56 protein-coding genes and 2 pseudogenes (1 of these 58 cut by a window edge) are annotated in these 56248 nt (G+C 60.9%); 25 read left to right on the top strand and 33 right to left on the bottom strand.

Annotated elements, in window-relative coordinates; genetic code table 11:
• Nucleotides 1-896, top strand: partial view of a HamA C-terminal domain-containing protein gene (locus tag KXR72_RS15730; protein WP_437422043.1) — the 3' portion only. It extends 721 nt beyond the left edge of the window; the window shows 896 of its 1617 coding nt (coding positions 722-1617); its start codon lies beyond the left edge, outside the window; it ends in the stop codon at nt 894-896.
• Nucleotides 893-3073 (top strand): DEAD/DEAH box helicase, encoded by a 2181-nt coding sequence (locus tag KXR72_RS15725; RefSeq protein WP_437422042.1) that lies wholly within the window; start codon nt 893-895, stop codon nt 3071-3073. The genes KXR72_RS15730 and KXR72_RS15725 overlap by 4 nt, the downstream gene beginning before the upstream one ends.
• Nucleotides 3074-3409: 336 nt before the next feature.
• Here the strand turns inward: KXR72_RS15725 and KXR72_RS15720 are convergent.
• The 8 genes and pseudogenes from KXR72_RS15720 to KXR72_RS15685 form a co-directional block, all read right to left on the bottom strand.
• Nucleotides 3410-4024: pseudogene (locus KXR72_RS15720) on the bottom strand (endonuclease I family protein); the annotation flags it as partial.
• 124 nt (nt 4025-4148) lie between these two features.
• Nucleotides 4149-4916, bottom strand: a complete 768-nt coding sequence (locus KXR72_RS15715; protein WP_437422041.1) for a PP2C family protein-serine/threonine phosphatase — start codon at nt 4914-4916, stop codon at nt 4149-4151.
• Nucleotides 4917-4979: 63 nt separating this feature from the next.
• On the bottom strand, nt 4980-5798 hold the full coding sequence (locus tag KXR72_RS15710; protein ID WP_437422040.1) for a serine/threonine-protein kinase: 819 nt from the start codon (nt 5796-5798) through the stop codon (nt 4980-4982).
• A gap of 253 nt (nt 5799-6051) precedes the next feature.
• On the bottom strand, nt 6052-6324 hold the full coding sequence (locus tag KXR72_RS15705) for a hypothetical protein (protein WP_437422039.1): 273 nt from the start codon (nt 6322-6324) through the stop codon (nt 6052-6054).
• A gap of 61 nt (nt 6325-6385) precedes the next feature.
• Nucleotides 6386-6742: a histone-like nucleoid-structuring protein, MvaT/MvaU family gene (locus KXR72_RS15700; protein WP_437422038.1), complete on the bottom strand. Its 357-nt coding sequence runs from the start codon at nt 6740-6742 to the stop codon at nt 6386-6388.
• Between the two features lie 70 nt (nt 6743-6812).
• Nucleotides 6813-7082: a hypothetical protein gene (locus KXR72_RS15695; protein ID WP_437422037.1), complete on the bottom strand. Its 270-nt coding sequence runs from the start codon at nt 7080-7082 to the stop codon at nt 6813-6815.
• A gap of 13 nt (nt 7083-7095) precedes the next feature.
• Nucleotides 7096-7416 (bottom strand): hypothetical protein, encoded by a 321-nt coding sequence (locus KXR72_RS15690; RefSeq protein ID WP_437422036.1) that lies wholly within the window; start codon nt 7414-7416, stop codon nt 7096-7098.
• A gap of 24 nt (nt 7417-7440) precedes the next feature.
• On the bottom strand, nt 7441-8055 hold the full coding sequence (locus KXR72_RS15685) for a hypothetical protein (protein WP_437422035.1): 615 nt from the start codon (nt 8053-8055) through the stop codon (nt 7441-7443).
• A gap of 315 nt (nt 8056-8370) precedes the next feature.
• Between KXR72_RS15685 and hrpB (KXR72_RS15680) the strand changes: the two genes are divergently transcribed.
• Complete coding sequence (hrpB, locus tag KXR72_RS15680; RefSeq protein WP_437422034.1) at nt 8371-10893, top strand: ATP-dependent helicase HrpB; 2523 nt, start codon at nt 8371-8373, stop codon at nt 10891-10893.
• 37 nt (nt 10894-10930) lie between these two features.
• Here the strand turns inward: hrpB (KXR72_RS15680) and KXR72_RS15675 are convergent, their stop codons facing one another.
• The 4 genes from KXR72_RS15675 to KXR72_RS15660 form a co-directional block, all read right to left on the bottom strand.
• The gene (locus KXR72_RS15675) at nt 10931-12136 is read right to left on the bottom strand and encodes a tyrosine-type recombinase/integrase (protein ID WP_437422033.1); all 1206 of its coding nucleotides are present in this window, start codon (nt 12134-12136) and stop codon (nt 10931-10933) included.
• Nucleotides 12137-12368: 232 nt separating this feature from the next.
• Nucleotides 12369-12995 (bottom strand): hypothetical protein, encoded by a 627-nt coding sequence (locus tag KXR72_RS15670; RefSeq protein ID WP_437422032.1) that lies wholly within the window; start codon nt 12993-12995, stop codon nt 12369-12371.
• Nucleotides 12992-15100, bottom strand: a complete 2109-nt coding sequence (locus tag KXR72_RS15665) for an integrase (RefSeq protein WP_437422031.1) — start codon at nt 15098-15100, stop codon at nt 12992-12994. Before KXR72_RS15665 ends, KXR72_RS15670 begins: the two co-directional genes overlap by 4 nt.
• Nucleotides 15084-17405: a hypothetical protein gene (locus KXR72_RS15660; RefSeq protein ID WP_437422030.1), complete on the bottom strand. Its 2322-nt coding sequence runs from the start codon at nt 17403-17405 to the stop codon at nt 15084-15086. The genes KXR72_RS15665 and KXR72_RS15660 overlap by 17 nt, the downstream gene beginning before the upstream one ends.
• Before the next feature lie 69 nt (nt 17406-17474).
• Between KXR72_RS15660 and hrpB (KXR72_RS15655) the strand changes: the two are divergent.
• Nucleotides 17475-19631 (top strand): annotated as a pseudogene (gene hrpB / locus KXR72_RS15655) (ATP-dependent helicase HrpB); the annotation flags it as partial.
• A 4-nt stretch (nt 19632-19635) separates the two neighbouring features.
• Here hrpB (KXR72_RS15655) and KXR72_RS15650 read toward each other — a convergent pair.
• Together KXR72_RS15650 and KXR72_RS15645 are read right to left on the bottom strand one after the other, a co-directional pair.
• Nucleotides 19636-20361, bottom strand: coding sequence for a substrate-binding periplasmic protein (locus tag KXR72_RS15650; protein ID WP_437422500.1), 726 nt, complete (start codon nt 20359-20361; stop codon nt 19636-19638).
• 91 nt (nt 20362-20452) lie between these two features.
• The gene (locus KXR72_RS15645) at nt 20453-21421 is read right to left on the bottom strand and encodes an endonuclease/exonuclease/phosphatase family protein (protein WP_437422029.1); all 969 of its coding nucleotides are present in this window, start codon (nt 21419-21421) and stop codon (nt 20453-20455) included.
• Between the two features lie 85 nt (nt 21422-21506).
• On the opposite strand from KXR72_RS15645, the gene KXR72_RS15640 reads away from it, so the two are divergent.
• Nucleotides 21507-22349, top strand: a complete 843-nt coding sequence (locus tag KXR72_RS15640) for an SDR family oxidoreductase (RefSeq protein ID WP_437422028.1) — start codon at nt 21507-21509, stop codon at nt 22347-22349.
• Here KXR72_RS15640 and KXR72_RS15635 read toward each other — a convergent pair.
• Nucleotides 22346-22780 (bottom strand): VOC family protein, encoded by a 435-nt coding sequence (locus KXR72_RS15635; protein ID WP_437422027.1) that lies wholly within the window; start codon nt 22778-22780, stop codon nt 22346-22348. The genes KXR72_RS15640 and KXR72_RS15635 overlap by 4 nt on opposite strands.
• 65 nt (nt 22781-22845) lie before the next feature.
• The gene (locus KXR72_RS15630) at nt 22846-23523 is read right to left on the bottom strand and encodes a YciC family protein (protein WP_437422026.1); all 678 of its coding nucleotides are present in this window, start codon (nt 23521-23523) and stop codon (nt 22846-22848) included.
• A 113-nt stretch (nt 23524-23636) separates the two neighbouring features.
• Between KXR72_RS15630 and KXR72_RS15625 the strand changes: the two genes are divergently transcribed.
• The 3 genes from KXR72_RS15625 to adhP all read left to right on the top strand — a co-directional run bounded on the left by KXR72_RS15625 (nt 23637) and on the right by adhP (nt 26690).
• Entirely contained in the window at nt 23637-24113 is a 477-nt protein-coding gene (locus KXR72_RS15625; RefSeq protein WP_437422025.1) for an NYN domain-containing protein, read from the top strand.
• Between the two features lie 117 nt (nt 24114-24230).
• On the top strand, nt 24231-25550 hold the full coding sequence (locus KXR72_RS15620; protein ID WP_437422024.1) for a DEAD/DEAH box helicase: 1320 nt from the start codon (nt 24231-24233) through the stop codon (nt 25548-25550).
• 111 nt (nt 25551-25661) lie between these two features.
• Entirely contained in the window at nt 25662-26690 is a 1029-nt protein-coding gene (adhP, locus tag KXR72_RS15615; protein ID WP_437422023.1) for an alcohol dehydrogenase AdhP, read from the top strand.
• A gap of 7 nt (nt 26691-26697) precedes the next feature.
• Here the strand turns inward: adhP and KXR72_RS15610 are convergent, their stop codons facing one another.
• On the bottom strand, nt 26698-27951 hold the full coding sequence (locus KXR72_RS15610; protein WP_437422022.1) for a TIGR03862 family flavoprotein: 1254 nt from the start codon (nt 27949-27951) through the stop codon (nt 26698-26700).
• A gap of 38 nt (nt 27952-27989) precedes the next feature.
• Nucleotides 27990-28910 (bottom strand): histone deacetylase family protein, encoded by a 921-nt coding sequence (locus tag KXR72_RS15605; RefSeq protein WP_437422021.1) that lies wholly within the window; start codon nt 28908-28910, stop codon nt 27990-27992.
• 74 nt (nt 28911-28984) lie between these two features.
• Between KXR72_RS15605 and KXR72_RS15600 the strand changes: the two genes are divergently transcribed.
• From KXR72_RS15600 to KXR72_RS15590, 3 genes are all read left to right on the top strand, one after another.
• Entirely contained in the window at nt 28985-29548 is a 564-nt protein-coding gene (locus KXR72_RS15600) for a GNAT family N-acetyltransferase (protein ID WP_437422020.1), read from the top strand.
• 79 nt (nt 29549-29627) lie between these two features.
• Nucleotides 29628-30497: an acyl-CoA thioesterase II gene (tesB, locus tag KXR72_RS15595; protein ID WP_437422019.1), complete on the top strand. Its 870-nt coding sequence runs from the start codon at nt 29628-29630 to the stop codon at nt 30495-30497.
• Nucleotides 30494-31084 (top strand): HAD family hydrolase, encoded by a 591-nt coding sequence (locus KXR72_RS15590; protein WP_437422018.1) that lies wholly within the window; start codon nt 30494-30496, stop codon nt 31082-31084. The genes tesB and KXR72_RS15590 overlap by 4 nt, the downstream gene beginning before the upstream one ends.
• A gap of 202 nt (nt 31085-31286) precedes the next feature.
• Here KXR72_RS15590 and trxA read toward each other — a convergent pair whose 3' ends face one another.
• From trxA to KXR72_RS15570, 4 genes are all read right to left on the bottom strand, one after another.
• On the bottom strand, nt 31287-32156 hold the full coding sequence (gene trxA, locus KXR72_RS15585; RefSeq protein ID WP_437422017.1) for a thioredoxin: 870 nt from the start codon (nt 32154-32156) through the stop codon (nt 31287-31289).
• Nucleotides 32157-32230: 74 nt separating this feature from the next.
• Nucleotides 32231-32761: an RNA 2',3'-cyclic phosphodiesterase gene (thpR, locus tag KXR72_RS15580; RefSeq protein WP_437422016.1), complete on the bottom strand. Its 531-nt coding sequence runs from the start codon at nt 32759-32761 to the stop codon at nt 32231-32233.
• A 43-nt stretch (nt 32762-32804) separates the two neighbouring features.
• A complete protein-coding gene (locus KXR72_RS15575) occupies nt 32805-33458 on the bottom strand; it encodes a class I SAM-dependent methyltransferase (protein ID WP_437422015.1) in 654 nt (217 codons plus the stop codon).
• Nucleotides 33455-33883, bottom strand: a complete 429-nt coding sequence (locus KXR72_RS15570; RefSeq protein WP_437422014.1) for a YbaY family lipoprotein — start codon at nt 33881-33883, stop codon at nt 33455-33457. The genes KXR72_RS15575 and KXR72_RS15570 overlap by 4 nt, the downstream gene beginning before the upstream one ends.
• 114 nt (nt 33884-33997) lie before the next feature.
• Between KXR72_RS15570 and nrdR the strand changes: the two genes are divergently transcribed.
• Both nrdR and ribD read left to right on the top strand, forming a co-directional pair.
• Entirely contained in the window at nt 33998-34465 is a 468-nt protein-coding gene (gene nrdR / locus KXR72_RS15565) for a transcriptional regulator NrdR (protein WP_437422013.1), read from the top strand.
• The gene (gene ribD, locus KXR72_RS15560) at nt 34462-35571 is read left to right on the top strand and encodes a bifunctional diaminohydroxyphosphoribosylaminopyrimidine deaminase/5-amino-6-(5-phosphoribosylamino)uracil reductase RibD (protein WP_437422012.1); all 1110 of its coding nucleotides are present in this window, start codon (nt 34462-34464) and stop codon (nt 35569-35571) included. Before nrdR ends, ribD begins: the two co-directional genes overlap by 4 nt.
• On the opposite strand, the gene KXR72_RS15555 is transcribed toward ribD, so the two are convergent.
• On the bottom strand, nt 35467-36345 hold the full coding sequence (locus tag KXR72_RS15555; protein ID WP_437422011.1) for a hypothetical protein: 879 nt from the start codon (nt 36343-36345) through the stop codon (nt 35467-35469). The genes ribD and KXR72_RS15555 overlap by 105 nt on opposite strands.
• Before the next feature lie 738 nt (nt 36346-37083).
• On the opposite strand from KXR72_RS15555, the gene KXR72_RS15550 reads away from it, so the two are divergent.
• From KXR72_RS15550 to KXR72_RS15505, 10 genes are all read left to right on the top strand, one after another.
• The gene (locus KXR72_RS15550; protein WP_437422010.1) at nt 37084-37746 is read left to right on the top strand and encodes a riboflavin synthase; all 663 of its coding nucleotides are present in this window, start codon (nt 37084-37086) and stop codon (nt 37744-37746) included.
• Nucleotides 37747-37757: 11 nt separating this feature from the next.
• Nucleotides 37758-38837, top strand: coding sequence for a bifunctional 3,4-dihydroxy-2-butanone-4-phosphate synthase/GTP cyclohydrolase II (gene ribBA, locus KXR72_RS15545; protein WP_437422009.1), 1080 nt, complete (start codon nt 37758-37760; stop codon nt 38835-38837).
• 58 nt (nt 38838-38895) lie between these two features.
• Complete coding sequence (ribH, locus tag KXR72_RS15540) at nt 38896-39372, top strand: 6,7-dimethyl-8-ribityllumazine synthase (RefSeq protein WP_437422008.1); 477 nt, start codon at nt 38896-38898, stop codon at nt 39370-39372.
• On the top strand, nt 39369-39854 hold the full coding sequence (gene nusB / locus KXR72_RS15535; protein ID WP_437422007.1) for a transcription antitermination factor NusB: 486 nt from the start codon (nt 39369-39371) through the stop codon (nt 39852-39854). The genes ribH and nusB overlap by 4 nt, the downstream gene beginning before the upstream one ends.
• Before the next feature lie 14 nt (nt 39855-39868).
• Nucleotides 39869-40825 (top strand): thiamine-phosphate kinase, encoded by a 957-nt coding sequence (gene thiL / locus KXR72_RS15530; protein WP_437422006.1) that lies wholly within the window; start codon nt 39869-39871, stop codon nt 40823-40825.
• A 38-nt stretch (nt 40826-40863) separates the two neighbouring features.
• Nucleotides 40864-41364 carry a phosphatidylglycerophosphatase A family protein gene (locus KXR72_RS15525; RefSeq protein WP_437422005.1) on the top strand — a complete coding sequence of 167 codons (501 nt, stop codon included), beginning with the start codon at nt 40864-40866 and terminating at the stop codon, nt 41362-41364.
• Between the two features lie 82 nt (nt 41365-41446).
• Nucleotides 41447-42094: a retropepsin-like aspartic protease family protein gene (locus KXR72_RS15520; protein ID WP_437422004.1), complete on the top strand. Its 648-nt coding sequence runs from the start codon at nt 41447-41449 to the stop codon at nt 42092-42094.
• A gap of 144 nt (nt 42095-42238) precedes the next feature.
• Nucleotides 42239-42856: a GTP cyclohydrolase II gene (ribA, locus tag KXR72_RS15515; RefSeq protein WP_437422003.1), complete on the top strand. Its 618-nt coding sequence runs from the start codon at nt 42239-42241 to the stop codon at nt 42854-42856.
• The gene (locus tag KXR72_RS15510) at nt 42853-43260 is read left to right on the top strand and encodes a hypothetical protein (RefSeq protein ID WP_437422002.1); all 408 of its coding nucleotides are present in this window, start codon (nt 42853-42855) and stop codon (nt 43258-43260) included. The genes ribA and KXR72_RS15510 overlap by 4 nt, the downstream gene beginning before the upstream one ends.
• Complete coding sequence (locus KXR72_RS15505) at nt 43257-44057, top strand: cobalamin-binding protein (RefSeq protein WP_437422001.1); 801 nt, start codon at nt 43257-43259, stop codon at nt 44055-44057. The genes KXR72_RS15510 and KXR72_RS15505 overlap by 4 nt, the downstream gene beginning before the upstream one ends.
• On the opposite strand, the gene dxs is transcribed toward KXR72_RS15505, so the two are convergent.
• From dxs to cadR, 5 genes are all read right to left on the bottom strand, one after another.
• On the bottom strand, nt 44054-45961 hold the full coding sequence (gene dxs / locus KXR72_RS15500) for a 1-deoxy-D-xylulose-5-phosphate synthase (protein ID WP_437422000.1): 1908 nt from the start codon (nt 45959-45961) through the stop codon (nt 44054-44056). The two genes, KXR72_RS15505 and dxs, sit on opposite strands and share 4 nt — an antisense overlap.
• 94 nt (nt 45962-46055) lie before the next feature.
• Nucleotides 46056-46943 carry a polyprenyl synthetase family protein gene (locus KXR72_RS15495; protein WP_437421999.1) on the bottom strand — a complete coding sequence of 296 codons (888 nt, stop codon included), beginning with the start codon at nt 46941-46943 and terminating at the stop codon, nt 46056-46058.
• Complete coding sequence (locus KXR72_RS15490; protein ID WP_437421998.1) at nt 46940-47182, bottom strand: exodeoxyribonuclease VII small subunit; 243 nt, start codon at nt 47180-47182, stop codon at nt 46940-46942. The genes KXR72_RS15495 and KXR72_RS15490 overlap by 4 nt, the downstream gene beginning before the upstream one ends.
• Nucleotides 47183-47275: 93 nt before the next feature.
• Nucleotides 47276-48061, bottom strand: a complete 786-nt coding sequence (locus tag KXR72_RS15485) for a sulfite exporter TauE/SafE family protein (protein WP_437421997.1) — start codon at nt 48059-48061, stop codon at nt 47276-47278.
• Between the two features lie 107 nt (nt 48062-48168).
• Complete coding sequence (gene cadR / locus KXR72_RS15480) at nt 48169-48573, bottom strand: Cd(II)/Pb(II)-responsive transcriptional regulator (protein WP_437422499.1); 405 nt, start codon at nt 48571-48573, stop codon at nt 48169-48171.
• A gap of 83 nt (nt 48574-48656) precedes the next feature.
• Here cadR and KXR72_RS15475 point away from each other — a divergent pair, with 83 nt between their 5' ends.
• Entirely contained in the window at nt 48657-49271 is a 615-nt protein-coding gene (locus KXR72_RS15475; protein ID WP_437421996.1) for a cation transporter, read from the top strand.
• Here the strand turns inward: KXR72_RS15475 and KXR72_RS15470 are convergent.
• On the bottom strand, nt 49268-50278 hold the full coding sequence (locus KXR72_RS15470; protein ID WP_437421995.1) for an SDR family oxidoreductase: 1011 nt from the start codon (nt 50276-50278) through the stop codon (nt 49268-49270). The two genes, KXR72_RS15475 and KXR72_RS15470, sit on opposite strands and share 4 nt — an antisense overlap.
• A gap of 96 nt (nt 50279-50374) precedes the next feature.
• Nucleotides 50375-50896 carry an ATP-dependent zinc protease family protein gene (locus tag KXR72_RS15465; protein ID WP_437421994.1) on the bottom strand — a complete coding sequence of 174 codons (522 nt, stop codon included), beginning with the start codon at nt 50894-50896 and terminating at the stop codon, nt 50375-50377.
• A 300-nt stretch (nt 50897-51196) separates the two neighbouring features.
• Here KXR72_RS15465 and KXR72_RS15460 point away from each other — a divergent pair, with 300 nt between their 5' ends.
• Nucleotides 51197-52078 (top strand): manganese catalase family protein, encoded by an 882-nt coding sequence (locus KXR72_RS15460; protein ID WP_437421993.1) that lies wholly within the window; start codon nt 51197-51199, stop codon nt 52076-52078.
• 109 nt (nt 52079-52187) lie between these two features.
• Here KXR72_RS15460 and KXR72_RS15455 read toward each other — a convergent pair whose 3' ends face one another.
• The 3 genes from KXR72_RS15455 to KXR72_RS15445 form a co-directional block, all read right to left on the bottom strand.
• Nucleotides 52188-54449 (bottom strand): MHYT domain-containing protein, encoded by a 2262-nt coding sequence (locus KXR72_RS15455; RefSeq protein ID WP_437421992.1) that lies wholly within the window; start codon nt 54447-54449, stop codon nt 52188-52190.
• Between the two features lie 267 nt (nt 54450-54716).
• Complete coding sequence (locus tag KXR72_RS15450) at nt 54717-55970, bottom strand: OprD family porin (RefSeq protein WP_437421991.1); 1254 nt, start codon at nt 55968-55970, stop codon at nt 54717-54719.
• 95 nt (nt 55971-56065) lie between these two features.
• On the bottom strand, nt 56066-56248 hold a 183-nt coding region (locus KXR72_RS15445; protein WP_437420395.1), incomplete at its 5' end, for a TRAP transporter large permease subunit.

The raw sequence follows: 56248 nt of genomic DNA, 5'->3' as shown, positions 1-56248 counted from the left end.
TGGTCGAAGAGGATCAGAAGCGGGCGGGTCGTAAGGTCTACATCAAACGCCAGCTACCTCACATCCTGGTTCCTTTTCGCAATCCGCTGGCCACTTCGTGCGCCAAGCGCAATGGTCTTGTCCTGCACCAGCAGTACAGCCTTACGCGCTACCGCTACAAACACATCGTCGACAACGTGTGCAAATGGCTGGATGAGGTGTTCCTTCGTCCTAATGAGCTCGCAGACATCAATAAGTTGTCGCTTGTCGAGCAGAGCCAACGTTTGAGGAGCACTGTGTTCGCCTCCCTGGCAGACGTTCGTTCATTCCTGGGGCGAGTGCTTCTTCATGCCACGATACGGCAGATGCATGCGAGTCAGCCCATTCCGTGCTTGCTCTATCTCGAAGGGCAAGACGAAGCAAAGATCCTTGAAAACGTCCATATTGTTCGGCGAGACCCGGAGGGCGATCAGCTGTGGGTTGGCTTCAGTGAGCTCGTGACTGCCGCCAATATAACCACCCGCCTGACTGAGATCCGCGAGGAACTCTATGAGGAGATTAGCGGTTGTTTCAGTAACGCTCGGGGCAAGATTCTCGATATCAAGGATGATAGCTACCTGCTGCGGCATGACATCGACGTCATCCTCGACGAGAGCCACTCGTTCGATGCACACCTGGATCGATTCAGATTTGTGGTGTTCGTCGGATACGACTCTTCGCTGCTGACCGAACCCGAAACTCCTGGGCACGAAGATCATTTGGAGCAAGAAACGGCAGCTCTGTTTGAAGCGTTTGCTGACGATCTTAAACACAACCCGGCGTTCGCAAAACTCACTATCGATGTGTTCATCTACCCCGCGCCAAGTTTGGATACGTTGACCAATTTGCTGGACGAGCAGGTCAGGAAGGCCGTATGAAAGACGTTTACGATGTAGCCAAACAGAGCTTGGATGGGGATGGCTTCTCAGCGTTCCGGTACCTGTCTACGGTTAACTCCCTATTGTCTAACCCAGTCTCCACCTCGCTCGGCAGAGACTTGGCGATAAGAGCGCTCGATGCCCGTGAAAAATTCACCGACCATGCTGCAATTTTGCGCAACATGGTCAGGAAAGCTGGTCTGTTTCCTTACCTGAAAAAAGAGTTTTCTGACCTTTCTCATGGAGATCGGATCGCTCTGGATGTGTACCGAACGCCGTTCTCTGAAGACTACGTCTTCCACTCGATGCAGTTTCGAATTTTCGACTTACTCAAGGATGGCCGCAACGTCGTGCTCAGTGCTCCAACGAGCATGGGTAAGAGCGCTATCGTCGACTCGCTGCTTGGGCTCGGGCGCCTCAAACGTGTCGTTCTAGTGGTACCTACCGTTGCGTTAGCTGACGAGACGCGCAGGCGTCTTCAAGAACGCTTTGGTGAGGTCTATCAGATTATCCACCACAGCTCGCAACAGTGCCGTAGTGAGTGGGTCGTGTACGTCTTGACCCAAGAGCGTGTCAACGAGCGAGAGGACATCAAGGCCATCGATCTTTTTGTCATCGACGAGTTTTACAAACTGGCTTTTCAACAGCTCAAAAGTGGCCGCACGGACTTCACGGACGAGCGGGTCATTGAATTGAATATCGCTCTTAGCAAGCTGCTGAAGGTGTCTAAACAGTTCTACCTCACCGGGCCCTTCGTAAACAGTATTCGGGGCTTGACAGAGCTAGGCCACGACCACACGTTCATCTCCGCAGATTTCAACACCGTGGCCGTCGATGTACAGACGTTCGGTGTAAGTCCCGATGACGATGAGGGCAAGCTGAAAATGCTGGCGACTATTGCGCCCCGGTGCAAAGGAGCCACGATCATCTACTGCAGGTCATCCAAAACAGCTGGGAAGGTTGCCCGCGAGCTCGTTCGGCTTGGGTATGGCCAGCCATTTCAGAGTGAGCATATTGACTGGGTTGCCGAGGAATTTGACCCCGAATGGGACTATACCTATGCCCTCAGAAACGGGATTGGCCTGCATTTCGGTGGCCTGCCTCGTGCTCTCCAGCAGTACACTGCTGACCGCTTCAATGCCGGCGACCTGCGCTTTTTACTGTGCACATCCACCATCATTGAGGGAGTGAACACGATTGCCAGAAATGTCGTTATCTACGACAACCGAAATGGAACACGTGCAATCGACAAGTTCACTCATGGCAATATCAAAGGCCGTGCGGGCCGAATGGGAGTCCATTTCGTAGGCAAGGTGTTTTGTCTGGAAGACGTGCCTCAAGACAGCCTGAATCAGGAGGTCGATGTGCCCCTGGGAATACAGGATGCAGATACCCCCCTGAACTTGCTCGCGAGTGCCCAGCCTGATCACTTGACTGAGTATTCACAGGGCAGGTTCGAAACTGCGTTTTCCCGAGATCGGTTTACTCTAGACTTGGTCAAGAAGCACTCATACTTTCGGATGGAGCAGTTCGAGCAGTTGTACAGCATGGTCGAGATGCTCACTGAGAACGAGTTTGAGTCGCTTGTTTTCCACTGGTCACCAGCACCTGGTTTTTTGAAAACGCTGGCCAGTATCAGCAGCAAGCTAGTGCCCAAGGCATTCACTGCTAATGGACTGCAGACCAAATACCCAGATAAAATTCTGGCCAAGCTGACAAGCTATCAGAAAGCAGAGAGTTACTCGGCTTATTTGAAAGATCAGATTGATTACACCAAGCAGCGGATTAAGGACGGTGAAGAGGTGAACTTTTCCGCGACGCTCAACAATGATCTGAAGCTTGTGAGCAACACCTTCGGCTATACCATCCCTAAGGTATTGGGGCTGTTGGAAGACGTAGTTCGCTTGCACGCTATCAAGAAGGGCGTTCGCACCAAAATTGACTATAGTCATGTCAGAATGACCTTTGAAAACCTCCATCTCCCTTCAGGAGTGAATGCGCTGGAGGAAATAGGCATCCCCATTCAGACGCTGCACCGTATGTCTGAGCTTCTAGACTTCCCAGAGGGAGCTGGGGTGGATGAGATGGCAGATTATCTTCGGCAGAGCGAGCGGGCCTGGGAAATTATGGGAGCTGTCGACCTGAGCTTCATCAGGCGCGCGCTGGGAACGGTGTAACGCCAGCGGCATTCCTTCCTTGAGCGACCGCTACAGTAGCCATCCGCCTTTGACTGGTTGCTGTCGCCAAGGGCAGCAACCGGCCCAGAGTGTGCAAAAACGCCTCCCAATTTGAAGTTTGCGCGTTACGTGAAAATGTGAAAATTAACGGCACGTTAGCGTATGTAGATTTCGCCTGGATGCGCGAATTTTAAAATGGTTTTGAGTGCCTGCCGCAACAGCTTCGTTCAGCACCTAGGCTGGCTAAGTGAGATCAATTCATACATGACGTCGATGCCAGCGGAGACGTCGCCGTTATGGCCGGGCTGACTGCTGGTCATCTTTCAATGCTTTGCCCTACTTGCAATTCCCAGCCTTTCTGAACCCAGCATCAACTGCCTCTGCTTCCGTTTCAAATTGAATGCGGTTCAGTTCGGAAACCTGGTTGTAGCTTGGGCAGCCGACTGGAATGTGGTAGACGAGACTGTTCTTGTTGCCGATCACGCTGCCTTGAGAAATAGCGACATTGGGTCGTGCTGCGCTCTGTGCTTGGCGATCCTTCCGATCAGGCTTCATGACTCCTTCGCCGCGTGGCCTGTAGCTATTGACCAGGTGCTTTGCCCCGTAACGAATGGGTTGGAATGCCCGACAAGTTTGGCAATCCGATTATTACGCTCACGCTCCCATGTAGTTACCGGGTGTTGCTTGCTCCAAGCCATCAACACCTGCTGCCGACGCGACATGTTTCAGGTTGTACCTATCGAACATGTAGAAGGTTGCCCGTGCACCAAGCCCCTTCACTTCATCTCGGGGCTCAGCCGTCCTGCTGGTGAAGTCGATCTTCGTAGCACACTGACCGTACTGGTGCGCCACGCCGCTCGCCACGCCGTAGTTGAAATTGGCCCTGTCGCCGTTCACTTCTCCCACGGACGGATAGAGTTTAAACAGATCAGCTTCCATCGCGCGGAATATGCATTAAATCAGCCTAAACGTGGAGCCAGGCTGACTATGTTGCCGTAAGGTTACTGTGCTATTAAGAGGAATAAGCCGGCCACACTAAACTTTGCACCTAATGCAGCCAGATTTGCAAGCGAGTCTAATCAAAAAGTTCAAACTGTGGTTTAACTGTCAACTTTACAGCTACAAGCGAACAATCATCCGTAGGCACCAGCCGTGCGATACGTCTACGTAGGTTTGCAGCGAACCGGTTCGGATCTTCAAGAGTGCTTTCCAGAAAGCGCGGCCTCAACTCCCACGAATGGTAGGCGCCATCGGACATAATGAACAAGCTTACACTACCATCATTGGCACAAATTTGGTCATACCTCAAGAAAATCTCTTGGAAGCGTAGATTAATTTTCTTTGATATTGCTGAAAACAGCGTATTTTTCCCGCCTGCTTCTTTTAGCTCAGAAGGTCTGTATAAACCTTCGTCTATAAGCATCTGATGCTGGGTATGGTCTTTGGTAATTTGAATAAGCTTTCGATCACTTTTCAAATAAACCCGACAATCTCCAACATGACCTATTCTTATACCCTTTTCTCCCGCATAGCAGAAGGTTAAAGTAGTCGCGGCCTCATAGTAACTAGGGTCTTCCTGAGTAAGATTTGAGACGCGAATTTTAATCTGGTCAAATATCTTCTCAACCGCATCAGCGCTTTCTAATGCTGCCGGTTGCAAGCCTATTAAATATTCGATGGCCGACTCGGATGCGTTGCTTGCCCCAGCATAAGAACCAACACCATCTGCAATCGCCATCAGGAACCCGGTTCCTACCTTGCGTGGCGGCAGAACAGAATCTTCATTTTTTCGCGCTAGTTCTTTTGGAAATGAGAAAACACTTGAGCTTAATAACTTAATCATTTGAGCTCTCCTGAGATGGCGGCAACAAGCTCATTTCGCATTTCTTGAACTTCTGCGTAACGATCAGGGGGGGCGCCGGGCAGTGCTTTTCATATAGACTTTATGAACGCCTGGATTTTCCAACATTTCCAGATCCTCCAATAGCACACCGAGCGCAAAGATATCAGTCCTTTTACTGTAATCGCCCGCAATAGATATTTCAGGAGCCATATATTTAGCGGTGCCCATTGCTGTTGCAATCTTTGTAATAACTTCAGACTCGGTGCTTTTGTCTAGATTTTTGACCAGCCCAAAATCTGACAACTTGTAAATGCCATTCTTAAATCGGAGAATATTGGAAGGCTTTATATCGCGATGGAGGTAATCCAAAGAGTGCAAATATATAAGGCCATCCGCAACCATCAGTAGTACATCGATTTTCTGAGCTGGCGTTAGAATCCCTTTCTCGATATCCTTTTGCAGATCGCCATCCGCGAGATCCATAATAAACCATGGCTGGTCTGATTTTAGATCGCAAAGGTAGATGTTAGCTACATGAGTGTGCACACAGGAGGCTTGATATGACACCTCACGGGCGAAACGTCTTCGAAACTCATCGCGAAGTTCTGGGTCAAGAACACTCAAGGATTTGCGGGCATATTCACCGCATCGATAATCAGCAGTATTGAATAGCTCAATTTTGTCTACAAATCCAAAGCCACCTTCGCCGATTCTCTCAATTATTTTATACTTGTAGTTGCCGTGATAGCCATCCATTCCCTGATCCACGCTGTAACGATTAGAACCGACTTGATTGAAATCCGATGCTGGTAATGTACGCGTCAGTGATGCCCTCGCGGATGACATCATAATGCCATAGATCAGTACGTTGCGTGCATACATACCCCCGCACGTGCACCAACCGGTGCAAAGCCGATGCCGGGGAATGGGAAAGAATGGGATTGCCTGACCTTTTCCAAAATTGCTCACGCATTCGTGAATTTATAGCTTGAATCGACGTGACCTCCTATATAACGGAGTGACGGCTATTGGCCGTTTCGAGCCTGTCGCAACAGGCAGAAGTCCGACAGAAGCGGACACCACCTAGGAACGACGGTTGCGGGGAGGACGGTCAAGAGGGGAAAGCGTCAGTCCGCTATAGAGATGCCTCAGCACACAAAAAAATTTTGCTGATAAAGGGAAGGGGGCGTAGCCCACCCAATAATGGTGGTCTACCGCTTTCGATGCTGCGGAGCAGGATCCCGCCCAACTGCGCCAAGCCTTCGGCACTTTCATGGCTGGGCAACTCCTTCGCTAGATCGCTGGATGCAAATCTCTCTAGGTAGCCGCGCACATTGCTACCAAGAGCATCAGCAGCGTATTCCTCCAGCTCAATCGCCCAGAGTCCGCGCTCTTCATTAAGCGTCATGCCGATTCTGCAAACGAAATAGGCCGCTTTTCGCGGCCCTCGCTGATAGAGCAAAAACGGCTTATTGCAGCCAGCCCTCAACTTCTTGAGAACCGTGCTCCTGCTTCCACGCCTTGAGTGTCTTATGGTTGCCGCCTTTGGTTTCGACGACCTCCCCAGTATTCGGGTTTTTGTAGCGTTTAAGGGTGCGCTCTCGGCGGGTGCCTTTAACAGGCGCTTCCGCAGTTTTCCCAGCTTTTGGGTCGAGGACTGCGATTACGTTGCGCAGCGAGTAGCCGTACTCAGCGAGCAAGGCACGGAGTTTGGTTTCAAACTCGATTTCTTTTTTCAGTTTTTCGTCGTTTTTGAGCGCTTCGAGACGAGCTGTTTGCTCGGCGATTTGGGCTTCGAGGGCTTTGTATTCGGCAATGATAGACATAGTCAGTCCTAGTTCTACAGATCAGTTTTTTACCGCTTTAGCAGGCGCCAAGCAATGCCCGCAGGTTTCTCTAGCGCGGTTCCCTTTTGGCTTGAGAGCAGTTCTTCCCATCAACAGGTGAGAAGAAACCAAATCTTCCCATATTCCTATTTTTCGAGGAATGGTAATAGGTCACGCTAGGGATCAGGGATACGTCAGGCTCTTGGTTGTCGAAGATGATGATCTGCCGATCTTTGTAGTTCTCGGCAACATCGCTATAGAATGAATACACCATGTCTCCCGCAATCTTGTCAGCTTCGCTTTGCTCTTCGCCACGGTCTTGGTCGGCCTGTTTGTACATCGTAAGAGGCGAGTCAAGAACTACAAGGCCAGGGTGTCGGCCCAATGGCGCAAGGTGCTGCATGAGCCCAATGACAAACGACGAAAAGCCGATAGCGCGATAACCCTTTTCGAAGTGAGGTCTTCTCTTGCCAGCGATCAACGCCGCCACATTTGGTGACTTTCAGGTACTGCTTCTTGAGGTAGTGCACCAGTTCAAGCGTGAAGTCCTCCCAGTCGTCAGAGGACGTTATTAACAGTCTTTCCAGGACGGCAACGGGCGCCCCCATTTGGAAATCCAGGGACGTTGCTGAAAAATCAGCTGGCTTTGGCGGAGGGATTTCGCTCTCAATCATGTCGAGCCCCTTCGGGACAGGGCATTAGTATCTCTTGGATACATAAAATAGCCCGTTCCTTTCCACAAGCTGATTTCCGGTGGAGATCAATATTGAATCCAGCGCCAAGTCCCAAGGGATATCCTCCAGCGCTAGACTTATTGTTCCTTCAACTTCATTTGAAACGACGAAGTTCTTGCCTGCGAAGTCGGCGATCAACTGGACGGCAGATCGCACGTCAATATCCAGCAATCTGATTGATATCGCCTCGCCAGTGAATTTTCTATCAGCAACGATATTTTCCCTGTCCAAGTGGACAATGATCTTGGGCTTCAGGGAGAACAGAGAGATCTGATCTGATGCCCCAAGCTGAACAACGCGGTGTTCTGGTTGATATCGATCGGCCTTGACTATGACGCCGTAGCGGCCTTGGTTGAGGCACATTCCATTATAGAAGGGCTTGTCGAGCTCACTGATGTCGACCTTGGCGTCAAATGGATAGGCCTCAACCCGCAGCGCGACCTGGCCATTGGGGCACGAGGAGTGGAGGGGGCCAACCTCTAGACCGGCTATGGAAAGAATGCTTTGAAAGGCCGCGATGCCCGCCGTAAAGCCAGTGACTATTAGTCCAAGGGATTTCAGGGATTCGGGGAATTGCATGGCGATATCCGTATCGGCGAGGTGAAGCCTTATAACCTGCGTGGTCAATTAGAGGCAATGGCAACTTGCCGGCACTAGTGGCAAGGATGTGTAGGGACGCTCTGGTGTTGAATCCAACGCCTGCCTCCTTTGGCTGATCCCTTGGCGCAAGAGGGCTTAGATCTTCAAGGGGCGCGGGGTGGATGTCAGTGGTGATCCGGTGCTTGGGGCCGCAATTAGCCCATCACCTTGACGGTATAAGTTTTACGACAGCGTTAATCGGTAAAGGGGGCGTCTGTCTCAGCGATATACTGTGCAGCTTGACATGGAGCCAACATGATCCAGCTGCCCATCGATGCCGCCATCCCCTCTCTGCGCCAGGCCCTGACTGGCCACGACTCTGTCGTATTACAGGCGCTGCCTGGTGCCGGTAAGACGACACGCGTTCCCTTGGCGCTGCTCAACGAAGCCTGGTTGAACGGGCAAAGCATTCTGATGCTCCAGCCCCGTCGAGTGGCTGCTCGCGCAGCTGCCGAGCGCATGGCCATTGAGCTGGGCGAGAAGGTGGGTGAGACCGTTGGTTACCGTATTCGCCTGGAAAGTAGGGTCGGCCCGCGCACGCGGATTGAGGTGGTCACCGAAGGCATCCTATCGCGCAGGCTCCAGGATGACCCTTCGCTGGAAGGTGTCGGTCTCGTCATATTCGATGAATTTCATCTTCGGAGTTTGGACTCTGACTTGGCTCTCGCGCTATGCCTGAATGGCCGTGAGTTATTCCGTGCTGAACAGCCACTGAAGCTTCTTGTGATGTCGGCCACTCTGGAAGGTGCTCGCCTTTCGAGCCTCCTGGGGGAGGCCCCGATTGTGATTGGTGAGGGGCGGATGTTCCCCGTGAGCACGTTATGGGGTCAGCCCTATCAGGCTGGCGAATACATTGAGCCCAAGGTAGTCCGGGCATGCCTCGATGCTGTCCGGGATCAGCAAGGAAGCATCCTGGTCTTCCTGCCCGGCCAGGCCGAAATCCGACGCGTGCATCAGGAGCTCAGCGATAAGCTTGTTGGGCGTGGTGATTTTCTGTTGTGTGCCCTGCATGGCGAACTGGATCTTGGTGCGCAGCGCGCGGCTATCGAGCCTGCTCCACTGGGCAAGCGCAAGATCGTGCTGGCGACCAACATCGCCGAAACGAGCCTGACCATTGAGGGCGTGCGCGTGGTGATCGACTCCGGTCTGGAGCGGGTGCCACGGTTTGACCCGGCAAGCGGAATGACCCGCCTCGCGACACAACGCATATCCCAGGCCAGTGCTGTTCAGCGCGCGGGTCGAGCTGGGCGCCTGGAGCCGGGTGTGTGCTATCGCCTTTTTTCTCAATCTCAGCACGAGCAGTCTGCGGCTTTCAGTGCGCCGGAGATTGATCAGGCCGACCTGGCTAGCTTGGCGCTGCAACTTGCGCGCTGGGGCGTTACGCCGGATCAGCTCAGGTGGCTCGACGTGCCTCCAGCCGCCGCCTTCGCTCAAGCGCGAGACCTTCTGGATCGCCTGGGGGCTTTGGAAGCCGACGGCCGCCTGACTGTCCATGGCCAAGCGATGGCTGAGGTGCCGGCACATCCCCGAATTTCTCACTTGCTATTGCGTGGTCACGCACTGGGCTTGGGCTCACTCGCCTGTGATCTGGCGGCGCTGCTGGGCGAGCGTGATGTGCTACCTGGTGGAGGGGCTGATCTGCACAGCAGGCTTGCGATGCTAGAGGGCAGTCAGCGCAGGCCGCGACACGCCCACGGTGCTGCTCAGCGAATCAAGCAGCTTTCTCGTCAGTACCGCAGCTACCAACGTGGGAGCGTCACAGAGGCCGTGGCTGATCCAGAGCATTCTCGTTGGCTCGGTTGCCTATTGGCGTTGGCCTATCCAGACCGCGTGGCTCAGCAGCGCCGTGCAGGCGGCGGCGAGTATCGGCTCGCCAATGGTCGCGCTGCGATGTTCACCGAACCTGACGCGCTCATGAAGCACTCCTGGTTGGTAGTTGCTGAGCTGGGTAGCCGACAAGGACAGCGTGAAGAGCGCATTTACCTCGCGGCTGACCTTGATCCTGCATTGTTCGAAAGCGTGCTTGCGCAGCACGTGGTGCTCGTCGACGAGCTCGATTGGGATGAGCGTGCTGGGGCCCTGGTTGCCGAGCGTCAGCGCAAGGTGGGAGAGTTGGTGTTGAGCTGCCAGCCACTGAAGGCGCTCGATGCGGATGCGCGTAGCCGGGCGCTTCTGGGGGTTGTTTGGAAGAAGGGGTTGGAGCTTTTGCCTTGGACGCCAGAGCTGCGCCAGTGGCAAGCGCGTGTGACGCTCCTGCGTGAGTTGGATCTTGCGCAGCAGGGACAAAGTAAGTGGCCGTGTGTTCGTGATGCCACGTTGCTCGCGACTTTGGACGAGTGGCTGCTTCCGTACCTGAGTAACGTCAGCCGGCTGAGTCACTTCAGCCTGTTAGACCTCAGTTCCATTCTGCGCGGTGCGCTTCCCTGGCCGCTTCCGCAGGAGCTGGATGAGTTGGCTCCAACCCACATAAAGGTGCCGTCAGGATCCTCTATTAAGCTGGACTACAGCGAGTCTCCGCCAGTGCTGGCTGTGCGGCTCCAGGAGATGTTCGGGCTGGGGGATACACCTCGCATTGCGGGCGGCAAGCTGCCGATCAAGCTGCACCTCCTTTCGCCGGCTCGGCGACCCGTCCAGGTGACCCAGGATCTGGCTAACTTCTGGCGCAGCACCTACATAGAGGTGAAGAAAGATCTGAAGGGCCGATACCCGAAACACTGGTGGCCGGATGATCCGATTGAAGCAGAGCCTACAGCTCGGACGAAACCGAGAGGAGGCTGAACGATAGGGGTTTTAGGGCACCTTGTGTGAGCAAGCCTTACTGTCTAAGCAATACCGATTCACGCTGTTTGGCAATGTCGAAGTCCTTTTGTGCCATCTGCCTAAGAGCTATGAGCTCCTTTTTGTAAGCGTCTACCGGCATCCCTTCTTCCAACATGGCTAGGAGCTCATTTTCCTCGGCAAAGTACTTGTCCATTGCCATAACCAGATGCACTGAATTCACTGTCTCGGTGTAGTCTGACAGCTCGCGGAAGGCAAGGTGGATGTAGCGGTCGACCGAGTCTGGATTGAGGTGGCCTGTCCAGCTGATAACCTCCGCTTTAAATGTCGTGCTATCAAGCAAAGCCCTGCAAAATTCATCGTCATTCGTGAGCTTGTGGCGTTGAATGAATCGTACGAAAAGGTTAGTGATAAACGCGTGGCGGAATGTATGAGGCGTAACCTGTGCTTTGATGCCTGCTAACTTGCGAAGCTCTCTAATCTCGTTAGAGAGTACGGGCCCAGTAAGCGGCATACCGGTGGTGGAGGAAACGAAGAAGAAACCATGATCCCTTTTGCCCTTGTACACATGCCTCATGATCCGTCGGCGTTCAACCTCCATGTACTGGCGAAGCTTTCTTAATGTCGTGACGAAAATAGGAACGAAGCGTACTGCTCCTTCTTCGCGCTTCAAAGTCTCGAACTCGAGGAGAGGATGCTCCATTGCAAGAGCCGCAAGGACAGCGTCAACCTTTAGACTAGCGATTTCATCGCGTCTAGCCCCCGTGTCGATCAGGAGATCAATGAGGCAACCCCGCCTCACCTTAACGGAAGTGGGCGCGTCGAGCCTTCGTAAGGCACACTTCAAAAGCTCAATTTGCTCAGAGGTCACTGGGCTGCGCCGGCGCTCTCGGTGTTTAGAACCAAAGGAGTGATGGGTTAGATAGCTGCGAGCGATTTTCCGCCCATTGCTGGTAATAGCTCTAAGAGTCTCCTCCCTAGCTCTAATGGTGCCATCCGGGGAAACGAATCTATCTTCCCCATAGATCCTTCCAACGAACGAAAGGAAATCGAGCCACACGCGTCCTGTGGCTATTACAGTTGTGTCAGATTTCCTACGCTGTGCAGGGTTGTAGCTCGCTGATTCACAGCGTATCTCTTCGATGTATGCCGTAAATTGCGCATCGCTCAAAGCTATAGGGTCAGTCCCATCTCGATAGCAACGGCGCAATATTTGGCTGACTTTGGCAGCATATTCGCCCATTGACCCACCTTTATGCCCTCTACGCGACAATCCTCGCCGCCCACGGCCTTTGCGGTTTAGAAGGGATTGCATATAGAGATTGCCGATCAGGCATGGTGACCCATTTGGCCAAACCATAAATGGCATATTGGTGGCGTCATGAGTGCTGATTTTGTCTACTGAGAAGTGACTAAAGATTTGAAATTCGCTTAGAAGCGAGTATAGCTTCCCTCCGGGCTCTGATAGCATCTAGCTAGATCCTTCTGTAGTCGCCAAGATTAATAACATCAAGCGAAGGCGGCGTTACCTCACCTGACGGTCGGCTCAGACTGAAGGGAGGAGGGGTTAAGCTTAAAATAGCCCGAAGCGTTTGAAGTGCATCTTGAGTCCGTTTATCACGTACTTTTTTGTCGGTAGCATCTCCGATGCTCGTAAACTGAAACATGGCCTCAGATACTGCGCGCAATAGCAGTACATTAGTCTGGCGATGCATTTCCAGTTCATGCTGGACTTGCTCTAGCTTTGCCGAAAGACCCGACTTGGTTCTTTTGGTGGCTTTTATCTGAGTCTGGTCGCATAAATTAAGAGCTTCAATGGCCTTAAGCCTCAAGGAGTTAATTGATTTAAAACCTCCAGCTAAATTATGGTTGGCGTGTGTCTTCAGGGTGTTTAGGCTCATCGGGGATGTACTTCTGGAGCCCAGGCCGTCCACGGAAAAAGTTTTTTTCAAGTGTGATATGCCAGCCTGGGTTTTTAATGCCATCCGCAGTTCACTATCCAACTTATACAGCTGTGGCTTCTGTATGATGCTAATCAAGAGCGACTGCAATGTTTCGACCCCTTCGATGGCTAAGTTGGTTCGGGTAGTAACTTTGCTCATACAAGCTCCGATTTGCGCACTAAGCGCACAACTATCTTAAATCTGTGTTCTTGATGATCGACAAAAAAATCGGGCTCAATTTCGATCCAGCCTTCTTGCACTAGCTCTGCAACTTGATCTTCCAATACATCTGTATCTATAAGCTCAAAATCTTTAGTTCCATATTTTTCATAAAGTAGCTTAGTAAGGTCGCCATAGTTTTCATTCTTGCCTTGGTGTAGCTGCTCCGCGATGTATTGGGATTTCGCGCCAACAAGCACGGCGCCATCGGTTGATTCCGTAATGTATCGATAAACGTGTTTAGGATCGGTATGGCCTAACATCCATTGCAACGTGTCAAGCTTGGAAAAGCTGCCGCAGTAGAAAAATAGCATGGCAAAAAAACGGCGGAGTTGATGCTGTCTGAAATAATAGCGTTCGCCGTTCATATTTATTGGAGTTTGAATATAGTCACAAAAAAAATCTAGGTTACGATTGTATGAATATATGCTGCATTGGGTGAGAGTGGCTGAGCCGCGCATGCAGGGAGTTGAAAAAAGGGTTTGCGTTTGTTTTATGAAGCCAACCCTCTTTAAGATTTTCTGCATTCTTATTAGATTTTTGACCATGTCTGCGGCGATTGGCTCGATTGGGCGAGCTTCTTTACGGCGAAATCCAAATAGGTGACGAGTACTTTTTGCGTTGTCGAAAACTAGCCATTGCGCAGCCTCGTCCAGGCAGCTATCTGCTTTTAGTTTGTACAGCTCACTTGAGCGCCTTGCCATGAGAACCCCTACAGTGAACTGGATTGCCCCTACATAAACAACCATCGAGTCGTATAGGTAGCAGCTCTCACGTAGACTAGCGAAATAGGTTTGCTTGTTACCTTTTCGCCCTGTCATCTGCAGCGAAGTGCTCTTTTCTTTTAACGATCGGAATAGCCGTTTAACTCCCAATTCGCGAAGCCGACATCCCAATAGATTAGCGAATTCATCTTGCGGCAGTTGGCATGGGCTAATTCCGAGCTTCCGGCACTTTAAAGCTATTCGGCAGAAGTCCCGTATTAGCGCTTCGCCATAATCGAGATGAAATTCTATCGCGCATCGAAGTGATTCAAAAACCGCTGCTGATGGTAAGGATTTGAATCTCCCTGTTTTGGCTAAGGCTGGGGCTGGGGTGAATTCTAATAACTGGGTAAGCGCGTCAACTGAGGGGCAGGGAACGTTTAGCTCATGCAGAACGCCCAAGTTATAGAGTGATGAGCTGTACCGGGAGAAGGAGGTGTCGCGCATTAGCTCCTTCGTGCCGCTTGTAACAGGCGCTCCTGGGTACTCCCTAGAAAATAAGCTGCTGCCACTGTTGTAGCATAGGATGGGGTGAGTTGGCTTATTTTGAGATCGTCCCCATATCGTCTCCGGATAGAGTAAATTGGACATCGCGATAGTGTTGGGCTGGTTTCCATTTCGCATCTGCTTATGATATAGGCCCTTGAGGTAAAGTGCGGCCCGTATCGAAGGGATAAGCGCATGATCAATGCCTAGCTCATCATCACGTCGTTGTTCGTGAGTTATCTCGGCAACCTGTGGGTTCGCTTTGAGAAATGTTTGGACGCGTTCATCGCCATCTGCAGATACAAGGCTAAGACAGTAAGCTTTCAGGCGCCCTGTCCAATTGTATACCGAGTCATGGATTGTGGTTTTGCTGGCGATAGCATCTAGTATTTCCGCTAAATTACCACCCGTAAGACCCGCTAAACCGTATGTGGCTAATTGATATCTTTCGCCGTTGATCAAAAGGTAGTCGATAAGGTGGCACGCTCGCTGAAAGCAAGCAGCTTGGCTGCCCTGAATATCATTGGTCTCGCCTAGATACCCGTGAAGGTCTCTGGTACAAGAAGTGAGAAAGTATTTAAGCCCCTCCAGTAGCTCACTGTTTTCTAAATCGGTCAGCCTAGTACCATTATCAAGAAAAACACTCCATTTCAATTGTTTCGTCTGTTTGTAACCAAAGCTTATAAGCCATACGGGTTCGTCGAAACCGCTAAGTAGCCAAGAGGCCGAGCGGTATGCCTCGCGCGGGCTATGCAAAAACGGCGATAGAAATTCTAATTCATTCGGTAACTTCATAGATCAGATTCTCCATGCTCGCTGCGTCAATGCTTTGCCGGGCTATGTTAAGGTACTGATGGAGCTCGTTGTTGTAGCCGCTTTCAATTTCGTTGATAACTAACTCTGTGAACTTCGACCAATATATTGATTTCGCATTGATTCTTGATTTTTCTTTCGCCAAAGAAACTGCTTCTTTTAGAGAAACTAAAGCGATAAGAACACCTTGTTCAATCGGGACTATTAGCCTATCGGCCGTTTGAGTATACCGATGCACGGTGTTCCGCCCTTTGCCGGGCTGGATGAGCTGGTCTGGGTTCTGAAGGTGCTCCGGAATGGAGCGCAACGCGTGATTTTCCATAAATAAATGGAATTCCGCCATGCTCTCGAATTTTGTCGCGTCAAGCAGGCGAGGGCTACCTTTCATAGCCTCACATATGAGTCCTCGCTGAAAGACACGGATCCACCTGGTCTGAATAAAATCAAGGATTGGCTCGGGTAAGTAACTGCGAAGAAGTCCTGCATTGTATGCGGTATGGCCCAAGGCTTTAGCCATCTCCTCGGCACTGTGTGTGTCTAGATATACCTCGACGGCACTAGATGCGCGAAATGCTGTAACAGAAAGGCGACACAGAAAGTCTTCTGTGCTTTCGCTATCTTTACCGCTGAGAGCAGAAAATTCGTTCACTGTTTCTTGTAAGTATCGGATGGTTGTTCTGTTTATTTTCATGGGCTCAGCTTGCTTGGGAAGGCCGATGTAACCCGTGCAGTGCAGAAAAAGTTTTCTCCAGTTGTCATCTCCAGCCTTGCGCAACTCTTCCCGTAGAGCTTGGGTCAGCGAGATGACCCTGCGAACATAAGCTGCCAGCCTCGGGCTAAGTATCACGGTAATCTCGCTAAGCCTTCCCCCCTTACGATCCTTATATGCAGTTAGCTGGTAGCCTGCGTCTGTGCTTTTAAATCCAGTTTCATTTCCTCGCTTATCATACAGTTCGAGGTATTTAAGCGATGATTCGTTAAAGCAGGGGTGCTCGTGGACTAAGAGTAGTTGAAGTGCTAGGAAGTGCTCTGTGGTAGGTAGGGCTAGGAGGTTAGAAACACTGGCTCTAGATGCCGTTCCGATTACTCGTTCAGGGTTCTTTCTGATATAGGATAGCCCGCTCTCGGCAAAGGTCGCGCATACGTTGTGCTCTCCAATCTCGCTGAGGCTGTTTTTACAAGAGTTACCTGAGGTGATCGGTCGGCCTTCGCGGGCAAGACGATTTCTTTTAAGCTCCAATATTCTGATTGTATGAAGCTTTTCCTTTGCCCATGACAAGACTAGACGGATATCACTTTTGATGTTTTTGAAGAGTATCTCAATTGCTTCTGTCTCCGTTAGGCTTAGCGGTACTGTAGTGACAAGTTTCACTTTTTCCAACGAGCCGTCCGATTTTTTCCTTATATGCGTGTGCGTGCCGGGTGGCGCTTTCGAAACTGGGCGGGGAATGCTTCCGGAAAAAGGAGTGACCCATAATCCTGACTGAATGAAAGCTTCATCCATCGTGTATGCGAATTTAGAATAGCTTCTTGTTTTGATATTGATATCTGAGCCTGAGTCATGAGTCTTTTTGAAGCTGTAAAGCATAAATTCAATGAATAGTTGCTTGAGTTTTACTGGATTACGAAACGTGCTGCAGGGCCAGAGTTTGGCGTTCTGACTTAAATAGGTCAGAAAAAGGTAAAATTCGCTGTGATTGGGTGCGAGCTTTGTTTTCGAATATTGCTGGTAAGCTTGGTAAGTCTCTTCGGCAAAGGTGGCTCCGTGAGAGTTCCATATCAACGGGATTGGCGCATAGCTGGTTTTGCCAAGTCGCCCATTAACAATCCATCCACTCCAGTAAAGAATTGCGCCTGGGGACAGTGTTGATCTTTCATCTTCCCATATCTGCATATTCTCAATGCTTAGTCTTTCTTCGCTGCTGAAGGTGGGAGTGTTAGGAGCTACTTTCCTCAGTTCATCGAGGATCAATAAAAACCCTGCAATGTATGCGTATCTGGCCGATCCAGACGCTGCCACGAAGGAACGGTCAGATAAAGCGCCTAGAAACCCTTTTGCAATGCGCAGGAAGCGTGGTGACGATGGCGATTTGTACGTAATTTTGTGGCCTGCTATGTCGCAGTAGGCCTCGAAGAGTTTTAGGACAGTTGGAGTGCATAGGGCATTGCGTCCAGGTACACCGGCCAACCCCCTAGAAATCTGGTCGACCAAGGCGTGTGGCAGCACCTTGTAGGGATAGATGCCTAGGCTTCTGGGGTATTTGATAATTGTCAGATTATTGTCCATTGTTCCTAAGCTGCCTATGGCGCGGTTTTACTGAGTATAGGCGGGGTTTGACAAAAGCAAGCGGAAGGCAAAATTCATGAGCGCAGCCTGGATGCCGACCTGGCCCTGGCGCTGACGCTCAATGCCCGCACCCTGCTGCGTGACGAGCCGCTCAAGTTGCTGTTGATGTCCGCCACGCTGGAGGGGGACCGGCTCTCGGCGCTGCTTGGCGATGCGCCCGTGGTTCGCAGCGAGGGGCGCATGCATCCGGTGGCCGAACGCTGGGGCCGGCCGTTCCAGGCGGGCGAACGCATCGAGCCGCGGGTGGTGCAGACCGTGCTACAGGCGCTCGATGAACAACCGGGCAGTGTGCTGGTCTTCCTGCCGGGGCAGGCCGAGATCCGGCGCGTCAACGACGAGCTGTCGGAGCCCCTGGCTGCGCGGGGCGTAATGCTTTGTCCGCTGCACGGGGAGTTGGCGCTCGATGCACAGCGCGCCGCGATCGAGCCGCCGCCGGCCGGCCAACGCAAGGTCGTGCTGGCGACTAACATCGCCGAGACCAGCCTGACCATCGAGGGCGTTCGCGTGGTGGTCGACGCCGGGCTGGCGCGTGTGCCGCGCTTCGACCCGGGCAGCGGTATGACGCGTCTGGACACGCGGCGCATCTCACGTGCTTCGGCGACTCAGCGCGCCGGGCGGGCGGGGCGCCTGGAGCCTGGGGTCTGCTATCGGCTGTGGTCGGAGGATCAGCATGCGCAATTGGCTGCATACAGCGAGGCGGAGATTCTCCAGGCCGATCTGGCCGGCGTCGCGCTGCAGCTGGCGCGCTGGGGAGCCGAGCCGGATGAACTGGCCTGGCTGGACGCACCGCCCACGGCCGCCTATGCCCAGGCGCAGGACCTGCTTCAACGCCTTGGCGCGCTGAGCCGGACAACCCATGGCGGCTGGCAACTGACGCCCCACGGCCAGGCGATGGCCGAGTTGCCGGCCCATCCGCGCATTGCGCATCTGCTGTTGCGTGGGCAGGCACTTGGGCTTGCGGCCTTGGCGGCGGATCTCGCCGCGCTGCTGGTCGAACGCGACATACAGCCGGGCGGCCAGCGCAGCGCCGGCGCCGATATTGCGACTCGGCTGGGCCTGCTCGATGGTCGCGCAGGCCGGCATGCCGGGGCCGGGCGTGTGCGGCAACTGTCACGGCAGTTTCGCCACCTGTTGCGCGCGCCGTCACCCGCCGCGCCGGTGGATGCCGAGGACCACCGCTGGCATGGCGCCTTGCTCGCATTCGCCTACCCGGACCGCATCGCCCGCCAGCGTCGCGAGGGCGGTGGCGAGTACCGGCTGGCCAATGGGCGTGCGGCAGTGTTTGCCGAGCCGGATGCGCTGATGAAGTCGCCATGGCTGGTGATTGCCGAACTTGGCAGCCGCCAGGGCCAGCGTGAGGAGCGGATCTACCGGGCGGCGGCGCTCGACCCGGCGCTGTTCGATAACGTGCTGGCCGAGCAGGTCAGCATGCGCGACGAGCTGGAGTGGGACGAGCGTGAAGGTGTGCTAAGGGCCGAGCGGCAGCGATGCGTCGGCGAGCTGGTGCTCAGCCGCGAGCCGTTGCCCGGGCTGGGTGACGAGGCACGCGGCCGCGCCCTGCTTGGGCTGGTCCGCCGCAAAGGGCTGGAGCTGCTGCCCTGGACGCCGGAGCTGCGTCAGTGGCAGGCGCGTATCGGCCTGTTGCGGCAGCTCGATCTGAACGCAAGCGGCAGCAGCGAATGGCCGGACGTCAGCGACAGGGCGCTGCTCGATCGGCTCGAAGATTGGTTGTTGCCTTACCTCGGGAAGGTGTCCCGCCTGGCGCATTTCGCCGCACTGGACTTGCGCGGCATGCTCGCCACACTGCTGACTTGGCCGCTGCCCCAGCGTCTCGACGAGCTCGCGCCGGTGGCCATCGAGGTGCCTTCTGGCTCACGCATCCGCCTCGATTACGACGAATCACCGCCGGTGCTGGCGGTGAGGTTGCAAGAACTCTTCGGCCTGGCTGATACACCGCGCATCGCTGGCGGACGGCAAGTGGTCAAGCTGCACCTGTTGTCACCGGCGCGCCGGCCTGTGCAGGTGACCCAGGATCTGGCGAGCTTTTGGGCTAACACCTATGCCGACGTGAAAAAGGATCTAAAAGGCCGCTACCCCAAGCATTACTGGCCGGACGACCCACTGGTCGCCGAGCCCACCGCACGGGCCAAGCCGCGCGGCACCTGAGCCGTCACTCGCCTGGCAGGCTCGTGTCCACGCCCGCCGCGACGAGTTCGGCATAGGCGCGGTCGAGCGCTTGGAGCACGGCCTCGGTATCTGGCGCACGGCGTGAGGCAATGAAGCGGATCGGTACGCGGTGCAACGTTTGGTAGGGCAGCGGTGCCATGCCCAGTTGCTGCTGTGCCTGCTTGACCGGAACCTGATAGTCGAGGAGGAAGTCGGCACGCCGGTGCACCAACATCTGCAGTGCCGAGGTATGCGTGCTGGTGCGATGCAAGCGGATATCCAGGTTCGGGTCGTTCAGCATCTGGTTGACGCCCGGCCAGTAGTTGTACCCATTGATGACGATGACGCCGCGCCCGGCCAGGCTCTGTGGCAACACGGGTGGCGGGGTGTCGGCGCGGTGGTAGAGGTTGAGGCTGATGGCGGTCAGCGTTTCCTTGCCTTCGAGCGTGTCGGCAGCCAGCTCGGGTTTGCCCGGTGCGCCCGGCCATAGGTCAATGCTGCCGTCTCGCAGGCCGGCATACAGGCGTGCGCTCGGCAGCGCGCGAAAGGTCGCTGTGTAGCCGGCCCTCTCGATCACCGCACGGGTCAGGTCAACCAGCGGGCCCTGGGCCTGGCCAGCGGTATCGCTGTAGATGGCGGGCGGAAAATCGTAGTAGCCCACGGTCAGCGAGCGTTTCGGCTCGGGCGCGGCCATCACGAGGCCTGGGCCAACCAGCAGCAGGCTGGCCATGACCAGCAGAATCCGGAACGAGGCGTTCAAGGGAAATCACGGCTCCTTGTGGCGTGCTCTGGGCAAGGATGGTCGGCGTCCGTCACGCTGTCTAGCTGCCGACGGGCAGAAGCAGGCGTGCAATCAACGGTGCAGAGGGGGAGGCCGCCGTCCTGAGCGGCGGCTGCATGGCATCGAGGCGTTTGATATTGCCGCTGTGAATGATTCGGGTACGCGGTGGCGCACCCCCGGGTGACGGTATCGGCGAACGGTCTTCGGGCATGGGCGCGTATGGGGCAGGGATCTCCGCCAATCGCATGTCGGCCAGCGCCTGCGGCCGCTCCCAATGGCTGAAGTCACCACCCAGCAGCAGCGTTCGGCCCTCGGCCAGCCATCCGTCAGCCCAGCGCTGCACCTGTTCGCCCTGGCGTTGGGCTTGCTCGGCGGAATGCTCATCGAGCAGCAGCGTGCCCAGGGTGATCTCACCGCCGCGGCGGATCGGCAGCCGTACCCATAGCAGTGCCTGCTTGTCTTCGAAGGCCGAACGCCAGCCGCTCGGTTCAGCGAGTGGCAGTTGCAGGCGCTCGCCGTCCGCCAGGCGATAGCGGCTGAGAATCCCCAGCCGGGCCCCGGCACTGTCGAACAGCGTGGGGAGCGGCAACCAGCGGGCTTGGCGATAGAACGCACTGCTGCTGCACGGGTAGCGATCGCTCAGGCCGGCTTGCAGTGCGGCGAGCTGATCCATCCGGTCGGTTCGTGTATCCCCAACGTCTACGGCTTGCAGCAGCACGATGTCGGGTTCCTGCTCACGAATCGCCTCGATCACGGCCTGCAGGTTGCGTTCGAGATGCTCAGGCTCGACCTGCTCGTTGCTGGGCGTCTGCCCGGCGAGGTGACCGACGTTCCAGCTCATGATCTTCAGCGCCTGGCCGGCGAGCAGTGCCGGCGCGCGGCCGATGCAGGCGGTGGGCGCGGCTTCGCGCGCAGCGGGACGCCAGGCCAACAGCCAGGGCGCTGCGAGCACTAGCAACAGGAGCAGGCTGCTGGCGAGGCTAAGGGCGATCACACGGCGGCGCGTCATGGAGGCTGACTATGCTGTAGCGAGAGAGGCTTCAGCCTAGCAGGCATGGACGAAGCGGGTGCGAACCGACGATGGGGAGTGGTGCATGCGGCGCAAGGTATTCACCAGCAAGGTATTCGACCGCAAGGTCGTGCTGATCACCGGCGGCTGCGCTGGCATCGGCCGCGCATTGGTCGAACGGATGGCCCAGGCCGGCGCGCGGCTGGCCGTCTTCGACCTCGACCAGAACGCGCTCGACGGCCTGGCTCAGCATGTGCTCGACCACCACAACGCCGAGATGCTGGGGGTGCGCTGCGATGTGTCGAACCGCGATGCCGTGATGCATGCAGTGGCGCTGGTGATCGAGCGCTTCGGTGGCATCGATGTGCTGGTGAACAACGCAGGCATCACTCATCGCAGCCGAGTCGTCGACACCCAGCCCGGGGTGTTCGAACGGGTGATGGCGGTCAATTTCTACGGCGCGCTGCACTGTACGCAGGCGGCGCTGTCCAGCCTGCAGGCGCGCTGCGGGCAGATCATCGTGCTCAGCTCCCTGTCGCAGTATGCGCCGGTGCCAGAGCGCGCGGCCTACAACGCCAGCAAGCATGCGCTGCACGGGTTGTTCGACACGCTGCGCTGCGAGCTGGACGACCGCGATGTGCATGTCATGCTGGTGTGCCCGGGTTACACCGCCACCGATCTGCGCAAGAACGTGCTCGTCGGGGACGGCTCCACCTCGCCGCAGCCCGCGCTGACGGCCGGGCGTGTGGCGTCGGCGAAGGATGTCGCTGAGGCCATCTACCTGGGCGCCTCGAAGCGACGGCGTTTGCTGGTACTGTCCAACATCGGCTGGCAGGCACGGCTGGTGGCGCGGCTGTTTCCGGGACTGTTCGAACGGCTCTTGCTGCCCCGGCTGGCTGGCGCCAGGGCTTCGCAGGGCGCGAGCTAGGCGGGTTGGTCGCCGCCGTGGGGCGATTGTGCCAAGGCCATGTCCCAGTACGCGGCTTCGATCTTGTGGCCGTCCAGGTCGCGCACGAAGCAGCCGTAGTAAGGCTCGCCGTATTCGGCGCGGGGTCCGGGTGCGCCGTCATCCACCGCGCCGGCTGCGAGTGCCGCGCGGTAGAAGGCGTCGACCGAAGCCTTGTCTGCGGCAAAAAAACCGATATGCGTACCGTTGCCAGCGCTTGCGGGCTGGCCGTCGATAGGCGTCTGCAGCCAGAACTCCGGGTATTCGCGGCCCCAGGCTACAGCGCCGGGGTGCGCCATGATGCGTGTGCACCCCAAGGCGGCGAGGGTCTCGTCGTAGAAGCGGCAGGCCTGGTCGAAGTGGTTGGTGCCGAGAGAGATGTGCGACAGGATGCTGGGGTTTTCAGTGGCCATGATGATCGTCCTCCGTGCGGTGGCGGCAAGCCTAGACCACCGCGCGGCGATGCACCTGCGCGCGATCAGGCATCGTCGGTGACGGCCATGGGCGCGCTACACAGCATGTAGCAGCGGAACAGCACCACGGTGGCCAGCAGCTGTAACACGCCCAATGCGCTGTCGACCAGCACCGCCAGGGCGCCGGGCGGGGTGTCGCCGTGCCAGAGGCTGGCCGCCAGCCCGGCCTCGAGCAGCCACACCGGCACCAGCACGATCAGGGTGCAGCCAAGCACCAGCAGGAAGCGGCCACGGGTCAGTGCGAAACTGCCCTTCAGCGCCGCCAGGGGCGTCAGCCCACGCAGCACCAGCAGGTATTCGGCGAATGCCAGGCGCACCAGAATCCAGATGCCCGGCAGCACGAACAGCGAGGCGCCGAGCATGATCAACAGCGTCGTCAGGCCCGCCAGCACGGCCAGCGCCGGCCACAAAGGCAATGCCCTGACCCATACGTCGCGAATCGCCGGGTCGAAGCCTCGGCTGCGGGCGTCGAGATAGAGGATCAACGCACCGACGTAGAACGGGTAGAAGACCAGCCCGACCAGCAGTTCTTGTGCTGGCATCGCGCCCTGGCCGAGCAGATGGTCGACGGCCAGCCGCGTTCCGCTCTCCAGCGCGATCCAGGGCAGACAGAGGCGAAGGATCGCCGGCAGGTTGCGGCTGTAGAAAAAGCAGGCGTCACGGAAGATCGACAGGACGTTCATGGGCGGTCGGATGGCGGCGAAAACAGGCGCGCACTGTAGCCCAACCGACAATCGTCGGCGACAGGTAGGCCGTCGCCCTCCATACTGGGCAGCCCCTCATCCCGGACCGGCTCGTGAAGAAGATCGCCTTGTTTGCCGATGTGCAGAATCTCTACTACACGGTGCGCCAGGTGCATGGCTGCCACTTCAACTATGCCGCACTCTGGGCCGAGCTGAGCGCGCGCGGGGACATCGTCATCGCCCAGGCCTACGCCATCGACCGCGGCGACGCCCGGCAGCAGCAGTTCCAGCAAATCCTGCGTAACCTCGGTTTCACGGTAAAGCTCAAACCTTATATCCAGCGCAGCGACGGATCGGCCAAGGGCGACTGGGACGTTGGCATCACCATCGATGTGCTGGACGCCATCGGCCACGCCGACGAGATTGTTCTGGCATCTGGTGACGGCGATTTCGACCGGCTGCTCGAGCGGGTGCGTGCCGGTGGTGCCGAAGCGACCGCCTATGGCGCGCCCGGCCTGACCGCCCAATCGCTGATCCGGGCGGCGACGCGCTATGTGCCGATCGAGGGGCGGCTGTTGCTCAAGTCCTGACGCGTCGCATCGGCCGTCGGTGCCCCGCAGCGGGTGCGCCGAGGATGGGGCGCTCCAGCGTCGCGCCGCGTTTACGCGTAAACTGCGCGCCTCGTTTTCATCCTCTGGTTGCTGCTCATGACCTTCGCCTCCCTGGGCCTGATCGACCCCTTGTTGCGCACGCTCGAGGCGCTCGACTACCGCAAACCGACCCCCGTCCAGGCCAAGGCCATTCCCGCCGTGCTCAAAGGGCGCGACCTGCTGGCCGCAGCGCAGACCGGCACGGGTAAGACCGCCGGCTTTGCCTTGCCGCTGTTGCAGCGCCTATTGCAGGAAGGGCCGGCGGTAGCCAGCAATTCGACACGCGCGCTGGTGCTGGTGCCGACGCGCGAGCTCGCCGAGCAGGTGCATGAGAGCTTCAGGACCTACGGCCAGCATCTACCGTTACGCACCTACGCGGTGTATGGCGGCGTCAGCCTCAACCCGCAGATGATGGCACTGCGCAAGGGTGTCGATGTGCTCGTCGCCACGCCTGGCCGCTTGCTCGATCTTTACCGGCAGAACGCCGTCAAGTTCGGTCAACTTCAAGCGTTGGTGCTGGACGAAGCCGACCGCATGCTCGATCTCGGCTTCGCCGAGGAGCTTGATGAGGTGTTCGCCGCGCTGCCATCCAGACGCCAGACGCTGCTTTTCTCCGCTACGTTCTCCGATGCGATCCGGCAGATGGCGCGCGAGCTGTTGCGTGATCCGCTGTCGATCGAGGTCAGTCCGCGCAACACCGCTGCGAAGACGGTCAAACAGTGGCTGGTACCTGTGGACAAGAAGCGCAAATCCGAGCTGTTCCTGCACCTGCTGGCAGCGCGGCGCTGGAACCAGGTGCTGGTCTTCGTCAAGACGCGCAAGGGCGTCGACCAGCTGGTGGAGGAGTTGCTGGCACAGGGCATTTCCAGCGATGCGATTCACGGCGACAAGCCGCAGGCGTCGCGTTTACGTGCGCTGGAACGCTTCAAGGCCGGCGAGGTACAGATCCTCGTGGCGACCGACGTGGCGGCGCGCGGTCTGGACATCCATGATCTGCCGCACGTCGTCAACTTCGACCTGCCAACCGTTGCCGAGGATTATGTGCACCGCATCGGTCGCACCGGGCGAGCCGGGGCGACCGGTGAAGCGGTCTCGCTGGTGGCCGCCGACGAGGTGGACCAGCTGGCCGCCATTGAGACGCTGATCGGCCAGGTGCTGCCGCGCCATGACGAGCCGGACTTCATCCCCGACCACCGTGTGCCCGTCACTCAGCCCGGTGGGCAAATCGTCAAGAAGCCGAAGAAGCCCAAGCAGAAGCAGGTGCCCGGCAAGGGGCGCATCCACTTGGGCAACTGGTTCGACGACAACGAGAAGCCCAACGCCAAGCCGATCCGCCAGGTGCCCAGCCTCGGCGGCAACAAACCCAAGAAGCGCTGAGCGGTGCGCGGCCGATCAACGGTCGTTCAACGCGCGGTAACACTGATCTGGGTCTAGGTGCGCCCGGTTCTGCCTGCAGCAGACTGGGCTTCCCACGGACTTCTTGGAGTGATGCCCATGACCCAGACCATGAAAGCGGCAGTCGTCCACGCCTTCGGCGAGCCACTGCGCCTCGAGGAAGTAAAGGTGCCGATGCCCGGCCCCGGTCAGATCCTGGTGAAGATCGCCGCCTCAGGCGTCTGCCATACCGACCTGCACGCCGCCGAGGGCGATTGGCCGGTCAAGCCCGCGCTGCCCTTCATCCCCGGCCATGAAGGCGTCGGCCATGTCGCCGCGGTCGGCGCTGGCGTAACGCGGGTGAAGGAGGGCGATCGCGTCGGCGTGCCCTGGTTGTATACCGCCTGCGGCTGCTGCGAGCACTGCCTGACCGGCTGGGAAACGCTTTGCGAAAGCCAGCAGAACACCGGTTATTCGGTAAACGGTGGTTACGCCGAGTATGTGCTGGCCGATCCGAACTACGTTGGCCTCCTTCCCGACAATGTCGGCTTCGAGGAAATCGCGCCCATTCTCTGTGCCGGCGTCACGGTCTACAAAGGACTGAAGGAGACTCGTGCACGGCCCGGCCAGTGGGTCGTGATTTCCGGAATCGGCGGGCTGGGCCATGTGGCGGTGCAGTACGCCAAGGCGATGGGACTGCACGTGGTGGCCGTCGATGTGGACGATGCCAAGCTCGAGCTGGTCAAGCGCCTCGGCGCCAACCTGACCATCAATGCGCGCACCGAGGATCCGGTCGCGGTGGTTCAGCGCGACATTGGCGGCGCTCACGGGGTGCTGGTCACGGCGGTATCGAACAGCGCATTCGGCCAGGCGATTGGCATGGCACGGCGCCATGGGACTGTCGCGTTGGTTGGCCTGCCGCCAGGAGACTTCCCGACGCCAATCTTCGACGTGGTGCTCAAGGCCATCAGCATCACCGGCTCGATCGTCGGAACGCGTGCGGACCTGCAGGAAGCGCTGGACTTCGCCGCTGAAGGCCAGGTTCGCGCCACCATTCACAAGGGCAGCCTAGACAACATCAACCAGATATTTGACGACATGCGCAACGGCCGCATTGAAGGCCGCATCGTCATGACGATGTAGTGCCGAGTCAGCGGCCGAGCCAGCGCAGCATGCCCTGCGCCGCCGCTCGGCCGCTGGCGAAGCAGCCAGTCAGCAGGTACCCGCCAGTAGGCGCTTCCCAGTCAAGCATTTCGCCGGCACAGAACACGCCGGGGAGTTGGCGCAGCATCAGGTTGTCATCCAGCGATTCGAAGGGCACGCCGCCCGCACTGCTGATGGCCTCATCCAGCGGGCGCGGGTGCAGCAGGATGATGGGCAGCGCTTTGATGGCCTGCGCCAGGCACGGCGGATCGTCGAAGGCCGAGGGCGCTGTCAATTCCCGCAAAAGGGCGGCCTTTACGCCATCCAGGCCGAGCTGACGCTTGAGGTGCTTGGCCATGCTCTGCGAGCCGCGTGGCTTGGTCAGGGCGCGAACGATCTTCTCCAACGAATGATCCGGTAGTAGGTCGAGCGTGACCTGCGCATGGCCGTCGCGCTCGATCCGCTCACGAATCCCCGCAGACAGCGCATACACCAGGCTGCCCTCAATGCCAGTAGCCGTAATGACGAACTCGCCCTTGCGCGGTTCGCCGCCCGCCAGCGAAAGGCTGACCGTCTTCAGCGGCGCGCCGGCGAAGCGCTCCCGCAGATGCGCGCTCCATCCGGTGACATCGAAGCCGCAATTGGCCGGGCGCAAGGCGCGCACCGGGATGCCGCGCGCCTCCAGCAACGGCACCCAGGCGCCATCCGATCCCAGGCGAGCCCAGCTGCCGCCACCGAGAGCGAGCAGCACGGCGTCGGCGGCGACTGTACGCTCGCCTTCCGGTCCACGCACGCGAAGGGTGCCGTCGTCGCCCCACCTCAGCCAGCGGTGCCGCGTATGGATGTGCACGCCGGCCTCGCGCAGGCGCCGCAGCCAGGCACGCAGCAGCGGCGCGGCCTTCATGTCGGTGGGAAACACCCGGCCCGAGGTGCCGACGAAGGTGTCGATGCCCAGCGCGTGGATCCACTCACGCAATTGCGTTGCATCAAAGGCCTCCAGCAGCGGGCGGAGCGCGGCAGCGCGTTCCCGGTAGCGCGAGACAAAACGTTCGAAGGGCTCAGAGTGGGTGATGTTCATGCCTCCGACACCGGCCAGCAGAAACTTGCGGCCCACCGAGGGCATGGCGTCGTAGACATCGACCGCAACGCCAGCCTGGCTGAGTACATCGGCGGCCATCAGGCCGGCAGGGCCGCCACCGATGATGGCGATGCGGGAAGGGGCAGCAGTCATGAACAGGGTCGTCAGTGGCGGGGCGGGCATTGTAGCGGATGCGGTTCCGATCGCAGCGTTGCGTCGAATCAGCCTAGCCCGTGGCGCGTCCAGGCCTCGGCTGCACTGAAATGCAGCTGTGCGTGGCGGCGGGCGAGCAGCGCGCGATCTTTGTCATAGCCACCGCCGATCACGCCAACGACCGGGATGTCGCGGCCCAGGCAGTGCTCGATCACCGCGGTGTCACGCCGGGCAAGGCCCTCGTCGCTGAGGTTGAGCAGGCCCAAGGCGTCGTCGCGGTGCACGTCGACCCCGGCGTCGTAGATCACCAGATCGGGCTGGTACAGGGGCAACAGGTAGGCGAGGGTGTCGTCGACCACCTTCAGATAATCGTCATCACCCAGCCCGGGCGCGAGGCCGATATCCCAGTCGCTGCGTGCCTTGCGCACCGGAAAGTTCGTTTCGCAGTGCAGCGAGACGGTGATGGCATCGGTTACGTCCTCGAGTATCCGCGCCGTACCGTCGCCCTGGTGCACATCGCAATCGAAGATCAGCACACGGCCGACACGCCCGCGTTCGAGCAGCGACAGCGCGATGATTGCCAGGTCGTTGAAGATGCAGAAGCCCGACGCGTGATCGTGGTGGGCATGGTGCGTGCCGCCGGCCAGGTGGCAGGCCAGGCCGTGCTGCAGGGCGAGATCGGCCGCCAAGAGGGAGCCGCCCACTGCCCGCACCGTACGCTGCGCCAGCGCCGGGCTCCAAGGCAGGCCGAGCCGGCGCAGTTCCTGGTGGCTCATGTCCCCGCTGCAATACCGTTCGACATATTGGCGGTCATGTGCGAGTGAGAGGCTGGCAAGATCGCACAGCTCGGGGCGCAACAATGCCTCGTCCGTGGTCAAACCGCTGGCGACCAGGTGATCGCGCAGCAACCGGAACTTCTCCATCGGAAAGCGATGCCCGGGTGGTAGCGGCGGGCTGTAGTCGTCATGGAACACCAAGGGAAGCGGCATCGGTCGACCGGCAATTGAGACCAGCCGGCAGTATGCCGCCCGCGCCACCGGAGCCTCAACAGACAAGGACACCCATGCAGCCGATAGAGCTGGAAACACCGCGCCTGCGCTTGCGCGGCTGGCACGACGCCGATCTGGACCCCCTGGCCGAGATGTGCGCCGATCCCCGCGTGATGCGCTATTTCCCCGCCACCTTGACCCGCGACGAGTGCGCGGCGGCGTTGGCGCGCTGCCGCGTTCATTTCATTCGCCACGGTTTCGGCTATTGGGTGGTCGAGCGCAGGGACGAGGCACGCTTCATCGGCGTAGCCGGTTTGGCGTGGAGCCGGCTGAAACTGCCGTTCTGCCCCGCCGTGGAAATCGGTTGGCGGCTGGCGGCCGACCAGTGGGGGCAGGGGCTGGCCAAGGAAGCGGCAGAAGCGGCACTGGCCTTCGCCTTCGAACAGCGCAAGTTGGAACAGGTCGTGAGCTACACCTCACCGCTCAACGAGCGTTCCCGACGGTTGATGGAGGCCGTTGGGATGCAGCCCGACGAGTTGGCCAGCTTTGACCATCCGTGCTGGCCGGAAGGCCATCCTCTGCGCCGTCACCTGCTCTATCGCATCACCCGTGCGCACTGGAACGATCGGCGAGGATGAATGCAATCGGTGGAGCGAATCCGGGCCAATGCGTAACATTGCCCGCTTGCCCCGTGCCCGCCTGAAGGATGCTGAAAACATGACCGACACGCTCGATACCCTGGTCAATCTGCTCTCGCTCGAACGCATCGAGGAAAACCTTTTCCGTGGCGCCAGCCAAGACTTAGGCTTCCCGCAATTGTTCGGTGGCCAGGTGGTCGGTCAGGCGCTTTCCGCGGCCAGCCAGACCGTGGTGCCTGAACGTCATGTGCATTCCATGCACGGTTACTTCTTGCGTCCCGGCGACTCGCACCAGCCGGTGGTCTACGATGTCGATCGCGTGCGCGACGGGGGCAGCTTCACCACTCGCCGCGTCAGTGCCATTCAGAAAGGGCAGACCATCTTCACCTGCATCGCCTCCTTCCAGGCGGATGAGACCGGTTATGAACACCAGGTCCAGATGCCGGAAGTCGAGGGCCCGGAAAACCTGCTCAGCGAGTGGGAATTGCTGCACAAGTTGACCCCGCTTGTACCGCCACGCGTGGCCGAAAAGCTACGGCGACCCAAGCCCATCGAGATCCGCCCGGTCACGCTGCAGGACCCGATCAATCCCCAGCCGATCGAGCCGATCCGCCACCTGTGGTTCCGTGCCGATGGCACCCTGCCGAATAACCCGGCGCTGCACAAATACCTCATGGCCTACGCCTCGGACTTCAGCTTCATTGGCACGGCGTTGCAGCCGCACGGCGTCAGTTCCTGGAGCAAGTTCATCCAATTGGCGAGCCTCGACCACTCGCTGTGGTTCCATCGCGAGGTGCGCGCCGACGAGTGGCTGCTGTACAGCATCGACAGCCCCTGGGCCGGCAATGCCCGCGGCTTCGCCCGCGGGAATATCTTCAATCGCGCCGGGGAATTGGTGGCTTCGGTCGCGCAGGAAGGCCTGATCCGCGTACGTGAGGACTGGAAGTGAAACTGGCGGACGCCCGGCATTGGGTCTTCGACATGGACGGCACCCTGACCATCGCCGTGCATGATTTCCTGGCGATCAAGCGGGCGCTCGACATTCCCCCGGAAGACGACATCCTGCATCACCTCGCGGCGTTACCCGACGAGGAAGCGGCACGCAAGCGGGCCTGGCTGCTGGAGCATGAACGTGAACTGGCCTATGCCGCCCGCCCGGCCACCGGCGCGCGGGAGTTGCTTCATCACCTGCGCGACCGCGGCTGCCGGCTCGGGGTGCTTACGCGCAATGCGCATGAGCTGGCGCTGGTTACGCTTGAGGCCGTCGGCATGGGCGATTGCTTCGCCTCGGCGGATATCCTCGGGCGCGACGAAGCACCACCCAAGCCCCATCCGGGCGGCCTGCTGCACCTGGCCGAACGCTGGGGCGTGGCGCCGAAGGACATGGTGATGGTCGGCGATTTCCGCTTCGATCTTGAATGCGCGAAGGCGGCTGGCGCGCGAGGTGTGCTGGTCAACCTGCTGGATAATCCCTGGCCCGAACTGACCGATCTGCATGCCCGCGATTGCCTGCAATTGCGCGACATGCTGGGTTAACGCCAAACGGTGGGCCTCGCTCTGCATGGCTGCGTCAGAGAGCCCCGACCCAGGGCGAAACCGACGCTTCTGAACGGGTCGGAACACCCTTTCGCCGTGGATCGCGGCTTCCACAAAACAATGCGGGTCGGTGCGGACCTGATGCGCGCGGCTTTTGTAGGAACCCCGGCCCGGGGCGAAGCGTCGCGCGCTTTCCGCGGCCTCAGTACAGCGCCTGGTACAGCTTGCGGCGGTAGGTTGTGACCAGCGGATGGTCGCTGCCCAGCAGGTCGAATACTTGCAGCAGGGTCTTGTGGGGCAGGCCGTCGGCGTAGCTACGGTTGCGCATGAACAGCTTGAGCAGGCCGTCCAGCGCGGCTTCATGCTGCTGGCGCGCCAGCTGCTGAACGGCCAACTGATAGGCCGCCTCGTCATCCTCGACGTTCTGCGCCAGGCGGCTCTTGAGGTCGGCAACCTCTGGAAGGGCGTTCGCCTGGCGCAGGAAGGTCAGCTGAGCGCGGGCGCCTGCGAGCGCCTGCTTGTGCTCGTCACCCTTGACCGCGTCGAGTACGGTTTCGGCCTCGCCCAGCTCGCCGCGCTCAGCCAGGCAACGCGCATAGAGAATGAGGGCTGCTGCGTTTTCGTTATCGTCTGCCAAGGCCTGCTTGAGCAGGGATTCGGCATCGCCGATGCGGCCCTCGGCGAATAGTGCTTGGGCCGTTTCCAGCAGGTCGGCTTCTGGCGCAGCGGGCGCTTGAACATGCGGTTGCAGCATCGCGCGGATGGCCGACTCCGGTTGCGCACCGGCGAAGCCGTCCAGCGGCTGGCCATCCTTGAACAGGACAACCGTAGGCAGGCTGCGCACACCGAATCGGGCAACGACGTCCTGCTCGATGTCACAGTTGACCTTCGCCAGCAGCAGCTCGCCGCCGTATTCCTCGGTGATTTTCGCGAGCAACGGCATCAGCGCCTTGCACGGTGCGCACCATTCGGCCCAGAAGTCGACCAGTACCGGTTTGTGGAAGGAGTTCTCCAGCACCAGTTGTTCGAAATTGGCGCTGGTGACGTCGAAGATGTAGGGAGTCTGGCTCATCGGCACTCTCGAATAGCGCTGCGAATTAAGGCGTGCATGTTAAGGCGCGACGTGACGAAGCGGAAGCAAGGTGCTCAACCCGCCGGAGCGGCCAATGTCCAGCTCGACAGCTGGCGGTATTGCACGCCGCGCCCGGTGGTTTCGGACAGGTAAAGCCCGAACCGCTCAACGTGCCACTCGAAGGTCGGTGGCCTCGGTAGAGACCCGGGTTGCGTCTCGCGCGACAAGGTCACGTGCGGAAGAAAGGGGCGCGAATCGAGCGCAACGCCATGTGCGCAGAGGCTGGCATGCAACTGTTCGACCAGCTGGCTCAGCGGTGGCGGAATCTGGCTCGGCACAAGGCAGGCGAAGCCACGCCCGAGGATGCGTAGATGATCCAGACGCAAGGGGAACGCATCGGCTCGCAGGCGGGCGGCCAGTTGTTCGAGTGCTGGGATCGAGCGTTCCGGCTGGTTGCCAAGAAAGGCCAGGGTCAGGTGGAGGTTCGCTTCGGTCACGGGGCGACCGCCCAGCGGCTGCTCGTCACGCCACTGGCAGATCGACCTGGCGAGTGTCGCCGGACAGGGTAGTGCGAAGAACAAGCGCAAGGGCGCATCTGTGGTCATGATCGGCTCCATCGTTGCCGTGGGGCTTTGCTCTCGCTGCGGCCTACCGTGCCGCGTGGTAAAGGCTGACGCGGCGAAATTCCGCAGGCTCGGCCAGATCGGGCCAGGTGCAGCCGTCGAGCACCTCGAGCCGTTGATAGCGCGGATGCTGGAAGTCGCGAATGCGCGAATCGGCGACCAGCACGTCGCGGCCGCGATCGAGGAAGTGGTCCAGCAGCGGCAGGTTGGCCCGGTCATAGAGCACGTCGGCAACGATGATCAGGTCGTAGCGGTCGGCCTCGGAAAAGAAGTCCTCACTGAAGCCTAGCTCGACCCCATTGAGTTCGGCATTGGCCCGACAGGAGGCCAATGCGACCGGGTCGAGGTCGCACGCAACCACCTCCGCAGCGCCGGCCTGCGCCGCGGCGATGGCGGCAACCCCCGAACCGGCGCCGAAATCCAATACACGCTTGCCGAGCACCCATTCCGGGCGTGCGGCAAGCCATTGCGCAAGCACCAGCCCGCTGGCCCAGCAGAAGGACCAGTAGGGCGGCTCCTCCAGTATTCGCTGTGTTTCTTCCGGGCTGAAGGCGCGGGTCATGTTGTCCGGGTCGATAAGCCAGAGGCGGACATCGGTGCCGGGGAGCCGCGTGGCGGTGAGCCTCGCGTCGCCTAACAGTTCGGACAGTGCGCCCTGCAGCCCGGGCGGTGGCGTCACGGCGCCGGAACCAGTCGCAGCGGGCCAAGCGACTGGTTGGCCGCGCTGGTGACCGGCACGGCTGGCAGCCGCATGATCAACTGGCCGGAGCGGGTCACCCGGCCCCGTAGCTCGACCGGCTGGTCCTTGGGGAATTCGTCGGCATTGAATTTCAGGATGAACGGCAGCTCGGTGCCGCGACCCTTGAGCCGCACGTTGCTGAGCAAGCGGTCGGGTTGGTCGCGACGGTTGACTTCGAGCAAGGCCAGCTCGACTTCGCTGTCGGCAGGCACGCCGAGCAGGCTGCCGTGCAGCTCGTGCATCAAGGTTGCCGCCTGCGGTGGTTCCTCGAAGGTGACGGGTGCTGATGGACGCTGGGTTTCCTGGCTGGAACAGGCGGCCAGCATCATCAGCAGGGCGGGCAGCGCAAAGGGGCGTAACGGCACGGACGGCCTCCTCGAACGAGTTGAATGCGCGCCTGTATAGCAGCAAGCCCGTCGATTTGTCTTGCCGGGGGGATGCGCTACCATGGCTGTCCCCCTGTCTGACAGCTCTAGACCATGCATTGTCCCTTCTGTGGTGCACATGACACCAAAGTCATCGATTCGCGCCTCGTGGCCGAGGGCGACCAGGTGCGTCGCCGCCGCGAATGCCTCGCCTGTGGCGAGCGCTTCACCACCTTCGAAACCGCTGAACTCGTAATGCCCCGGCTGATCAAGCAGGACGGCAGTCGCCAGCCTTTCGATGAGGAGAAGCTTCGCGCCGGTATGCAGCGTGCGCTGGAGAAGCGTCCGGTGAGCGTCGAGCGGCTGGAAGAGGCGATTGCCCACATCAAGCACAAGCTGCGTGCCACTGGCGAGCGAGAAATCAAGTCACGCGTGCTGGGCGAACTGGTGATGGTCGAGCTGCAGAAGCTCGACGAGGTCGCCTATATCCGTTTCGCCTCTGTCTACCGTCGTTTCCAGGACTTGAACGAATTCCGCGAGGAAATCGAGCGCCTATCCCGCGAGCCTGTCAAAAGCGAATGAGCGAGCTTGATCACGCCTGGATGGCCCGCGCGCTGCAACTGGCACGCAAAGGCCTCTACAGCACTCATCCCAATCCGCGCGTCGGTTGCGTCATCGTCAAGGATGGCGTGCCTGTCGGCGAAGGCTGGCACGTCCGCGCGGGCGAGCCGCATGCTGAAGTCCATGCGCTGCGGCAGGCCGGCGAGGCGGCGCGTGGCGCCACCGCCTACGTCACCCTCGAACCCTGTAGTCATCACGGACGAACGCCACCGTGCGCCGCGGCGCTGGTCAACGCGGGAGTAGGGCGTGTCGTCGCTGCCATGCAGGACCCTAATCCACAAGTTGCCGGGCGTGGGCTCGAACGCCTGCGCGCGGTGGGCATCGAGGTCAGCTGCGGGGTGCTGGAAAGTGAGGCGCGGGCGTTGAACGCTGGCTTCATCAAGCGCATGGAGCACGGGGTGCCCTATGTGCGGGCCAAGTTGGCGATGAGTTTGGATGGCCGCACGGCGATGGCAAGCGGCGAAAGCCAGTGGATTACCGGGCCGGCAGCGCGCGCCGAGGTGCAGCGGTTACGGGCGCAGGCGAGTGTAGTGCTCACGGGGGCCGATACGGTGTTGATGGATAACGCACGGCTGACCGTGCGGGCTGCGGAGCTCGGCTTGGGCGCGTCGACGACCGCACTGGCGATGCAGCGGCCGCCGTTGCGCGTCCTGGTCGACGGCCGCCTGCGCGTGCCGCTCACGGCGCCATTCTTCCAGGTTGGCCCGGCGCTGGTCGCGAGCACCAGCGACGAACAGGCTGCCCGCTACCAGGCTGAGGGGCACGAGCTGCTGCCACTGCCTGCGGCAGACGGCCGGGTCGACCTCGCCCAGCTATTGCGCGAACTGGCCCGTCGCGGCGCTAACGACGTGCTGCTCGAAGCTGGGCCGCGGTTGGTCGGTGCCTTTGCCGCCCACGGCCTGGTCGATGAATACCTGCTGTTCGTCGCGGCGAAATTTCTCGGTTCCTCGGCGCGTCCCTTGCTAGACCTGCCGCTCGAGCGCATGCGCGAGGCCCGCGAGTTGCGGATCGTCGATATCCGCGCCGTGGGCGATGACTGGAAGATCACCGCCGTCCCGCAAGGCTGACCCGGTCGCCTCTGGAGCGGGCTGCGGTCCAGTGGGGCGCAGCCCGTTGTGATCCAGTTTGGCCTTGCGCTTGTTGGCGCCTAGCAGCATTCGCGCCAGCAGACTATCGTGGTGCGGGTTGCCGAAGTGGAACAGGGCTGTGGCGCGCAAGAGCGACGGATCGCATTCGTCGTTGGCGTGCAGGCTCCGGTACCCGGAAAACAGATAGAGGTTGCCCGGTACCAGCTTGAGACGGATAGGTTTCAGCCAGCCGCGACGGACCGCGAAGGCGACCAGCTTCTGGCTGAGCGTGTTGTGCAGCACGGCCTTCTCGATCACGTTGCGCAACGCGTTGAACCGAACCCCGCGCACGTTGGGGAACAGGATCAGGTCCCCGCAGTGCTTGCCCTCGGTCGGAATGTACAGGGGCAGCAAAGCCGTCACTGCCGTGGCATCGAAATGGTAGAAGTGCGACTGCTTCAGCCCTGTCCGGCCCTGCAAGCAGCGGATGACCGGGAAGATCTGTTCGGTTGCCGCCGGTTCTCGTCCGGCCTGGAGCCGATACAGCTCGCGCATCATCTCCTTGAACGGCGCCGACAACGCCAAAGCTGCGACGATGCTGCCGCCCAGCGCCTCGATGCCATGAATGGCGAAGTATTCGCCAGCATGCGCGACGACCTGCTGTTCGATGAAGCTGCGCCCCTGCTGCAAGATTTCGGGAGCGATGTAGCGCTCGAGAACCGCGTAGCCGTTCTGGTCGATCTCGGCTGCGTAGCGGGCAGCCTCCGTTTGCATAACCGTAACCCCTGACATACCCATCCCTCGTGGCGTCTCGTTAGGGCCGGAGCGTTTCTTCCTTTTTTTCGTGCGGTCTGCGCCGGGAGGATCGCCAGAACGAGCTCGATCCTGCTCGCGTACGGTACGAAGTGCTGCGGGGAATGACGTTCCATCCTGATCGTCTTGCAAGCACCGAGGACCGATGCGATGCGTATGGACAGACAAGCGTAGCGGTAGTTTCGGTCCCGTAAAAAAATGTTTCGGGCAGCAGCCGGCGGGCTCGAACCGGCGTTTGCCGGCTGCAGTACCGGTTGATCTGTGATAAAAACGGCGCCGGGCCAACCAGGCCCACGTTCTCAGGGCGGGGTGAAATTCCCCACCGGCGGTAATGACGCAGTTATTAGGATGAAAGCGTAGCGATCGCTGAGCAGGCAAGGCGTGATTCGACGAGAAGGCGGGCTCTACTAAGGTCAACAAGACTCTGGTAAATGAGCACTTCGAGGAGGACCACAAGCAGCATGCTCTGCGCGCAGTAGCTTTCGATCGCGTCTAGCCCGCGAGCGCTTGCCAAGGCAAGGTCAGCAGACCCGGTGCGATTCCGGGGCCGACGGTTACAGTCCGGATGAGAGAGAGCGGGATGCCTCGACGGGCGCCGTTCGTGCGCGCGTCTACTCCCTATCGATCCGTAGCGCCCTGTTTTTCCAAAAACAGGAGTTGTCATATGCATCCATGTACCAGCCTTCTTCGGGAGGTGGCATGTTCACAGGAATAATCGAAGCCATCGGCACCATTGGTGCGATGACGCCCAAGGGCGGCGACGTGCGCGTGCTGGTCGCCACCGGCAAGCTGGACCTGACCGACGTCAAGCTCGGCGACAGCATTGCCGTCAATGGCGTTTGCCTGACGGCCGTCGAGCTGCCCGGCAATGGTTTCTGGGCTGACGTTAGCCGTGAAACCCTGGCCCGCACTGCCTTCGTCGGCCTCAAGCCCGGCAGCCGGGTCAATCTTGAGAAGGCGCTGATGCCCACCAGCCGGCTCGGTGGCCATCTGGTCAGCGGCCATGTCGATGGCGTGGGTGAAGTGGTGTCTCGCGAGGAGAACGCGCGGGCCGTGCAGTTCCGTATCCGTGCGCCGCGCGAGTTGGCCAAGTACATCGCGCTGAAGGGATCGATCACGGTCGACGGCACCAGCCTGACGGTCAACGCAGTGAACGGCGCCGAATTCGAACTGACCATCGTGCCCCACACCCTCGCCGAAACCATCATGGTCGACTACCGCCCCGGGCGGCAGGTGAACCTGGAGGTCGACCTGCTGGCGCGTTACCTGGAGCGCTTGCTGCTCGGCGAGAAAGCCGCCGAGCCAAATGCCTCGGGTCTTACGGAAAGTTTTCTTGCCGAGCACGGCTACCTGAAGAATTGAGGAGACGCCCGATGGCGCTCAACACCGCTGAAGAACTGATTGAAGACATCCGCGCCGGCAAGATGGTCATCCTCATGGATGACGAGGACCGCGAGAACGAGGGCGACATCATCGTCGCCTCCGAATGCGTGACCGCCGAGCACATCAATTTCATGGCCCGTTTCGCCCGCGGCCTGATCTGCATGCCGATGACCCGCGAGCGCTGCGAAACCCTGCAGCTGCCGCTGATGGCGCCACGCAACGGCTCCGGTTTCGGTACCAAATTTACCGTTTCCATCGAGGCTGCTGTCGGCGTAACCACCGGCATCTCCGCCGCCGATCGCGCCCGTACCGTTCAGGCCGCGGTGGCGAAGCAAGCGGTTGCAGAGGACATCGTCAGCCCTGGCCACATCTTTCCGCTGATGGCCCAGCCCGGCGGCGTGCTGGCGCGTGCCGGCCACACCGAAGCCGCGTGCGATCTCGCCCGCATGGCAGGGTTCGAGCCATCCGGCGTCATCTGCGAAATCATGAACGACGACGGCACCATGGCGCGCCGCCCGGAGCTCGAGTTATTCGCCGAGCAGCATGGGCTCAAGATCGGCACCATCGCCGACCTGATCCACTACCGGATGATCCACGAGCGCACCGTTGAGCGTGTCTCCGAGCAGCCGCTGGAAACCGAGTTGGGCCAGTTCTCGCTGGTGACCTACCGCGACAGCGTCGAGGACACCGTGCACATGGCCCTGACCCGCGGCGACATCTCGCCGGAAACGCCGACCTTGGTCCGCGTGCACAACATGGAGCCGCTGCGTGACCTGCTGATGGTCACCGTGCCCGGGCGCTGGAGCCTGCGCGCAGCGATGAGCGAGGTGGCCAAGGCCGGCAGCGGTGTGGTGCTGCTGCTCGGCAACCCGCTGACCGGCCCGCAATTGCTGGCCCAGCTCAATCGCCAGCAATCACCGACACCCGCGACCTACAGCACCGTCGGTGCGGGGTCGCAGATCCTGCGCGACCTGGGCGTACGCAAGATGCGACTGATGAGCTCGCCTATGAAGTTCAACGCGATATCCGGCTTTGACCTGGAAGTTGTAGAATACTTGCCCGCCGAATAATCAGAGGCGCCGCACAGCTCGCGGCGCCTTCGTTCTTTAAAGAGATGAGAAAGCACCCATGCCCCTGAAGACCATCGAAGGAACCTTCATCGCCCCGCAGGGCAAATACGCCCTGGTCGTAGGCCGCTTCAATAGCTTCGTCGTCGAAAGCCTGGTCAGTGGCGCCGTCGACGCGCTGGTTCGCCACGGCGTCAGCGAAGACGACATCACCATCATCCGCGCACCGGGTGCCTTCGAGATTCCGCTGGTCACTCAGAAAGTCGCCCAGCAGGGCGTATACGACGCCATCGTCGCGCTGGGCGCAGTGATTCGTGGCGGCACGCCGCACTTCGAATACGTAGCCGGTGAATGCACCAAGGGCCTGGCCCAGGTTTCCATGGAATTCGGCGTGCCGGTTGCCTTTGGCGTACTGACGGTCGACTCCATCGAACAGGCCATCGAGCGCTCCGGCACCAAAGCCGGTAACAAAGGCGCCGAAGCCGCATTGTCCGCCCTGGAAATGGTGAGTCTGCTGGCGCAGCTGGAGGCCAAGTGAGCCTGAATCACGACGACAGCCAGGATGCCCCGCAGCCCAAGGCCAAGGGTAAGATCGCGACGCGTCGCGTGGCACGCAGCCTGGCGATGCAGGCGTTGTATCAGTGGCACATGGCGGGCCAGAGCCTCAACGAAATCGAGGCGCAGTTCCGCGTCGATAACGATTTCTCCGGCGTTGACGGTACCTACTTCCATGAGCTGCTAACCGGTGTCGCTCGCGCCAAAACCGAGATCGACGGCGCCATCCTGCCGCATCTCGACCGTCCGCTCGACGAGCTCGATCCGGTCGAACTGGCGGTCCTGCGCCTTTCCACCTTCGAGCTGATGCATCGCATTGATGTGCCGTATCGGGTGGTGATCAACGAAGGCATCGAGCTGGCCAAGGTGTTCGGCGCCACTGACGGGCACAAGTTCGTCAACGGCGTGCTGGACAAGCTGGCACCTAGCCTGCGCAGTGCCGAGGTCAGCGCACACAAGCGCTGAGCCTGACCGGCCTGATGGGTGAGTTCGAGCTGATCCGCCACTACTTCGCCGCCGCCGCTTGCGCCAGGGCTGGCGGCGAAGTCGCGTTGGGCATCGGCGATGATTGCGCGTTGCTGACCGTTCCGCTCGGTGAGCAGCTAGCGGTATCCACCGACACGCTGGTCGCTGGGGTGCACTTCCCTGACCCCTGCGACCCCTATCTGCTGGGTCAACGTGCGTTGGCCGTATCGACCAGTGACCTTGCCGGCATGGGCGCGACGCCCATCGGTTTCACGCTGGCGCTGACGATTCCTACCGCTGATCCCGACTGGTTAAGTGAATTTGCCCGTGGCCTCGACGCGATGGCGGCGGGTTGCGATATGCGCCTGATCGGCGGCGACACCACGCGTGGCCCGCTGAGCATGACGCTCACGGTCTTCGGTCACGTTCCGGCCGGCGCAGCGTTGCTTCGCAGCGGTGCCAGGGCTGGAGATCTGCTTTGTGTCGGTGGTGCGCTGGGCGATGCGGCCGGTGCGTTGCCCATCGTGCTCGGCCAACAGCCGGGCTATTCGCCTGAGGCGGCGGCTCTGCTGCGGCGCTACTGGTCGCCGCAGCCTCAGCTCTCGCTGGGTCAGGCACTGCGTGGCAGGGCGACAGCGGCGCTGGATATCTCCGATGGCTTGCTGGCTGATTGCGCGCATATTGCCGACGCTTCAAACGTTTCGCTGCAGATCGAGCGGTCCCGGCTGCCTTTGTCCGACGCGCTTCGGGCTGTCGCCGGCGAAGGCGCGCTGCAATGCGCCCTGGCAGGTGGCGACGATTACCTGCTGGCTTTCACGCTGCCTGCCGAACATTTGCCGTCGCTGCGCGAAGAAGGCTGGCCTGTCCATGTGATCGGCCGTGCCGTTGCCGGCGTGGGTGTTCAGCTGCTCGATGCGGATGGTAACGCCATGAGCACCGGTGACCCGGGTTATAACCATTTCCGCGATTGAGCGACGCGTTCGCTCGAGAAGAACAAGAGGAACCTCGTTTGACCGATCCCCTGCAGCCTGCCGCAGAAGCCATGCCCATGTCGGTGTGGCGCAATCCCTGGCACAACCTGGCCTTTGGCTTTGGTTCCGGCACGCTGCCGAAGGCGCCGGGCACCTGGGGTTCGCTGGTGGCGCTGGCGTTCGTGCCGCTGTGGCAGATGCTGCCGGGCTGGGGGTACGGGCTGGTCGTGCTGGCAAGCATGCTGTTCGGAATATGGCTCTGCGGCCGGGTCGCGCAGGATCTCGGCGTGCACGATCATGAAGGCATCGTTTGGGATGAGTTCGCGGGCATCTGGATCACCTTTTGGCTGGTCCCGGCCGGTTGGCCTTGGCTGGTGCTCGGGTTCGTCGTGTTCAGGGTGCTGGACATTGCCAAACCCTGGCCCATCGGTTGGGCCGACCGACAGGTCCACGGCGGGCTGGGCATCATGCTCGACGATATCCTTGCCGGCTTTGCCGCCTGCGGCCTGATGCACCTGGCCGTGTGGCTGCTGGGCTGAGAGGCTGGGCTGTGCGTCGGGTCGCTGCGTAGTGGTCGCCGTCCATGGAAAAATATCGGCCTGCCGTTTAAGGAACCTACCCATGCGCCCGCTCTCCCTCGTTTGCGCTGTCGTGCTTATGCTGCTGTCCGGCGCCCCCCACGCCGCGCCGCGTGTCCAAGTGGTGGGGCTCTTTCCTGGCGCGGTAGTACTCAACGTCGATGGGCAACGCAAATTGGTGCGGGTTGGCCAGGTCGGCCCTGGCGGAGTCATGGTTGTCAGCGCCGACGCGACGGGCGCGGTGCTGCGGCTCGACGGTGACGAGCGGCGCTATGGCCTGTCGCGCGAACTGAGCACGGGCTTCGCTGAACCGAGCCGTGCGCAGATGAGCGTGGCCAAGGGGCAGGGCGGCCACTATTGGGTGGCGGGCTCGATCAACGGGCAATCGGTGCAGTTCCTCGTGGACACGGGCGCGACGTCGGTCGCGATCAACGAGATCCAGGCACGCCGCTTGGGCATCGACTACCGCGTCAACGGCCGGCCCATCGTGGTCGGCACGGCGAGCGGCACGGCCAAGGCCTGGCGGGTGAACCTCAACAGCGTGAAGCTCGGCGCGATCGACGTCCTGGGTGTCGAAGCCGTTGTCATCGAAGGCGCTGCTCCGACCGATGCCCTGCTTGGCATGAGCTTTCTGAATCGCGTCAGTTGGCGGGAAGAGCAGGGCGTGTTGAAGATCGAGTCGAAAATCTAGCCGAGGCGTCAAGGTCACTCGGAGGTTACGGGCGCACGGCAGCCGGGCTTCTCACCAGCGTCCATTCGTGCGCTCAACGTGGGCTCACCGGTCGGGGGACGCTGCTGTTACAATATCCGCTTTTCCGCTTCTGGAGTCTCTCCGGTGTCTGTCGTGTTCGTCGCTGCTTCCAAACTGCCGACACCGTTCGGTGTGTTTACCATGCATGGCTTTCTTGACCAGGACACTGGCAAGGAGCATGTCGTTCTGACGATGGGCGATGTGGCCGATGGCAAGCCAGTGCTTGGGCGGTTGCATTCGGAGTGCCTGACCGGCGATGCGCTGTTCAGCCTGCGCTGCGATTGCGGCTTCCAGCTGGAAGCGGCGTTGCGCGCGATTGCCGATGAAGGCCGCGGTGCCTTGCTCTACCTGCGCCAGGAGGGTCGCGGGATCGGGTTGCTGAACAAGATCCGCGCCTACGAATTGCAGGATGCTGGCGCTGATACTGTCGAGGCCAATGAGCGTCTGGGGTTCGCGCCAGACATGCGTGACTACGGCATCTGCCTGCCAATGCTCGAACATCTGGGCATCGCCGAAATCAAGCTGATGACCAACAACCCGCGCAAGGTCAAGGCGTTGCAAGGCTTTGGTATTCGCGTCGCCGAGCGCCGGCCGCTCGAGATCGCACACAACCCCTACAACCGCAAATATCTGGCAACCAAGGCCGGCAAGCTGGGCCACATGCTTGGCGAGATCCACCAGGGCGAAGCCGAACAGTCGTGACCCGCGAAGCGCGGCGCCGGCAGCTGGCGCGTGATGGCTGGCTGCAGGCGATGGCGATGATCGTGCCGGCGTTGGTCCTGGGGCGGCTCGAACCACTGGACGAGCGTTTCGGCCTGCCATTGTTCTTTGTCGGGCTTTTTACTCTCTTTCCCAGTCTGGCGCGCTTTCGCGCTTACAAGCATGGTCTGATCCATCTCGAATCGGTCATGGGCAGCGATGCCGAGCCCGGTGGCTGGGACGCGCTGCGTCGGGTTCGCCGGCGCGCGCTCATGGTCGCCTCGTTGCCCGCCTGGGTTGCGGCGATCGGGGCGCTGTTCGGCCTCGACGAAGTCCCACGCACCTTGTTGGTGGCGGGCAGCCTGGCTCTGCTGGTGCTCTATCGGGTGCCGAGGCAACTGGCGTGATTCGCCTCTGGCTCGGATTGCTGTTCTGTCTTGCCGGGCCTGCGCTCGCCGTCGAGCGGGTGGTGAGCCTGGCGCCGTCGCTCAGCGAAATCATGCTGGAGCTTGGCGCCGCGGACTTGCTCGTTGGCGTGCTGGATGGCGGCGAGCGGCCTGCAGCGTTAGCGAAAGTGCCTTCGGTTGGCCGCATCGGCCAGCTGGAAATGGAAAGGCTGTTGGCCCTGCAACCGACGCTGGTGCTGTTATGGCCGGACAGCATCAGCCGGGCGCAGCGCGAGCAGTTGGCACAATTCCGCATTCCTGTACTCGTCGCCGACCCCGCCTCGCTGGACGAATTGGCTCGGCAGTTCGCACGGATCGGCCAGCGTATCGGGCGCGTCGAAAAAGGGCGCGAGCTCAAGCAGCGATTCAATGCCGGCTTGGCTGACCTGCGCGAGCGCTACGGGCGGGCGCGGCCGGTTTCGGTGTTTTACCAGGTGTGGAATCGCCCGCTGTACACGCTCGGCGGTACGCAGATCGTCAGTGATGCGATCGGCGTGTGCGGCGGCCGGAACGTATTCGATGACCTGAGTCTGCCAGCCCCACAGGTGAGTGTGGAGTCGGTCCTGTCGCGCGATCCTGAGGTGATCCTCGCGGGCAGTGGTGCCCAGCTGGCCGAGTGGCACGCCTGGCCCCAGCTGGCTGCAGTACGCAAGGGGCAGCTCTGGGAGGTGCCTGACAAGGGGCTGGAGCGTCCGAGCTTCCAGATGCTGGGGGCAATCGAGAAGCTCTGCCAGGTGATGGCCGGCGCCGAAGCTTAGGCGATTCGGGCCGGATCGAGGATGGCGAGGCGCGTGCGGACGGCCGCTTCGATACCGCCGGCGTCCAGGCCGCATTCGCGTAGCATTTCGCTGGGCTTGGCGTGCTCGACGTAATAGTCCGGCAGGCCTAGGTGCAAGGTCGGTGTGAGCAGGCCATCGGCCGCAAGCTGTTCGCTCACTGCGCTGCCGGCGCCTCCCATGATGCTGTTTTCCTCGACGGTAACCAGCAGCCGATGGCGGGTGGCCAGGTCGCGCACCAGCGCCTCGTCCAGCGGTTTAACGAAGCGCATGTCGACAACGGTGGCGTCCAGCGCATCCCCCACCTTGAGTGCTTCGGCCAGTTGCACGCCGAAGACCAGCAGCGCGACCTCCTGGCCTTCGCGACGCACTACGCCCTTGCCAATTTCCAGCGGTTCGAGACCGGGCTCAATCGCTGCGTTCGGGCCGTTGCCGCGCGGATAGCGCACCGCGGCGGGGCCTTCGTAGTGGTAGCCCGTGGTAAGCATCCGGCGCATCTCGTTCTCATCGCTCGGCGTCATCACCAGCATGCCTGGGATGCAACGCAGGTAGGAGAGGTCGAAGCTGCCAGCGTGGGTCGGGCCGTCTTCGCCGACCAGCCCGGCGCGGTCGATGGCGAACAACACGTCGAGATTCTGCACCGCGACGTCATGGATCAGTTGGTCGTAGGCGCGCTGCAGGAAGGTCGAGTAGATCGCCACGACGGGCTTGGCGCCTTCACAAGCCATGCCGGCCGCAAGCGTCACGGCGTGCTGCTCGGCTATCGCGACATCGAAGTAGCGGTCGGGGTAGCGTTCGCTGAAGGCGACCAGGTCCGAGCCTTCCTTCATCGCCGGCGTGATGCCGGTGAGACGCGGGTCCGCCTCGGCCATGTCGCACAGCCATTGGCCAAAAACGTTGGAGTATTTCGGGCCGCTGGGCTTCTTTGGCGCGACCGGGGCGCCCGCCGGTTCGAGTTTGCTGATCGCGTGCCAGGTGATGGGATCGATCTCTGCCGGGGCGAAGCCCTTGCCCTTCTTTGTCACCACATGCAAGAACTGCGGGCCGGATAGGTCGCGCATGTTGCGCAGCGTCGCGATCAAAGTCGGCAGGTCGTGGCCGTCGATCGGGCCGATGTAGTTCCAGCCAAGCTCCTCGAACAGCGTGCCGGGGACCAGCATGCCCTTGGCATACTCCTCGGTTCGCCGTGCGATCTCCCAGGCGCCGGGTAGGCGCGACAGCACCTTCTTGCTGCCCTCGCGCATGCTCGAATAGGTGCGGCTGGAAAGGATCTTCGCCAAGTAGTTCGACAGCCCGCCCACATTGCGCGAGATCGACATGTCGTTGTCGTTCAGCACCACGAGCATGTCCGCCCCGACTTCCGGGGCATGGTTCAGCGCCTCGAAGGCCATGCCGGCGGTGAGCGCGCCGTCACCGATCACAGCGATCGACTTGCGCTTCTTACCCTGCAGGCGCGCCGCGATCGCCATGCCCAGTGCGGCGCTGATGGAGGTGCTGGAATGCCCAACGCCAAAGGTGTCGTACTCGCTTTCGCTGCGTCGCGGGAAGGCGGCGAGGCCGTCCTTCTGACGCAGACTTTCCATGCGCTCACGGCGCCCGGTGAGAATTTTGTGCGGGTACGCCTGGTGGCCCACGTCCCAGACCAGACGGTCCTTCGGCGTGTCGTAAACGTAGTGCAGCGCGATGGTCAGCTCGATCACGCCAAGCCCGGCACCGAAGTGGCCACCCGTACGCCCCACGCTGTAGAGCAGGTCCTGGCGCAATTCATCGGCGAGTGCTTCAAGTTCCGCCTCGCCCAGCCGGCGCAACCGCTCTGGTGTGGCTGCACGGTCTAGAACGGGCGTCGCAGGGCGCACCCGAGGAATCTCATGGAACGTCTTGGGCATCAGGCGAATCGTTTTAATTGGAAAAAGAGCCGCAGTTTAACTGATGGTTACAGCGAGAAGAACGACCCATATGCCAACGGTGACGCCCGGCCGCTCAGCTACGCCGTTCGACAATGAACTGGGCGAGGGCACGCAACGGCTCGGCGCTGGCCTGAAACGGCTCAACGGCGTCAATGGCCAGGTTGCGCAACTCGAGTGCGTAGCGTTTGGCATCGCCCATGCCCAACAGCGAGGGATAGGTGGGTTTGTCGCGGGCGATATCGGCACCCTGGTGCTTGCCGAGCGTCGCGGTATCACTTTCCACGTCGAGGATATCGTCCTGCACCTGGAAGGCCAGGCCGACGGCTTGCGCGTACTGTTGCAGCGCGGCGAGCGTTTTGGAGTCGGCGCGGCCGCTGGCGAGTGCGCCAAGTCGGACGCTCGCTTCGATGAGCGCGCCGGTCTTGTGACGGTGCATCCGTTCAAGTGCGGCGCGGTCGAGTTTCAGGCCGACCGAGCCCAGGTCGATGGCCTGGCCGCCGACCATGCCGGCCGGGCCTGCAGCGCGGGCGAGGCTGGTGAACATGTCCAGGCGCAGGGCTGAATCCTGGGGGTTGTGCGCAGCGGCGGCGAGCGCTTCGAAAGCCAGACTTTGCAAACCATCGCCGGCCAGAATCGCGCAGGCTTCGTCGAATGCCTTATGGGTAGTGGGCTGGCCGCGGCGCAGGTCGTCGTCATCCATCGCTGGCAAGTCATCGTGAACCAGCGAGTAGGCGTGGATGAGCTCGACCGCACAGGCGGCGCCATCCGCCTCGTCCAGATTGCCTTCCAGCGCTTCGCAGGCGGCATACACCAGCAGCGGGCGCACGCGCTTGCCGCCGTTCATGACGCTGTAGCGCATGGCCTGGTACAGGCGTTCGAGTTGGGGATGCGGCGGGACGAAAAGCGTATCGAGGCAGCGGTCGACGCGTTGCTGGCAGCGTTTTTGGTAGTCGGCAATCATGCGTCTGGGTCCGCCTCGAAGGGGACTTCCTGCAGCTTGCCGTCACGCTCGAGCAGCATCTGGACCTTTTGCTCGGCCTGGCTGAGCGCCGCCTGGCATTCGCGGGTCAGGCCGATGCCCTGTTCGAAGCAGGTCAGCGAGTCCTCCAGCGAGAGTTCGCCGCTTTCTAGACGCTCGACAAGCTGTTGCAGCTCGGCGAGGGATTGTTCGAAATCGAGGGCGACTTTCTTGCGGGCCATGGCGGAAGCGGGTCTCTGGGCTGCTCTGGAACGGTCGCGACACTAGCAGAGCTCAGCCGCATACGCCATAAGCCACACGGGCAGCTTGGGCGTTCACTGCCCAAGCGGTAGCGGCCAATAGAGCGCCTGAAAGTAATAGAGCGTCATGCCTGAACCGACCAGGATCACGAATCGGCGAAGCCAGACCGCTGGCAGCCTTTTGCTCAGCGCACCGCCGGCATAGCCGCCCAGGGTGGTCCCGATCAGAAGGATGGCCAGTTCATGGCCGCTCACCCGGCCGGCAATGACGAAAGTGGCCGTAGCCACGCTGTAGATCACCGCTGAGATCAGGTTTTTCAGCGCGTTGGCGCGAACGAGCTGGTGACCCTCGATGGAAAAGGCGGCCAGCTGGAGGATGCCCATCCCTGCGCCAAAGTAGCCACCGTAGATCGAGACCAGCCCATGCGCAGCCAGTGACGCCGGGGCATGCGGCGGCACACTGTTGCCTTCCTTGCGCCGCGCCGCGAGCCAGCGGCTCAGCCAGGGGCTCGCGGCGAACAGTGCGGTGGCAAGCAGCAAGAGCCAGGGAATCAGCATGCTGAAGACCGCATCACCACCAGCGAGAAGCAGGAGGCCGCCCAGCAGCCCGCCTGCGAGGCCGGCCAGCAGTAAGGGAATCAGATAGCGCCCAAGCGGGCGCAGCGCCGAGCGAGCTGCCCAGGCGGCTGCCAGGCTCGCCGGCCAGAGCGCGACGGCGTTGGTGGCATTGGCCGTGACTGGCGGCAAGCCCGTGGCGAGTAGTGCAGGAAACGAAAAGAAGGTGCCGCCGCCGGCGAGGGCATTCATGCCACCGGCGGCAAACCCGGCGAGGATAAGCAACAACATGTCGAACAGAGGCATTGGGGCGGCTCGCGCAGAAGCGGGAGGCGCAGGGTAGCCAAGCGATGCGCTGCCAGCCAAGCACACCCTGCGCGGCACGCCTGAACTCTGGCCGGTTTGTCGCCTGTCTAGCCGGGTGGTTGGCCGGCGCTCAGTTCGTTGAGGATGCCGCAGCCTTGTATCGCGTGCTCTCCGCTGCAGGCGTTGCGCAGCGTCTGCAACTGACGCTCCAGGGCGTGTAGGCTTTCGAGCCGGGCGCGAACGCGTTCGAGTTGTTCGTCGATCAGCAGGTTGATGTCGCCGCAACTGGCGCCGGGGTGCGTGGAGAATTCCAGCAAGCGGCGGATGTCGGCCAGGCCGATGTCCAATGCCCTGCAGTGGCGGATGAACGTCAGCTGCGCCAGCTGCCTATCGTCGTAGGCGCGGTAGCCATTGGCGCCACGTTGCGGTGGCGGCATCAGGCCGATCTTTTCGTAGTAGCGGATGGTTTCGACGTCCACGTCCGCTGCGGTACTCAGCTCGCCGATGCGCATCACGATTTCTCCGATCCGGGGCTTGACCCTGGAGCGACTCCAGGGTGTGCAATCTGGCGGACTATAGTCGAGGAGGGTGCTTCATGTCGTCCAAATGCTGTGATTCGGGGTGCGCCACGCCAGCTGTCGGGCCTGCGTTCCGCAAGGCGCTGTGGGTGGCACTGGTGATCAACTTGGCGATGTTCGGCGTCGAAATCGTTAGCGGCCTGCGCTCGGGGTCGGTCTCGCTGCTGGCCGATGCCATCGATTTCGCTGGCGACGCAGCCAACTACGCCATCTCCCTCGTAGTGCTGTCGATGGGGCTGGTCTGGCGTGCGCGCGCGGCGTTGCTCAAGGGCGTGACCATGCTCGGATTCGGCGTGTTCGTGCTGGCGCGCGCGGGATGGTCGCTGCACGCCGGCGTGCTGCCCGAACCCCTGACCATGGGCGTGATCGGCACGCTGGCGTTGCTGGCCAACGTGGCCGTAGCGCTGATGCTGTATGCCTTTCGCGAGGGTGATGCGAATATGCGCTCCGTCTGGCTGTGCAGCCGAAACGACGCGCTGGGTAACCTCGCGGTGATGGGCGCGGCGGCCGGCGTGTTCGGTACGGGCTCCAGCTGGCCGGACCTTGCCGTGGCGCTGGTGATGGCTGGGCTCGCGTTGTCCGCAGGCTATGCGGTGATCCGTCAAGCGCGTCAGGAGTTGCGCACGGCCTAGTACCGATCGCGCCGTGCGATCGAGGCGACAAGCGCCACCGCCCCGGCCGTCACCGCAGCCAGGCCGGCAACGGCCAGCTTGCCCACTGTCTCGCTGCTGAGCGCCGTGGCGTGGTGCTTGACCCCGTCATCGAAACGTCCGTCGACGCGATGCAGACCCTCGACCGGCTCGAAGAGGTTGTCTGGCTGATCGCGATGAGCCGGCTCGTCCGTCATCTGCCCGTCCCAGGCCTGCTTGGCCATCATCCGGTCGAGCAGGCCAGGCATGAACAGATTGCCGATGATCGCCTTGAACGAGGCGCCCCCCAGCCAAAGTTCTCGGGGCGCCTCCCTAGCGGCACGCAGGATGGCGCGCGCGGCGACTTCCGGCGTATGGATCGGCGGGACCGGCTGCGGGCGCCGGCTCATCTTGTTGCGTGACCAGTCGAATTGCGGCGTGTTGTGCGCCGGCAGCTGCACCATGGTCAGGCGCACCTGGCTCCGGTCATGGAGCAGCTCGCAGCGCAGCGAATCGGTGAAGCCGCGGATGGCGAATTTTGCCGCGCAATAGGCCGATTGCAGCGGGATGGCCCGGTAGGACAGGGCCGAGCCGACTTGCACGATGGTGCCGCGATCGCGAGGGCGCATGTGCCGTAATGCGGCCAGGGTGCCGTGGACGAAGCCCAGGTAGGTGACCTCGGTGACCCGTTTGTATTCCGCGGCGCTTATCTTCTGCACGGGGCCGAATACGGTGGCCATCGCGGCGTTCACCCATACCTCGATCGGCCCCAGTTCGGTCTCGATCCGATCAGCGGCGTGGTCGATTGCCTCGGCGTCGGCCACGTCCGCAGCAATCGCCAGGGTCGTTGCGCCCAGGGCGTGCAGTTCGGCTTCCGTATCGGCCAAGCCCGCCGTGCCGCGCGCGATCAGGGCAACGCGATAACCGTTGCGGGCGAAGAGGAGGGCGGTCGCTCGGCCTACGCCCGCGGTGGCTCCACAGATGACGGCGGTCGGTTGGCGGTCGTGCATGGCAAGCTCCTGGCGAAGGGTATGTTTCGCATCAGAGCTGCCTCACCGCCGTTCTGGTTCCCGATGGGGTGCAATCCGACGATGGATGACCCGGGCTCAGCCCGCCTTGCAGCTTGGCTCGCGGGTAAAGGTCCGCGCGGCGTCGACGGGCCCGACGTTTTCAAGCAGGCGGCGGCCGATGAGCACCGGGTAGTTCATCTTGTCGCGGTCGTTCAGCGAGAACTGCGCTTCATGGATGCGGTTGCCCAAGCACACCTTCATCATCACGACGGGCCGTTCTTCAGCGCCGCCCGCACCGCGGACTTTGATTGTCCGCACGACCTTGCGCTCCAGCCGTGTCTCGACTTCCTTGTCGCGCTCGATGTCCTCGAGCTCCAGGGTGAAGCGCACCCAGTCGTCGCCGTCCCGTTCGAAGCGCTCGATGTTCTCGGCGTGCATGGACGAGGTGAGCGCCCCGGTGTCGAGCTTGAATTTGACGCGAGTTTTTTCCGGCATGACTAGGCCTTCTTCAATCCAGCCCAGCGTCTCACGGGTGTCGGCCAGCGCAGACATGGCGCCAATGGAGGCAAGCAACAAGGCGGCGAGACAGGGCAGGCGGGGCGAGATCAAACGGGGCATGGTGGCACCTGAACGGTCGGAATTGACAGTAGATGCCCACAACTGGCAGACGTTCCGCTCGCTCACCTTTGCTAAGCCTAACCGCGTACTCGTGGAGTGGACGGGCGGTGCAGACCCAGGCTCGGAGCAAACATTCCATTGCCATGCACGATGCCGTGCATAGGCAAATTCAATCGGACAGCCATCCAGTTCGACGATCCACCTTACAGGGCGGGCGGCTTGCCGAGAGGCAGGCAGCAGCCCGCGCAGAAGTTCAAGGAGGCATTCACTTAGGGAAGTCCACACGTTAAGAGGTGAACTATGTTCGTCCATAACAAACGGCTTCAATACACCGTGCGAGTGGCTGGGCCCAACCCGGGCCTGGCCAACCTGATGCTGGAGCAATTCGGCGGCCCGCAAGGCGAGCTCGCCGCAGCCATGCGCTATTTTACCCAGGGCGTCGCCGAGGATGACCCAGGTCGTAAGGACATGTTGATGGACATCGCCACCGAGGAGCTCAGCCACCTCGAAGTGATCGGCTCCATCGTCGGCATGCTCAACAAGGGCGCCAAGGGCCAGATGGCAGAGGGGGTCGAAGAGGAGGCCGAGCTTTATCGCTCGCTGACCGGCAACGGCAATGACTCGCATATCACCTCCCTGCTGTACGGTGGCGGCGTGCCGTTGATCAACTCAGGTGGGGTGCCTTGGACTGCGGCCTACGTCGACACCATCGGCGAGCCCACCGCGGACCTGCGCTCGAACATCGCTGCCGAGGCGCGCGCCAAGATCGTCTACGAACGGCTGATCAACGTGACCGACGATCCAGGCATCAAGGATGCGCTGAAGTTCTTGATGACCCGGGAGATCGCTCACCAGAAGTCCTTCGAGAAGGCGCTGCACTCCATTCAGCCCAACTTTCCGCAAGGCAAGCTGCCGGGCGAGCCGCAATACGCCAACGTCTACTACAACCTTTCCCAGGGTGAAGGCGACCTGCGCGGGCCGTGGAACCAGGGCCCGGAATGGGAGTTCGTCGAGACACCACAGCCGGCAGTGGACGGTGGCGACGGCAAGCCAACCGTGAAGCTGCCCAAGGAACAGGAAAAGATCGTGCAGCAAATGGCGGTGCGGACCCAGTCCGACATTTCCGCCGACCCCATGACCGGTGCCGATCTCGGCTCTGGCGAGGCGCTAAAGAAGGGCTAAGCCTTACGTAAGGTCACACGGAGCCGATGCGACTGAGGTCGTATCGGCTCCGTGCCTTGCCGGCGTATTCACCTGGCCCATCCCTGGTTCATCCCCCCGTTCAATTACGTCAGCGGCGTGTGTGCAGCGGCACCACGACGTTCGCATTCGAGCGGCCAAGCGTTTCATACAGCGCGGCAGTGAGTGACTGTTGAGTGAAGGGCTTTGCCAGCGTATGCAGCCGGCGACCTTCCTCCGTCAGCTCGGCGAAGCCGCTGACCAGCAAGATTGGCAGGTTCGGCCGCTCGGCCTGGACGATTCTTGCGAGCTGCGTGCCGGTCATGCCGGGCATCATTTGATCGGTGATCAGCAGGTCGAATGCTCGCGGTTGGCGAAGCCGTTCCAGTGCCGCCTCGCCGCTGTCCACTGCCATGACGCGATGCCCAAGATCCTCGAGCAGTGCGGTGGTGTTGGCGAGCACCAGCGGGTCATCGTCCACCACGAGCACGGCGAGGGCCGGGATGGGCGCCGGTGAGACCTCGGCCGGTTCGGGGGCGGCAGTAGCCGGGGCCTGAGCGACACCCATCGGTAGCCACAGCTCGATCGTCGTGCCCTCACCCAGCGTGCTGTCGATTACCAGGCGACCACCGGATTGTTCAGCCAACCCGTGCGCCATCGACAGGCCGAGGCCTGTCCCCGCGCCGGGGCCTTTGGTCGTGTAAAACGGCTCGGTCGCCCGGCTCGCTGTTTCAGGGCTCATGCCCGTACCGGTGTCATGCACGATCAGGGCGACGAATTCCTGGGTCGGCCGCTCACCGGTACGCATCTGCCCTTCGATGCAGATGCTGCCGCCATTCGGCATCGCATCGCGGGCATTGACCACCAGGTTGATCAGCACCATCTCCAGCTGATTCGCGTCGACATAGGCTGGCGGCAAACCGAGCGGGAATCGCGTATCGATGCTGATATTGGCCGTGACCGAGCGCTGCAGCAATTCACGCATGTTCAGCACCACGTCATGCAGCAGGACGGAGCTGGGGTTGAGGTCCTGCTTGCGGGCGAACGCCAGCATCCGTTGCACCAGGCCAGCGCCTCGCTGCGTGGCGAGCAGGGCGTTTTCGATCAGGCTACCGGCACGCGGACCCGTGTCGCTCGGCAAGCGTTTGCGCAGCAGTTCGAGGTTGCCGCCAATTACGGCGAGCAGATTGTTGAAATCATGCGCGATGCCCCCGGTGAGCTTGCCGATCGCCTCGAGCTTTTGGGCTTGGCGAAGGGCCGCTTCGGCGTGCCGGCGCTCGGTGATGTTCACTAGCCCGCCGATGATGATCGGGCCACCGGTAGTGTGCTCGAGCCGGGTGGAGGCGAGTACGTCGATGAACGCGCCGGCGCGGGCCACGAGACGGTACTCGGCATCGAGGCACTCGCCGCGTTCGAGCAATTGAGGCCAATCCTGAGTGAGCAATTGGCGAGCGGAACGCTCGGTCATGAAGTTGATCAGCGGGCGGCCAAGGACGTCCTCTCGTCGATACCCCAAGAGGGCGAGCCAGGCATCGCTGACCGACTCCAGACGCCCTTCCTGGTCCAGCGCATGCAGGGGTAGGGGCGTCTTGCTGTAGAGCTCGCGAAAACGCGCCTCGCTCTGACGCAAGGCTGCGGCCTCTCGCTCGCTAATCGCGGCCATGCGCCTGTCATGCATCGAAGCGGCCAGTCCGAAGAACAGCACGATGAAGGTCAACCCCGCAACCGACAGGGCCAGCGTCAATAGGTCGAGGCCGCTACCGGGCGGTGCGGGCATGGCGTCGTGCAGCGGTGTAAAGCGTGCGCCGGCCATCGCCGTGTAGTGCATGCCGGACACGGCGAACCCCATCGCCACAGCCGATACCGCTTGCAGCATCAGCCGCCGGCCCTGGGCGGACAGCCAGAGTGCAACGGTGGCTGCACCGATGGCGATCAGAAAGGAAATGGCCACCCACAGCCGGTCGTAGGACAGTTCGGCATGCATCGTCATGGCGGCCATGCCCATGTAATGCATCGAACCGATCCCCAGCCCCATGAACAGCCCTCCCACGCTTAGCGTCCGGCGATTCACGCCCTGATGGCTCACGGCGAAGAAGCTGATGGCCGTTACGGCGATTGGCACCACTAGCGACCATAGTGTCAGCGCCAGGTCGTATCGGATTTCCATGCCAGGCATGCCGAACGCGAGCATCCCGACGAAGTGCATCGACCAGATGCTGCCGCCCATCGAGACGGCCGCCGAGCACAGCCAGGCATTGTGAATCCAGCCGGTCGAGGCGCGTGCGCGGCTGGCCAGGTCGAGCGCCGTGAAGGAGCCAGCGATGGCGATGAGAATGGACAGGCTCACCAAGGCCATGTTGTAGGTGGTAGGCATCATCAGCTCCGTACTGGCTTGCGAGGCTGTCGCGTTATTACTTAGACGATTCGCGCAGAGGCGCCAGGTTCCCTCATCTGCCGGCGGTGCTCGGACTTTGTGATGGGCGTGACATTAGATGACCGCGCCACCGAATGTTTACGGCGACGGCCTTGCAGTTGGGCTTTAGCGCGCAGGCATAAATAAAAAAAGGCCCGTCATCGACGGGCCAAACGAGCATCACGCGCAGGAGAGGGCGCGTATGAAGGGAGCAGCGGTGACGCGGTTTTACAGGATCGACAACGGGTACTGGATGATGAGGCGGTTCTCGTCCAGGTCTCGGGTGTTGACCTCGGAGCGGTAGCTCGAGTTACGCCACTTGAGGTTGAGGTTCTTTGCCGGGCCGCTCTGGATGGTGTACGCCAGTTCGGTTTCGCGGCCCCACTCTTCGGCGTCGTCTGTGGTGGCAGTGCGGATGTTGTCGCCGCTGATGTAACGGTTCATCAGGGTCAGGCCGGGGATGCCGACGGCGGCGAAGTTGTAGTCGTGGCGCAGCTGCCAGGAGCGCTCTTCGGCATACTCGTAACTGTTGTTGAAGCTGTCGTTGGCGAGGGTGCCGCCGCTGGTGCCATTGACGCGCATCCAGGTGTCGCCGCTGATCTTCTGCAGGCCGACGTAGAAGGTGTTGCCGCCGGTCCTGAGGCCGAACAGGCCGGAGTAGGTCTTGTTGTCCAGGTTGCCGGCACGCGCGCTGCCGTCGTCCTCGCCCTGGAAATAGCCAATGTTGGCGGTCAGGGCCAGGTCGTCGCCCAGCGGCTGCACGTGCAGCAACTGTACGTATTGCTGCTCGTAGACGTCCTTCAGCTCCGCGGTCCAGAGGCCGACGGTGGTGCGCTTGTCGTTGAAGGCGTACTCGCCGCCGACGAAATTGAAGCGATCGGAGGTGCCACCGGCGAAGCTCATGTCTTCCATGCTGGCGTCGTCGCGCGGGCTGTTCTGGCGGAACTGGCCGCCGTAGAGCGTCAGGCCGTCGATTTCCTTGGAGGTGACCATGCCGCCCCGGAAGGTCTGCGGCAGCGAGCGGCCGTCGTCCGAGCGCAGGATCGGCAGCACCGGCATCATCTCGCCGACCTTCAGCTCGGTGTTGGAGAACTTGGCCTTGGCGGCGACACCGAAGCGGCCGTAGTCATCGGCCGGGCGGCCGTCAGTATGGCGCGGCAGCAGGGCGGTGCCGTAGGTGCCGCGGCCGCCGTCGAGCTTGACGGAAAGCCCCGCCAGCACGTCGACACCGAAGCCGACCGGGCCCGGGGTGTAGCCGGACTGAACGTTGAGGATGAAACTCTGGGTCCATTCTTCGGCCTTGGAGCGGTCGTCGATCGCGTCGTCGCGGAACTCGCGGCCGATGTAGAAGTTGCGCGCGGTGACGCTTGCCTTGGTGTCGTTGATAAAGCCTTCGGCGTGGGCCAGCGGCGCGCTGCTGGCGGCGACGGCAAGGGCGAGCAGGCTCGGGGCGGTCAGTTGCTGGAGGGTTGGACGCTTCATTGTTGTTGTTTCCCTTTTTGTTGGTGAAGGTGTCGAAGGTGCCCGGCCGCGGTTCGGTGCCATGGCCGGGCGTGTTGCAGCCGCGGGTGCGGTAATCAATTCAGCCAGCGCACCAGGCACAGCGTGATAGACGGGAAGAGCACCAGGATCACCACGCGCACCACGTCGGAGATCAGGAAGGGCACCACGCCGCGGAAGGCGTCGCGCAGGCTCACGTCGCGGGCCATGCTGCTGATCACGTAGACGTTCATGCCCACCGGCGGAGTGATCATGCCGAT

The organism is Stutzerimonas chloritidismutans (assembly GCF_051486945.1).
Taxonomy (GTDB): Bacteria; Pseudomonadota; Gammaproteobacteria; order Pseudomonadales; family Pseudomonadaceae; genus Stutzerimonas; species Stutzerimonas chloritidismutans_B.
The sequence above is the reverse complement of the archived record's forward strand: the minus strand, read 5'-3'. Positions and strand labels throughout refer to the sequence as shown.

Bases quoted from the DNA above. Each gene is read 5' to 3' on its own strand.
- KXR72_RS15725 (WP_437422042.1), top strand. From the start codon at position 893: ATGAAAGACGTTTACGATGTAGCCAAACAGAGCTTGGATGGGGATGGC.
- KXR72_RS15715 (WP_437422041.1), bottom strand. From the start codon at position 4,916: ATGATTAAGTTATTAAGCTCAAGTGTTTTCTCATTTCCAAAAGAACTA.
- KXR72_RS15710 (WP_437422040.1), bottom strand. From the start codon at position 5,798: ATGTATGCACGCAACGTACTGATCTATGGCATTATGATGTCATCCGCG.
- KXR72_RS15705 (WP_437422039.1), bottom strand. From the start codon at position 6,324: ATGACGCTTAATGAAGAGCGCGGACTCTGGGCGATTGAGCTGGAGGAA.
- KXR72_RS15700 (WP_437422038.1), bottom strand. From the start codon at position 6,742: ATGTCTATCATTGCCGAATACAAAGCCCTCGAAGCCCAAATCGCCGAG.
- KXR72_RS15695 (WP_437422037.1), bottom strand. From the start codon at position 7,082: ATGTACAAACAGGCCGACCAAGACCGTGGCGAAGAGCAAAGCGAAGCT.
- KXR72_RS15690 (WP_437422036.1), bottom strand. From the start codon at position 7,416: ATGATTGAGAGCGAAATCCCTCCGCCAAAGCCAGCTGATTTTTCAGCA.
- KXR72_RS15685 (WP_437422035.1), bottom strand. From the start codon at position 8,055: ATGCAATTCCCCGAATCCCTGAAATCCCTTGGACTAATAGTCACTGGC.
- hrpB (WP_437422034.1), top strand. From the start codon at position 8,371: ATGATCCAGCTGCCCATCGATGCCGCCATCCCCTCTCTGCGCCAGGCC.
- KXR72_RS15675 (WP_437422033.1), bottom strand. From the start codon at position 12,136: ATGGGCGAATATGCTGCCAAAGTCAGCCAAATATTGCGCCGTTGCTAT.
- KXR72_RS15670 (WP_437422032.1), bottom strand. From the start codon at position 12,995: ATGAGCAAAGTTACTACCCGAACCAACTTAGCCATCGAAGGGGTCGAA.
- KXR72_RS15665 (WP_437422031.1), bottom strand. From the start codon at position 15,100: ATGAAGTTACCGAATGAATTAGAATTTCTATCGCCGTTTTTGCATAGC.
- KXR72_RS15660 (WP_437422030.1), bottom strand. From the start codon at position 17,405: ATGGACAATAATCTGACAATTATCAAATACCCCAGAAGCCTAGGCATC.
- KXR72_RS15650 (WP_437422500.1), bottom strand. From the start codon at position 20,361: ATGGCCAGCCTGCTGCTGGTTGGCCCAGGCCTCGTGATGGCCGCGCCC.
- KXR72_RS15645 (WP_437422029.1), bottom strand. From the start codon at position 21,421: ATGACGCGCCGCCGTGTGATCGCCCTTAGCCTCGCCAGCAGCCTGCTC.
- KXR72_RS15640 (WP_437422028.1), top strand. From the start codon at position 21,507: ATGCGGCGCAAGGTATTCACCAGCAAGGTATTCGACCGCAAGGTCGTG.
- KXR72_RS15635 (WP_437422027.1), bottom strand. From the start codon at position 22,780: ATGGCCACTGAAAACCCCAGCATCCTGTCGCACATCTCTCTCGGCACC.
- KXR72_RS15630 (WP_437422026.1), bottom strand. From the start codon at position 23,523: ATGAACGTCCTGTCGATCTTCCGTGACGCCTGCTTTTTCTACAGCCGC.
- KXR72_RS15620 (WP_437422024.1), top strand. From the start codon at position 24,231: ATGACCTTCGCCTCCCTGGGCCTGATCGACCCCTTGTTGCGCACGCTC.
- adhP (WP_437422023.1), top strand. From the start codon at position 25,662: ATGCCCATGACCCAGACCATGAAAGCGGCAGTCGTCCACGCCTTCGGC.
- KXR72_RS15610 (WP_437422022.1), bottom strand. From the start codon at position 27,951: ATGCCCGCCCCGCCACTGACGACCCTGTTCATGACTGCTGCCCCTTCC.
- KXR72_RS15605 (WP_437422021.1), bottom strand. From the start codon at position 28,910: ATGCCGCTTCCCTTGGTGTTCCATGACGACTACAGCCCGCCGCTACCA.
- KXR72_RS15600 (WP_437422020.1), top strand. From the start codon at position 28,985: ATGCAGCCGATAGAGCTGGAAACACCGCGCCTGCGCTTGCGCGGCTGG.
- tesB (WP_437422019.1), top strand. From the start codon at position 29,628: ATGACCGACACGCTCGATACCCTGGTCAATCTGCTCTCGCTCGAACGC.
- trxA (WP_437422017.1), bottom strand. From the start codon at position 32,156: ATGAGCCAGACTCCCTACATCTTCGACGTCACCAGCGCCAATTTCGAA.
- thpR (WP_437422016.1), bottom strand. From the start codon at position 32,761: ATGACCACAGATGCGCCCTTGCGCTTGTTCTTCGCACTACCCTGTCCG.
- nrdR (WP_437422013.1), top strand. From the start codon at position 33,998: ATGCATTGTCCCTTCTGTGGTGCACATGACACCAAAGTCATCGATTCG.
- ribD (WP_437422012.1), top strand. From the start codon at position 34,462: ATGAGCGAGCTTGATCACGCCTGGATGGCCCGCGCGCTGCAACTGGCA.
- KXR72_RS15555 (WP_437422011.1), bottom strand. From the start codon at position 36,345: ATGCAAACGGAGGCTGCCCGCTACGCAGCCGAGATCGACCAGAACGGC.
- KXR72_RS15550 (WP_437422010.1), top strand. From the start codon at position 37,084: ATGTTCACAGGAATAATCGAAGCCATCGGCACCATTGGTGCGATGACG.
- ribBA (WP_437422009.1), top strand. From the start codon at position 37,758: ATGGCGCTCAACACCGCTGAAGAACTGATTGAAGACATCCGCGCCGGC.
- ribH (WP_437422008.1), top strand. From the start codon at position 38,896: ATGCCCCTGAAGACCATCGAAGGAACCTTCATCGCCCCGCAGGGCAAA.
- thiL (WP_437422006.1), top strand. From the start codon at position 39,869: ATGGGTGAGTTCGAGCTGATCCGCCACTACTTCGCCGCCGCCGCTTGC.
- KXR72_RS15520 (WP_437422004.1), top strand. From the start codon at position 41,447: ATGCGCCCGCTCTCCCTCGTTTGCGCTGTCGTGCTTATGCTGCTGTCC.
- dxs (WP_437422000.1), bottom strand. From the start codon at position 45,961: ATGCCCAAGACGTTCCATGAGATTCCTCGGGTGCGCCCTGCGACGCCC.
- KXR72_RS15495 (WP_437421999.1), bottom strand. From the start codon at position 46,943: ATGATTGCCGACTACCAAAAACGCTGCCAGCAACGCGTCGACCGCTGC.
- KXR72_RS15490 (WP_437421998.1), bottom strand. From the start codon at position 47,182: ATGGCCCGCAAGAAAGTCGCCCTCGATTTCGAACAATCCCTCGCCGAG.
- KXR72_RS15485 (WP_437421997.1), bottom strand. From the start codon at position 48,061: ATGCCTCTGTTCGACATGTTGTTGCTTATCCTCGCCGGGTTTGCCGCC.
- cadR (WP_437422499.1), bottom strand. From the start codon at position 48,573: ATGCGCATCGGCGAGCTGAGTACCGCAGCGGACGTGGACGTCGAAACC.
- KXR72_RS15475 (WP_437421996.1), top strand. From the start codon at position 48,657: ATGTCGTCCAAATGCTGTGATTCGGGGTGCGCCACGCCAGCTGTCGGG.
- KXR72_RS15470 (WP_437421995.1), bottom strand. From the start codon at position 50,278: ATGCACGACCGCCAACCGACCGCCGTCATCTGTGGAGCCACCGCGGGC.
- KXR72_RS15465 (WP_437421994.1), bottom strand. From the start codon at position 50,896: ATGCCCCGTTTGATCTCGCCCCGCCTGCCCTGTCTCGCCGCCTTGTTG.
- KXR72_RS15460 (WP_437421993.1), top strand. From the start codon at position 51,197: ATGTTCGTCCATAACAAACGGCTTCAATACACCGTGCGAGTGGCTGGG.
- KXR72_RS15455 (WP_437421992.1), bottom strand. From the start codon at position 54,449: ATGCCTACCACCTACAACATGGCCTTGGTGAGCCTGTCCATTCTCATC.
- KXR72_RS15450 (WP_437421991.1), bottom strand. From the start codon at position 55,970: ATGAAGCGTCCAACCCTCCAGCAACTGACCGCCCCGAGCCTGCTCGCC.